This is a genomic window from Bosea sp. (in: a-proteobacteria) (assembly GCF_023953965.1).
Classification (GTDB): Bacteria; Pseudomonadota; Alphaproteobacteria; order Rhizobiales; family Beijerinckiaceae; genus Allobosea.
Genome location: NZ_JAMLIX010000001.1, coordinates 2,661,686 through 2,718,818, shown reverse-complemented (window position 1 = coordinate 2,718,818; position 57,133 = coordinate 2,661,686). Strand labels below are relative to the sequence as shown.

Genomic DNA, 57,133 nt, shown 5'->3' with positions numbered 1-57,133 from the left:
TGCTCGCAGTCACCGGGCCGAAGCGGGATCCGCTGCTGCCGGACGTGCCGACGATCGCCGAGGCGGGCTACCCGGATGCCCAGATGGTGATCTGGTACGGCCTGATGGGGCCGCCGAACCTGCCGGCGAACGTGCTGAAGACCCTGCAGGACAAGACGGTCGCCGCGCTCACCAGCGCGGACGGCAAGGAGCGCTACAAGGCCGCCGGTTTCGAGACCGACCCCTTGGTCGGCGACGACTTCAAGAAGTTCGTCGAGAAGGAATTCGAGACCTGGAAGAGCCTCGCGGCCCAGGAGAACCTGAGTCTTCCCGACTGACGATCGGCTTGCTGCCGCCACGGATCCGTTCGTGGCCATCCCGACGACCCTCGCGCTCAACGGATCGTGGCCGATGAATGTCGAAGACGCCATCAACATCGAGGATCTGCGGCGATCGGGCCGCAGGTCCCTGCCGAGGATCGTATTCGACTTCATCGAAGGCGGCTGCGAGGACGAAACCTGCCTGGAGCGCAACCTCGCCAGCTTCCGGCGCCACGGCCTGCGCCCGCGCTACCTGACGGGCGCGGAGCCGGATCAATCGGTACGGCTGTTCGCGAAGACCTATGCAAGCCCGTTCGGCATCGCCCCCACCGGGCTGGCCGCACTCTACCGGCCGGGCGGCGACCTTACGCTTGCATCGGCGGCTGTGGCGGCCGATATCCCCTTCATCCAGTCGGGCGCCAGCACCGCCTCGATCGAGGCGATCGCGAAGGCCGCCCGGGGCCATGCCTGGTACCAGCTCTACCAGCCCGCCAATCCGGCGGTCGCGGACGATCTCGTCCGGCGCGCCCGCGACAGCGGGGTCGAGACCCTCGTGCTCACGGTCGACGCACAAGGCGGCTCTAACCAGGAGCGCAACCTGCGCAACGGTTTCGCCCAGCCGCTGAAGATGCGCCCCTCGACCGTGCTGGAAGCCTTGCGGCACCCGGCCTGGATCGCGCGCTATCTGCGCCATGGCATGCCGGTCTTCGAGGACTGGCGGCCCTATGCCGGCGGCGATGCCGCGTCCGCTGCGACCATCGCCCGCTTCGTCGCCGCCCAGGGGCGGGCTTCGCAGAGCTGGCACGACGTGGAGCGCCTGCGCCGCCTCTGGCCCGGAAGCTTCGTGCTCAAGGGTCTGCTGCATCCGGACGATGCCGCCCGCGCGGTGGAACTGGGCGTGGACGGCGTCATCATTTCCAACCATGGCGGGCGCAAGCTCGACCGCGCCCCTGCCCCCATCGACGTGCTGCCCGGCTTCGTCGATCGCGTCGGCGATCGCCTCACCCTGATGATCGACGGCGGGATCAGGCGGGGCGCCGACATCGTGACCGCGCTCTGCCTCGGCGCCCGCTTCTGCTTCGTCGGCCGCGCCCCGCTCTATGGCCTCGCCGCGGGCGGCAGGCCCGGCGTCGACCGCGCGCTGGCGCTGCTGCAGCGCGAGATCGACCTGATCCTGCGTCAGATCGGCTGCGGCACGATCGCCGAATTGTCCCCGGATCACCTGTGGCCCCACCCGCCCCTTCCCGCCCACTACTCCAACGCACAGGCGGCAACGTCATGAAATGGATCAGGTTTTCCACTCCGGCCCGGACAGCCTACGGCATCCTCGAAGGCGAGGAGATCACCGAGGTGACCGGCGATCCGTTCGGCGGCTACGATACGACGCGGATCGTCCACCGGCTCGATGCGGTGAAGCTCGAAGTGCCGGTCATCCCGCGCACCTTCTATTGTGCCGGCATCAATTACGAGGAGCACATCCGCGCGGAAGCAGCGGCCCTGGGCATCGAGCCGGTCATCCCGCAGAAGCCCGATATCGGCTATCGCGCCGTGAACGCGCTCATCGCCCATGACGAGCCCGTGATCATTCCGGCCGACGCGACGGAGCAGGTCCAGTACGAGGGCGAGCTCGCCGTCGTCATCGGCCGGAAGGCGAAGCATCTCACCGAGGCCGAGGCGCTGTCCTGCGTGCTTGGCTACACGATCGGCAACGATGTCAGCGAGCGCAGCTGGCTCAAGACCGACCGCACCATGTGGCGCGCGAAGAATGCCGACACCTTCAAGCCGATGGGTCCGTGGATCGAGACCGAGGCGTCGCTCGACGAGATGGAGACGACCATCCGGCTGAACGGCAAGCCGACGGCGCGCTTTCGCACCAACGCGATGATCTTCGGCGTGGCGACCTATATCGCGGCGATGAGCCGCTATCTGACGCTCTTTCCCGGCGATGTGATCTGGATGGGCACGGAAGGCGTCTCGCCGAATCTCGTGCATGGCGACGTGGTGGAGATCTCCATCAGCGGCATCGGCACGCTGCGCAACAGCTTTCTCGCGGAATCGCGGATCGGGGAACGCTAGAGCGATGCCCCGGACCTCCCTCCCCGACGGCGCGCTGCAAGATGACGCGCTGCAAGACGGCCTGCTCGCCGCCGGCACCACCACCCTGTCCTCGCAGTTGCTCAAGCGCGGCCTGCGGAACGTGTTCATCGCCGGCCTCGGTGCGGCGAGCCCGCAGCGGGTCCGCATGGCGGGGCCGGCCTATACATTGCGCTTCGTCCCGGCCCGGGAGGATCTCGCCGTGTCGGGGAGCGTGGCCAGGCCCGACAATCCGCAGCGCTTCGCGGTGGAGAACATTCCGCCGGGCCATGTCCTCGTCATCGACGCCGGCGGCCGCCCCGGTTGCGGAACGCTGGGCGGCATCCTGGTCGAGCGGCTGTTCCAGCGCGGCGCGGCCGGCGTCGTCGTGGACGGGGCCCTGCGCGATGCCGAAGAGCTGGCGCAGGCGAAGCTGCCCCTGTTCTCCCGCGGCTTCGCGGCGCCGCCGAGCTATGGCGGCCTGATCCCGGTGGAAACGCAAGGCGCCATCGACTGCGGCGGCGTCGCGGTGTTTCCGGGCGACATCGTCGTCACCGACCATGACGGGGCGATCGTCATCCCCGAGCATCTGGCCGGCGAGGTCGCGCGCGACGCGCTGGAGCAGGAGCGGGTCGAGCGCTTCGCCAAGCAGCGCGTGGCCCGGGGCTTCCCGATCACCGGCCTCTACCCGCTCGGCGAGGCCATGCGGGAAGCCTATCAGCAATGGGTCGCGCGCGGCGAACAGGAATAGCCCGGGCAACCCGGTCAAAGGACAAATGGAATGGAAGAACGCTCCATCGGCAAGTCGGGTCTGCGTGTGTCTGTCGTCGGCCTCGGTTGCAACAATTTCGGCCGCCGGATCGATTTCGGCGCCAGCGAGAAGGTCGTCCATGCCGCGCTCGACGCCGGCATCACCTTCTTCGATACGGCCGACGTCTATTACAGCGAGCTCGGCAGCTCGGAGGAGTTCCTCGGCCGGGCGCTGGGAGCGCGCCGGGCCGACGTCGTCGTCACCACCAAGGTCGGCATGGCGATGGACAAGGAAGGCCGGCTGCGCGGAGCCTCGCGGCGCTATCTGACACGCGCGGTCGAGGCCAGCCTGAAGCGGCTGAACACCGACTGGATCGACCTGTGCCAATTGCACCAGCCCGACCCGAGCGTTCCCATCGAGGAAACGCTGCGGACCTTCGACGACCTCGTCCGCCAGGGCAAGGTCCGCTATCTCGGCTGCTCCAACATGCCGGCCTGGCAGGTCGTCGAGGCGCGCTGGACCTCCCGGCAGGAGGGGCTGGAGCACTTCATCGCGCTGGAAGACGAATACAGCCTGCTCGCCCGCGGGAGCGAGCGGGACCTGATCCCGGTCGCCGAGCGCTATGGCATGGGATTGCTGCCCTTCTATCCGCTGGCCAGCGGCATGCTCACCGGCAAATATCGGCGCGGCAGCCCGCTTCCGGCGGATTCCCGCCTCGGCGCGCATGGCGCACGCTATGGCACCCGCTTCGTCAACGACGCCAATTTCGACGTCGTCGAGCGGCTCGAGGCGTTCTGCGCCGCACGCGGCAGGACCCTGCTGGAACTTGCCTTCGGCTGGCTCTTATCACACGACGCGGTGCCGAGCGTGATTGCCGGCGCCACGCGCGTCGAGCAGATCGGGCAGAACGTCGCAGCCGCCGGCTGGGCGCTGACACCGGAGGAACGGGCCGAGGTCGACCAGATCTCCCGCAGCCCGTGAGGCGGCGACCGGCAACGGGACAGGACAGGGTTATCGAACCAGAAAGATGGCGGCCATGAACGGGGCGGCGAAGGGCCCCAGCCGGCCGCGGGAGGAAGGAAATGCCTGAGATTCGTAGCTTGGACAATCTGCTGACGGGCTTGCTGCTGGTGCTCGTCGCCATCGTCGCGCTCGGCCTGTCGTGGAACCTCTCGACCGGGACGGCCGCGGATATGGGGCCGGGCTTCATTCCCCGCCTGTTGTGCTTACTGCAGCTCATCCTCGGCGCCACGCTGATCTGGAAGAGCTTCGGCGAGGTCGGAGAACGGATCGAGCTCCGCAGCCTGCGCCCGCTCCTGTGCGTTGCCGGCGGCGTGCTGTTCTTCATCCTCACCCTGGAGCGGCTCGGGCTCGTCATCGCGATCCTCGGCCTCGTCGGCATCGTGACGCTGGCGGAGCGCTCCGCGCGCCTGAGCAGCGCCCTGGTCTTCGCGGCGGTGCTGGCGGCCTTTTGCTACGGCGTTTTCGTCTTCGCGCTTCAGCTTCCCATCCCCGTCCTGCCGCGCGGGTTCTGAGACATGGAAACCTCGCTCGGCTTCATCCAGGGCCTCGGCATCGCCCTGACCCCCGGCAACTTGCTTTACTGCCTGATCGGCGCGCTGGTCGGCACGCTCGTCGGCGTGCTTCCGGGCCTCGGCCCGGTGGCGACGGTCGCGATGCTCCTGCCGATCACCTTCTACCTGCAGCCGGTATCGGCCCTCATCATGCTGGCCGGCATCTACTACGGGGCGCAGTATGGCGGGTCCACGACCGCGATATTGGTGAAGCTGCCGGGCGAAAACTCGTCGGTGATCGCCTGTCTCGACGGCCACCAGATGGCGCGCCAGGGCCGCGCCGGCGTGGCCCTCGCCATCGCCGCCCTCGGCTCCCTCTTCGCGGGGGTGTTCGCGACCTTCTTCATCGCCGCCTTCGCGCCCCCGCTGGCGCAGGTGGCGCTCGCTTTCGCCCCGGCCGATTATTTTTCGCTGATGGTCCTGGGGCTGGTCGCCGCCATCGTCCTGGCGCACGGCTCCCTGTTGAAGGCGCTCGGCATGATCGTGCTCGGCCTGCTTTTGTCCAGCGTGGGGGCGGATGTGAATTCCGGCGCGGGGCGCATGACCATGGGCATCCCGGAACTGTCCGACGGCATCGGCTTCGTCGCTCTCGCCATGGGGCTTTTCGCGATGGGCGACATCGTCGCCAACCTCGAAAATCCCGAGGACCGGCCCGATTTCACCGGCAAGGTCACCAAGCTGTGGCCGACGAAAGACGATTTTCGCAAGGCGTGGCCGGCTTCGGTTCGCGGAACGCTGCTCGGCTCCATACTGGGGCTGCTCCCCGGCGGCGGCGCTGTGCTGAGCTCCTTCGCCTCCTACAGCCTGGAAAAGCGCCTGTCCCGCACGCCGGAACGGTTCGGGCACGGCGCCATCGAAGGCATCGCCGGACCGGAGAGCGCCAACAACGCGGGCGCTCAGACATCCTTCATCCCGCTGCTGACCCTGGGCGTGCCGGCCAATGCCGTGATCGCGCTGATGGCCGGCGCGATGATGATCCACGGCATCCAGCCCGGGCCACAGGTGATGACCAAGAACCCGGACCTGTTCTGGGGCGTCATCGCCTCGATGCTCGTGGGCAACATCATGCTCGTGATCATCAATCTGCCGCTGATCCAGGTGTGGGTCGCCTTGCTGCGCGTCCCGTACCGGATGCTGTTTCCATCCATTCTGGTGTTCTGCTGCATCGGCGTCTACACGCTGAACAACAGCACCTTCGACGTCGGCACCTTCCTCGTGTTCGGCCTGCTCGGCTATGTGCTGATGAAGCTGCGCTGCGAGCCGGCGCCGCTGATGCTCGCCTTCGTGCTCGGCCCGCTGATGGAAGAGAACATGCGCCGGGCGATGCTGCTCAGCGCGGGCGATGCGACGGTCTTCATCACGCGCCCGATCAGCGCCGGCTTGCTGTTCGCCTCCGCTCTGCTGCTGGCGATCGTGATCCTCCCCTCCATCCGTCGCAAGCGCGAGCTCGTCTTCGAGGAAGAGAGCTGAGGGGGCGCGGTCGCCTTCCCGGCCTCCGGCGATTGGCGGCGGTCGTCGGGCTCGAACCCGGCAGGCCCCTGGGCCAGGACCTGCATCTTGTGGAAACTCCCCTCCGGAACGGGTTTCCGGAGGCGATCCGTCATGGAGGCCTCCTCCGCGCGACAGGCATCTCCGCCCCAGCCTGCTTCGCCGATGCAGAGGTCGCCTGTACCCCGGTGGGCGCTTCGCGCTCATCGTCGAGCCCGGAAAATCCGTGTCGCGGCAGAAACGACAACTTCGGGAAAGCTTGCGAAGCCATACCGCCGCCGCGGCCCGGTTCACCGTTCTGAAACGAAAATGGTGGGCCGGGCCGGACTCGAACCGGCACCGGCGCTGTTATGAGCAGCGAGCTCTAACCATTGAGCTACCGGCCCGCTCCTCGCCTAGCATCGCCGCAGCCCGGCAGGCAAGGCGTAAGCCGGCCGGAAGCGAAAGGCCGGCGCACGCGACGAGGCCGGGGCCCCGCCGAGGCCCGTCACGGCCCGCCGCCTTCGGCGGAGTTCGGCACCGGGCGCGGGCGCCCCTCCTCGTCGATCGCCACGAAGGTGAAGCTCGCGTCGGTGACCTTCTCGTGCAGCGTGGTCCGGAAGCGCTTCGCCCAGGCTTCGACATGGATCTTCATCGAGGTCCGGCCGACGGATTCGATCGCGGTGTAGACGCTGAGCACGTCGCCGACCTTGACCGGCCGGAAGAACGTCATCGCCTCGACCGCGATGGTGACGACCCGCCCCTGCGCACGGTCGACGCCCGCAATGCCGCCGGCCTGGTCCATCCGCGACATCACCCAGCCGCCGAAGATGTCGCCATTGGCGTTGGTGTCGCCCGGCATGGCGATCGTGCGGACGGTCAGCGTGCCGCGCGGCGCGTCATCGGGTCGGTCGGCGGCAGGGCTCATCGGTATCCTTCGGGTCGGGCGGAGGAATCCGCCGGCCGATGATGTCGGCCAGGGCGCGCAGGCGCAAGCGGCGTTGCCGCCGGCCGCTCATTCCGCGCGCCAGCAATCCCCGTCGTCGCGCACCAGCCCCTCGCTGCGCAGCTTGAGCAGATGCGCGATGACATTGCGCTCGGCTGCCTGGCGCAGCCAGGGATGGGTCTTGGAATAAAGCCGGTCCATCAGGCTCCATGCCGAGGACGGCCCCTCGCGGAGCGTCTGGAGAATGGCTTTCTCGCGGTTCACGCGATGCGCGATCAGATCCTCGACATAGGGCTTCGGGTCGGCGAGCGGCGGGCCGTGCCCCGGCAGGTAGAGACGATCGCCGCGCGCCAGCATGCGATAGAGGTTCGCCACATACGCCGCCATGTCGCCCGAGGGCGGCGAGACGACGCTGCTCGCCCAGGACATGATGTGGTCGGCGGTGAAAACGGTTCCATCGCCAAGAGCGAAGCAGAGGTGGTCGCTGGCATGCCCTGGCGTGTGGATCGCCGTCATGCCAAGCACGCTGTCGCCGTCGCGCAGAGGAATATCGGGCGAGAATATGGGCTTGTCGCTGATGTGAAACCCGAAGGTCGGCGCGCCGGTGCGCTCCTTCAGCGCTTTCACGGCGCCGACATGATCGGCATGGGTGTGCGACAGGACGATCGCGGATACCCGCCCGCCCGTCGCCTTCACGATCGCATCGACATGGCTTTCGTCCTCGGGTCCCGGATCGAGGACGATGAAGCCGTCATCCCTGTCGAGCAGATAGGTGTTGGTTCCATGATAGGTCATCAGGCCGGCGTTGCCCGCGACGATCCGGGAGATCCCGGGGAGGACGGGCATCGCCACCCCGCGCATCGGTTCCGGTTCAGAGAGAAATGCCATCCGCGCGCCGTCCGGGAAAGGGTGTGCCGCGTGACCGCGCGCCGGGCCGGAAAGCGGGTTGCGCCTTCCGGCCCGGTGCTCTCATCGCGATATGATCCCATAATGCCCGGGGCCGGCGCCTTCAAGCCGGGCGTCCTCATTCGGCGGGCTGCGGGCCCAGGCCCTGCCCGTGCCCGCCTGAATCGCCTGCTCCACGCTTGCGGGCGGCGCCGAGCCGGCTCATCCAGAGATAGATCACCGGCGTGGTATAGAGCGTCAGGATCTGGCTGAGGATCAGCCCGCCGACGATGGTGATGCCGAGCGGGCGGCGCAGCTCCGCGCCGGGGCCCGTCGCGAGCATCAGCGGCACCGCGCCCAGCATGGCCGAAAGCGTGGTCATCAGGATCGGCCGGAAGCGCTTCAGGCAGGCTTCGAATATCGCCTCGCGCGGGGCAAACGCCTGCCGGCGCTCGGCGACGATGGCGAAGTCGACCATCATGATGCCGTTCTTCTTGACGATGCCGATCAGGAGGATGATGCCGATGAAGGCGATGATGGTGAGGTCCGCGCCGGCGAATCTGAGCGCGATCAGGGCGCCGAGCCCGGCCGAAGGCAGCGTCGAGAGGATCGTCACCGGGTGGATCAGGCTCTCGTAGAGCACGCCCAGGATGATGTAGACGGCCAGGATCGCGACCAGGATCATCATGCCCTGGCTGCCGGCCCCTTGCGCGAAGGCCTTGGCGTCCCCGGCGAATTCGGCCCTGAGCGAGGCCGGCATGTGCAGCCCCTCGACGGCGGCGACGACGGCCTCGCTCGCCTCCTGCAGGCCGACGCCCGGCGCCAGGTCATAGGTGATCGTCACGGCCGGGAACGGACCCTGGTGGTTGATGACGAGGGGAGCGGTGCCGCGCTCGACCTTGACCAGGCTGCGCAGCGGCACCTGCGCGCCGTTGCGGCCGGGCACATGAAGGTCGAGGATGTCGCCCGGATCGCGGCTGCGCGAGGGCTCGACCTCGAGCACGACGCGATACTGGTTGCGCGCGCCGTAGATGGTCGAGATCTGGCGCTGGCTGAAGGCATCCGCCAGCGCGTTGTCGATGGCTTGGATCGCGACGCCGAGCTGCGAGGCCTTGTTGCGGTCGATCACGACATCGGCCTGCAGGCCGCCCTGCTCGCGATCGGTCGAGACGTCGACCAGTTCCGGCAGCGCGCGCAGCCGCTCGACCACCTTGGGCACCCATTCCTCCAGTTCGGGCAGGTTGGGGTCCCAGAGCGTGAACTGGTATTGCGAGCGGCCCTGCCGCCCGCCGGCGCGCACGTCCTGCACCGGGGTCAGGAAGATGCGCAGGCCGGGAATCGAGCCGAGGCGCCCGCGCAGCCTTGCGACCACCTGGGCGGAGCTCGCGCCGCGCTCTTCCAGCGGCTTCAGGCTGACGAAGAAGCGCCCGGTATTGACCGAACCGCTGCCCCCGCCGATGGAGGAGGCGACGCCGAAGACGGCGGGGTCCGCGGCGACGATGGCCGCGCCCTGCTGCTGGAGCTGCGCCATCGCCGGGAAGGAGATGTCGGGCGAGGCCTGGGTGAAGCCGACGATCAGCCCGGTGTCGTCCTGCGGGAAATAGCCCTTCGGCGCGCTGCGGAACATCTGCACGGAGAGCGCCACCGTCGCGATCATCACGACGAGCATCAGCCAGCTATGCCGCAGCACGACCGTCAGCGTGCGGGCATAGAAGCCCGTCATCGCCGTGAGCACCCGTTCCACCGCGCGGTCGAAGCGGCCGGGCCGATGCGGCCCGCTTTTGAGGAAATGGGCGCAGACCATCGGCGTGACGGAAAGCGAGACCACCGTCGAGACCAGGATGGCGAAGGTCAGCGTCAGGGTGAATTCGCGGAAGAAGCGGCCCACCACCCCGTCCATGAAGAAGAGCGGGATGAAGGCCGCGATCAGCGACAGGCTGATCGAAATCACGGTGAAGCCGATCTGCCCGGCGCCGACGAGCGCGGCGCTCAGCGGCGAGAGGCCGCGTGCGATGTTGCGCTCGATGTTCTCGATCATCACGATCGCGTCGTCGACGACGAAGCCGACCGAGATCGTCACCGCCATCAGCGAGAGGTTGTCGAGCGTGAAGCCGGCCACCCACATCGCCGCGAAGGTGCCGGCGATCGACAGCGGCACGGTGACGCCCGCCGCGACCGTCAGCGTGGTGCGGCGCAGGAACAGGAAGACGACCAGCATCACCAGGCCGATCGAGATCATGAGCGTGTGCTGGATATCGGCGATCGAGGCGCGGATCGTCACGGTGCGGTCCGACATGATCGAGAACCGGATGCCGGCCGGCACCCATGCCTGGATCTCGGGCAGGAGCGCCTTCACCCGGTCGACCGTGTCGATGACGTTGGCGTCGGCCTGCTTGGTGATAGTGATCAGGATCGCCGGCTTGCCGTTGTACCAGCCGGCGGCGCGGCTGTTGCGCACGCCGCGCTCGACGGTCGCGACATCGGCGAGCCTGACCACCGTGCCCTTGGCCGCGCGCACGACGATATTGCCGTAATCCTGCGGCTCGCGGATCTGGTTGTTGACCGAGAGCGTCTCGCTCAGCCGCCCGCCGTCGAAGGAGCCGACCGCCGAGACGGTGTTGGCGTTGACGATGGCCGTGCGCACCGCATCGAGGCTCAGGCCCATGGCGGCGAGCCTTGCGGGATCGACGCGCACGCGGATCGCCGGCTGCTCGGCGCCGGCGACCGAGACATCGCCGACGCCCTCGACCTGCGCGATGCGCTGGGCGATGACGGTGTCGGCCGCGTCGTACATCGCGCTCGGCGTCATCGTCTCGGAGGTCAGCGCCAGGATCAGGATCGGGGCTGCGTTGGGGTTGGCCTTGCGGAACTGCGGCAGGGTCGGCAGGTCGCCGGGCAGGTCGGTCGCGGCGGCGTTGAGCGCGGCCTGGACGTCGCGGGCGGCGCTGTCGGTGTTCCGCGTCAGGTCGAACTGAAGCACGATCGAGGTCGAGCCGAGCGAGCTCGACGAGGTGATCTCGGTGACGCCGGGGATCGAACCCAGCCGGCGCTCGAGCGGGGCGGCGACGCTTGCCGCCATCGTCGCCGGATCGGCGCCCGGCCGGCTGGCAAAGACGCGGATCGTCGGGAAATCGACGCTCGGCAGGCTCGCCACCGGCAGGACCATGTAGGCGACCATGCCGACGAGGAACAGGCCGATCGCCATCAGCGTCGTGCCGACCGGGCGCAGGATGAAGGCGTCGGAGAAGCCCCTGACCGACTTCCAGCCCTTCTCCTCGCCGGCGCCATCGCTCATTCGGCCGCCTCCGGATCGGGATAGGGCACGACGCCGTCGCGCCCGCCGCCGAGGCGGAGGCGCAAGGTTTCGAGCGCCAGATAGATCACCGGCGTGGTGTAGAGCGTCAGAAGCTGGCTGAGCAGCAGGCCGCCGACGATGGTGATGCCGAGCGGCTGGCGCAATTCGCTCCCCGTCCCGCTCGCCAGCGCCAGCGGCAGGGCACCGAAGAGCGCCGCCAGCGTCGTCATCATGATCGGCCGGAAGCGCAGGAGGCAGGCCTTGACGATCGCCTCCTCCGGCGAGAGGCCCTGATGGCGCTCCGCCTCCAGCGCGAAGTCGATCATCATGATCGCGTTCTTCTTGACGATGCCCATCAGCAGGATGATGCCGATCAGCGCCACGAGCGAGAGCTCGCGCCCGGTCAGCATCAAGGCGAGTAGGGCACCTACGCCAGCGGAAGGAAGCGTCGTCAGGATCGTGAAGGGGTGGACATAGCTCTCGTAGAGGATGCCGAGCACGAGATAGATCGTCACGATCGCCGCCAGGATCAGCCAGGGCTGGTTGGCGAGCGAGCGGTTGAACTCGGCCGCGTCCGCGCTGAAGGAGCCTGAGATTGAATCCGGCATGCCGATCTCGCGCTCGACGGCCGCGATCATCGTGACCGCGTCGCCCAGCGCCTCGCCGGGCGTAAGGTCGAAGGAGATCGTCGCGGCCGGGAACTGCTCCTGATGGGCGATGGAGAGCGGCGCGGTCTCGCGGATCAGCCGGGTGAAGGCGGAAAGCGGCACCTGCACGCTGTTCTGCGTCACCGTCGACGAGCCGGCGGCATTGGTCTGGCCTTGGGTGTTGGTGTTGCCGGTGACGTAGAGCTTCGAGAGCGCCGAAGGATCGCGCAGATATTGCGGCGCCGCCTCCAGGATCACGCGATACTGGTTCGACTGCTCGTAGATCGTGGCGATCTGGCGCTGGCCGAAGGCGTCGTAGAGCGTGTCGTCGACGGCCTGGATCGAGATGCCGAGCCGCCCGGCCTTGGCCCGGTCGATCTCGACATGGGCGCGCAAGCCACCGCCTTGCGTCTCGTTGGCGACGTTGCGCACGATCGGCTCGCGCCGGAGCGCCCGGGTGAGCCTGTCCGCCCAGTCCATCACCTGCGCCTGGTCGGCGCCGGCGAGCGTGTACTGGTATTGCGAGCGGCTGGCGCGGGTGGTGATCTGGATGTCCTGCACCGGCTGGACATAGGCCACGACGCCGGGGATCGCGGTGGCGGCCGCGCGCAACCGCTCGGCGATGACGACGGCGTCGTCGCGGCGCTCGTCCTTGGGCGTGAGCGTCACCGTCATCCGGGCCGTGTTCAGCGTGGCGTTGGCCTGGCCGATGCCGAGCACGGAGACGATGCCGGTGACGTCGCTGTCCTGCTGGAAGGCCTCGGTCACCTTTCCCTGGAGCCGCTTCATCTCGTTGAAGGAGACCTCGGGCGAGGATTCCAGCACGATGTTGAGCAGGCCGGTATCCTGGCTCGGCAGGAAGCCCTTGGGAATGACGACATACATCGCGACCGTCGCGACCAGCGTGGCGAGCGTCGCCAGGAGCACGAGCCCGCGCGCCTTCAAGGCCCAGCCGAGCGTGACCTCATAGGCCCGCGCCATCGCCGAGACCGGCCATTCGGCGAGCCGCATCAGCGGGTTTTCGCGCTTCGTGCCGCGATGGCGCAGGAGGCGCGCGCACATCATCGGCGTCAGCGTCAGCGAGACCACCGCCGAGACCACGACCGCGATGGTCAAGGTCAGCGCGAATTCGCGGAACATCCGGCCGACGAGCCCGGTCATGAACAAGAGCGGGATGAAGACCGCGACGAGCGAGACGGTGAGCGAGATCACGGTGAAGCCGATCTCGCGGGCGCCGTCGAAGGCTGCCCGGAGCGGCTTCTTGCCCTGCTCCATGTTGCGCACGATGTTCTCGATCATCACGATCGCATCGTCGACGACGAAGCCGGTGCCGATGGTCAGCGCCATCAGCGAGAGATTGTCGAGGCTGAAGCCTGCAAGCCACATCACCGCGAAGGTCGCGATCAGCGAGAGCGGCAGCGCGACGCCGGCGATGATCGTGGCGCGCAGCGTGCGCAGGAACAAGAGCACCACCATGACCACCAGGGCGCAGGCGACGACCAGCGTGAACTGGACATCCGCGATCGAGGCGCGGATCGTCTCGGTGCGGTCGCTGACCACCTGCAATTCGACGCCGGCCGGCATGCCGCCCCTCAGTCGCGGGATCTCCTGCTTCACCTGCGCGACGGTTGCGAGGATATTGGCGCCGGGCTGGCGCATCACATCGAGCACGACGGCCGTGCGGCCATTGAACCAGGCGCCGACGCGGCTGTTCTCGAGATCCTCCAGCACCACCGCGACATCGCGCAGGAAGACCGGTGCGCCGCTGCGATAGGCGACGACGATATCGCGATAGGCGCTCGCGCTGCCGATCTGGTCGTTGGCGCTGATCGTGTAGGCCTGGTGGTTGCCGTCGAGCGCGCCCTTGGAGCCGGCGACGTTGGCGGCGACGATCGCGGTCCGCAGATCCTCCATGCCGAGCCCGTAGGCCGCGAGCCGCGCGAGATCGGCCTGGATGCGGATCGCGGGGCGCACCCCGCCCTCGAGCGCGACATGGCCGACGCCGGAGACCTCCGACAGGCGCGGCGTGATCAGCGTGTCGGCGAGGTCGCTGAGCTCGCGCAGCGAGACCGTGTCCGAGGTCAGCGCCAGCACCATGATCGGCGCGTCGGCCGGGTTGATCTTCGCATAGGTCGGCGGATAGGGCAGCGTGCGCGGCAGCGTCGAGCCCGCCGCGTTGATCGCCGACTGCACGTCCTGCGCGGCGGCGTCGATGTCGCGGTCGAGGTCGAATTGCAGCGTGATCCGGCTCAAGCCGAAGGAACTCTGCGACGACATCGTCGAGAGCGACGGGATCTGGCCGAACTGCCGCTCCAGCGGCGCCGTCACCAGCGCGGCGATGGTCTCGGGGTTGGCGCCGGGAAGCTGCGTGGTGATCTGGATCGTCGGGAAATCGACCTGCGGCAGCGCCGAGACCGGCAGGCGCAGATAACCGAGGATGCCGCAGAGCAGCACCGCGATGCCGAGCAGCGAGGTCGCGATGGGCCGGCTGATGAAGGGCGCGGACACACTCATCGCAGCTCACCCGTCATGGCTGTGCTTGCGGTCTTTGTGCACCCGATCCGACGGCAGGGGAACCCTGTTCGCCGGGCGCGGCGCCTTCGGCAGGCGAGGCGCCGTTGCGGCGCGGCCCGTTCCGGCGGGGGCCATCGGCTCCGGCGGGCGCCTCCTGCGCCGGACCGGTGCCCGCTCCGGAGGCGCCGTTCCCGCCCCGCCGGCCCTGCCCTTGGCCCTGGCCCTGGCCTTGGCCCTGGCCCGGCTCGCGCAGGCCGCGCCGGCCGGGCGCGGCGGCCGGCGGCTGGGTCGCGTCCTGCGGCGTCGAGACCAGCACCCTCGCCTTGTCGGTCAGCCTGGCGAAGCCGGTGGTGACGAGCCTCATGGGCGGCTCGACGCCCGCGGTGATCACCGCCATCGTCTCGTTCTGCTGGCCGACGGTGACGGAAACCTGCCGCACAGTCCCGTCTTCCTCGACGACGAAGACGTAAGCCCCGTTCGGCCCGCGCTGGATCGCGGCGGCCGGCGCCACCACGGCGGCCTTCAGCAGATCGACGAAGACGCGGACATTGACGAACTGGCCCGGCCAGAGCTGGAGCCGCTCGTTGGGGAAGCGGGCCTTGACCTTGATCGTGCCGGTAGTCTGGTCGACGACGTTGTCGATGACCTCGACGACGCCCTTGTCGATGATCGTGGTGCCGTCGGAATCGAGCGCATCGACCTCGACCGGCCCGCGCGCCAGCGCAGCACCTACGGCGCGCAACTGCTGCTGCGGCAGGTTGAAGACCATGGCGATCGGTTTCAGCTGGGTGATGACGACGAGGCCCGCCGCATCGGAGGCGCGCACGATATTGCCCTGGTCGACCTGCCTGATGCCGAGGCGGCCGTCGATCGGGGCGCGGATCGTGGTGTAGTCGAGATAGGCCCTGGCGTTGTCGATCGCGCCCTGGTCGGCGCGCACCTGCGCCTCGAGCTGCGCCACCGTGGCGCGCTGGGTATCGGCCTGCTGGCGCGAACCGTAATCGGTCTGGGCGAGCTTGGCGTAGCGCTCGAGATCGGCACGGGCATTGGCGAGTTGCGCCTCGTCCTGCGCCTTCTTGGCCATGGCCTGGTCGTATTGCGCCTGATAGGTCGCGGGATCGACCTTGGCGAGCACCTCGCCCTTGCGGACATCCTGCCCGTCCCTGAAGGCGATCTCGATCAGCCTGCCGTCGACCTGCGTGCGCACGGTCACGGTGTTGAGCGCCTGGATCGTGCCGACGGCGTCGGCCGTGACCGGCACGTCCTCGTGGCGCGCCGGTGTCGCGATCACCGGGATCGGCCCCTCGCCGCCGCCGAAGCGGGCGCGGCGCCCGCCGCGCGCGGCGCCTTGCCCTGCACCGGTGGAAGCGTCCCAACCGGCGGGTAGCCAGCCGCCATTGTAGCTGTGCCAGCCCCAGGCGGCGGCGCCGAGCAGCAGGAGAAGGAGAAGGAAACGCTTCATTCGGCCGCCTCGGTCGCGGTGATGGCGGTGCGGCGGTCGGCCTCGGACCAGCCGCCGCCCAGCGCCTTGAACAGCTCGACATGGGCGATGAGCTTCTGGAGCTTGATCTGCGAGAGCTGGTCCTGCGCCTGGAACAGGGTCTGCTGGGTGTTGAGCAGCGTCACGATGTCGATGGTGCCTTCGCGCAGCCGCTGCTCGGTGATGGCATAGGCGCGCCGCGCCGAGGCGACGACCTCGCCCTGCAATCGTTCATGGCGGGTGTTCTCAGCGATCGCGATCAGCGCGTTCTCGACATCGGCGAAGGCGCTGACGATGGTCTTGCGATAGGTCGCGATCAGCTCGTCGGCCGCGCCGCGTTCGAGTTCGACACGGGCCCGCAGATTGCCGCCGTCGAGGATCGGCTGGACGAGCCCCGCCGCGGCCGAGGCGAAGATGGCATCCGGCCGCAGCAGGTTCTTCAACACTGCGCTTTCGAGCCCGCCCTGGCCGGTCAGGCTGATGCTGGGATAGAGCGCGGCGCGGGCGGCGTAGAGCGTCGCCTCCTGCGCGGTCAGGCGCGCCTCGGCCTCGGCGATGTCCGGCCGGCGTTGCAGCAGTTGCGAGGGCAGGCCGGCGCTGACCGCCGGCACCGCGATCGCGTTCAGGCTGCCGCCCCTGACGGTGACGGCGGCCGGCGTCTCGCCGATAAGCACGGCGAGCGTGACCTTGGCCTGGCGCAGCGAAAGCTCCAGCGCCGGCACGCTCGCCTTCTGCTGCGCCACCACGCTTTCCTGCTGCGCGATGTCGAGCTGGGTCGCGGTTCCGACCGAGAGCCTGGCCTGGATCACCTTGAGCGTCCGCTCGGCGACCGCGATGTTCTCAGCCGCGATGCGCAGGCGGTCCTGCGCCGCCAGCACCTGGAAATAGGTGCTGGTCACGCTGGCGACGGCGGTGAGCGCCACCACGGCGCGGTCGAAGCGCGTCGCCTCGGCCGCGAAGCGCCCGGCATCGGCGCCCGCGCGGTTCTTGCCCCAGAAATCGAGTTCGTAGCTCGCCGAGAGGCCAAGCCCGAACTGGTTGCCGACGCTGTCGCTGAACGGCCCGCGCTTGGAGCCGAGCGTGCCCGGCCTCAGGCTGCGCGAGGCGTTGGTCGAGCCGCTCAACGTCGGATAGAGCGCCGAGGCGGCGATGCGCGACTGCGCGTCGGCCTGGCGGATACGCGTCATGGCGATGGCGATGTCGAAATTCGCGCCGGCCGTCTGCTCGACGAGCCGGTCGAGCTCGCGCGAGCGGAAAAGGCGCGTCCAGTCCTGCGGGACGGCGGGCGCCGCGCGGGGCCCGCCGGCGGCGAAGCTGCGCGTCACCGCGACGTCGAGCTCCGGACGCGGATTGGCCGGCAGGCAGGCGCCAAGGCCAAGGGCGACCGCCGCCGCGGAAGAGAGACGCAAGAGGGAATGTCCGATCGCGTGTCCCGCAAGACCACGCCTGTAGACCGGCACCATGCCGCTCTTCTCCAGCCCCGAATCGAAAGGCCGCGGAACACGGCGCGACAGAGCTGCTTCTAGAATGCTGCGCCGGGGAGAGAAAGTGAATTTCTCTTAATGAAGCCGGACACCGGCCCGGCTCCCGCCGCGCCGGGGGCGGATTTCGAGGCAGGGCGATGCCCTGCCTCGCTGTCGGGGACGGCGGCGCACGCCGCGCGCTACTTGATGTTCAGCCCCTCGCGGATGGCCTCGTAGAGGACACGGCACTCCTCGCGCGCTTCCGGAGAAACGGTGACGGCGCGCGGGAAGCTGTGCTCGAGCCTATGGGCGATCCTGACGGTCGCCTTGACGCCGGCCTCCTGCAGCTTCTTGCCATAGAGGATGCCCTCGTCGAACAGCGGATCGAGCTCCGCCACATGGATGAAGGCGGGCGGCAGGCGGCTGAAGTCGGAAGCCTGGAGCGGCACCGCGTAGGGGTCGCTCCGCGAGGCGCCGGCGAGGTAGGAATCCATGATGAATTCCAGGTCCTTGCCGTTGAACTGCGGGTCGTGGTTGATCCGGACGTAGCTGTCCGTCTGGTAGTCGGTGTTCATCGGCCCGGGATAGAGCAGAACCTGCAGCGCGATCTTCGGGCCGTTGCGGTCGCGCGCCATCAGGCTGACCGCCGCCGTCAGCCCGCCGCCGCAGCTCTCGCCCGCGACCGCGACCCTGTCGGTATCGACGTCGATGTAATAGCGCTTGGCCCCCTCATGCACCCATTTCAGGATGAAGTAGCAATCGTCGAGGACGCCCCCGTCACGAGAGCGAGCCGACCGTCCAGCCGCAGGGACGGCGTTTGGGGAAGCTCCATCGAATCACCACCTTCCAGAGAGCCGGCACGATCCGGGCAACGCCGCCGAGATGAAGGCCGATCCTGTCACGGCCCGATTGGCATGTCTGCCGTCATACAGGCGGGCATAGGCCTTCCCGAATCGGCGGGACTGGATTATCCGGCGAAAAAATCCGACATGTTGGCGTCATGTCACGAGGCGCGACCATGCGGGAACAGGCTTTGCAGGAAGCGAGCGAAGGGCAGCTCAAGGATCAGCTCTACGAGATGCTGAAGCTCGCGATCGTCTCCTGCGAGCTCCCGCCGGGGACCGAATTGTCGGAAGGCTATCTCGCGGCCCGCTATTCGGTCGGCAAGGCCCCTGTCCGGCATGCCCTCTCCCGCCTCGGCCAGGACGGCTGGGTCAGGAGCATCCCACGCAGCGGCCATATCGTGGCGCCGGTCACGATCGAGGACATCGTGGACATCTTCGCGATGCGGAAGCTCGTCGAGCCGGAATCGGCGGCCCGGGCGGCAGGCAACGTGCCCGAGGCGAAGCTGCGGCGGCTCAACAAGATCTGCGGGGCGCCCTATCGCGTCACCGACATCGCCGCCAAGCGCCGCTTCCTGCTGGCCAACCACGATTTCCACGTCACCATCGCTCAGGCCTGCGGCAGCCCGCGCCTGGCCCGATCGGTCGAGAAGCTGCACGATGAATCGCTGCGCGTCCTTTATCTCAGCGCCAGCGAGCGCGAGCTCGCCGAGGACTGGTCGCATGGCCACGGCCCGATGATCGCCGCGCTCGTCGCCGGTGACCGTGCCGCCGCCTATCAGACGACGCTGGACGGCATCCACCGCAGCCAGGACCGCGTCATGGCCGTCTTCGCCTCCGCGCCCGAGCTGATAACGGAGCGGTACAGGCTGCGCAGCGCGTCCGTCTCTCGCTGAGGCGCCCGAAACGAAGCAGGCCCCGCTCAATCGATCGCGGCGACGACCTTGATCTCGATCAGGTGCCGGTCCGTCGCCAGCGGGGCGCCGACCGTCGCGCGGGCGGGCGCCGCGCCTTCCGGCATCCAGGCTTCCCAGACGACGTTCATCTTCGGCGCATCCGCCATCGAGGCCAGCCAGATCTGCGCCGTCAGGATGCGCGTCTTGTCGGTGCCGGCCTCGGCCAGGAGCGCATCGATCTTGGCGAGAATCTGTTGGGTCTGCCCGGCCAGATCGGCGCCCAGATCGTCGGCGACCTGCCCGGCCAGATAAGCGACGCCGCGATGGACGACGAGCTTGCTCAGACGCTTGTTGGTGCCGCTTCTGCGGATCGACATGTCATGGTCTCCTTGCCTGTCGGCTTCGATTGGCACGTCAAATCTGACATGTCAACAGCCGCACTCAGCCAGGACGCTCCCTGTCCGGAGTGCCAATATTTGAAAGCGCTGGAATGCTGTGTCTTGCACGCGCGAGAACATGTTCAAGCAAGGCTGCCTCTTCGCCTTCAGCGCCGCGACCTGACATTGGCTCGACGCCGGCGAGCAGACATTCGCTCATCGGGACAGCAGGACTAAATCGGAGCGCAACTGACCGGGCTCCTTCAACTCGGCCTCGATGGCCGTATGGAGCCGCGTCCAGATCGGCAGCGCCTGCGCCAGCACGGCCCTGCCGGCCGGCGTCAGGGAGAGGAGGCGCACCCGCCTGTCGGCCTCGTCATGACTGGTCCCGACGAGGCCGCGCCGCTCCAGCGGCTTCAGGTTCGCGGTCAGCGTCGTCCTGTCCATCGCCAGCAGGTCGGCGACGCTGCCGAGGCTCGGCGGCCCTGGGCGGTTCAGCGACATCAGGAGCGAGAACTGGCCGCTGCTGATCCCGACCGGCTTCAGCGCGAGATCGAAGCGTCGCGCGAGCGCACGCGCCGCCCGTTGCGCATGAAGGCACAGGCAGGCATCGCGCACCATCAGGGTGGTTTCGAAGGTGAGTTCGGGCGGTGCGCGCATCGGGTGGGTTGACAGCTCGGGTCGATATACGTTGATATCAACTAAACTCGGGAAGCGTCAATCGATACCGCGCCCGGCTCCGCATCGGCGCTTCGTTCGGAAAGGAGACGACCATGAAGATCGTGACCAGCCTGAGCTTCCAGGGGCAATGCCGTCAGGCTTTCGAATTCTACGCAAAGGTCCTCGGCGGCAAGATCACGGCCGCGTTCCCCTATGGCGACGGCCCGCCCGACATGCCGATCACCGACGAGAAGTACAAGAGCTGGCTGATGCATTGCTGGCTCGAGGTCGGCGATCAGGCCCTGATGGGTGCCGACATGGACGCTGCCTGGGCACCCAACATCGACAAGCCGAAGAACGGCTTCGACGTCACCCTGCACAGCACCGACAAGGCGCAGGCGCAGCGCTGGTTCGATGAGCTCTCCGCCGGCGGCCGGGCGGTGATGCCCTTCGGCGAGACCTTCTGGTCGCCGGGCTTCGGCTCGCTCGTCGACAAGTTCGGCATCCCCTGGATGATCAACACCATTCCCTCGGGCGACTGGAAGCCGCAGGGCTGAGCGATCCGTCATGGGTGAGGAGATCGGCATGGAGCATCCCTATCGCTGGGTGATCGTCGCCGCCGGCGGGCTCATCGGCTGCGTCGCGATCGGGGCGATGTTCTCGCTGCCGATCTTCCTGCGGCCGATGGCCGAGGAGACCGGCTGGTCGGTCACCGGCATCTCCACGGCCATGACGATCGGCTTCCTCGCCATGGCGGCCGCCAGCATGGTCTGGGGCGGCCTCTCCGACAGGTTCGGGCCGCGCCCCGTGGTCCTGACCGGATCGGTCGTGCTGGCGGGAAGCCTCGCGCTCGCCAGCCGGGCGGAGTCGCTGATCGCATTCCAGCTCCTGTTCGGCCTCTTGGTCGGGGCGGCGACGGCCGCCGTCTTCGCGCCGATGATGGCCTGCGTCACCGGCTGGTTCGAGACGCGGCGGGGGCTCGCGGTCTCGCTCGTCTCGGCCGGCATGGGCATGGCGCCGATGACCATGGCTCCGCTCGCGGCCTGGCTCGTCACCGGCCACGACTGGCGCGGCGCCATGCTGATCCTCGCCGGGATCGCGGCCGTCCTGATGATCCCGGCGGCGCTCCTGGTGCGCCGGCCGCCGGTGCTGGAGGCGGCAGCGCCTGCGGCCTCGGACGATGCGGCGGAAGCCGGCATGAGCGTCGGCGAGGCGGTGCGCTCGCCGCAGTTCATCACCCTGATGCTGGCGAATTTCTTCTGCTGCGCCACCCATTCCGGGCCGATCTTCCACACCGTGACCTATGCCGTGACCTGCGGCATCCCGATGGTCGCGGCCGTCTCGATCTACAGCATCGAAGGGCTCTCCGGCATGTTCGGGCGCCTCGGCTTCGGCCTTGCGGGCGACCGGTTCGGCGCGCAGCGCATCCTCGTGGCCGGCCTTCTCGCCCAGGCCTTCGGCGTTCTCGCCTATGCCTTCGTCGGCGAGCTCGGCGGCTTCTATGCCGTGGCCGTCCTGGTCGGCTTCATCTATGCCGGCACGATGCCGCTCTACGCCGTGATCATCCGCGAGAATTTTCCGCTCAGGATGATGGGCACCATCATCGGCGGAACCGCGATGGCCGGCAGCCTCGGCATGTCGACCGGGCCCGTGCTCGGCGGGCTGGTCTACGACAATTTCGGCAGCTACGCGCCGATGTATGTCGCGTCCTGGGGGCTGGGGCTGGCGGCGACGCTGATCCTCGCCACCTTCAGGCCGTTCCCGGCAAGAGCGCCGATGCAGGCCGCCGCAGCGTAAGGAGATCGTGCTCTCGAGGCCAACATTTCTCGCGGCTGTCAACGGTCACCCGCGAACGCCAATGAACACCAAACACGAAAAAACCGGCCGTTTTGGCCGGTTTATGAACGTCAGCGAACCTAGGCGAATGGGGAAATGGTGCCGCAAGAGGGATTCGAACCCCCGACCCCCTCATTACGAATGAGGTGCTCTACCAGCTGAGCTATTGCGGCGACGGCTGGCGCTGTAACAGCCGGCGGATGGCTTGGCAAGCCGCAACCGGGCCCAGGCCTGCCCGCGCTTCAATCCTTGCGCAGCTTCTCCGTCTCGGGCTTCTCCTGGCCGAGCGCGACGATGCCGCGGCGGATCGCGCGGGTGCGGGTGAAGTGCCTGTGCAGCGTCTCGCCGTCGCCGTAGCGGATCGCGCGGGTGAGCAGCGCCAGGTCCTCGTTGAAGCGGCCGAGCATCTCCAGAACCGCCTCCTTGTTGTGCAGGAAGACGTCGCGCCACATCGTCGGGTCGGAGGCCGCGATACGGGTGAAGTCGCGGAAGCCGCCGGCCGAGAACTTGATCACCTCCGACTGCGTCACCGCCTCCAGATCCTCCGCCGTGCCGACGATGTTGTAGGCGATCAGATGCGGCAGATGGCTGGTGACGGCCAGCACCAGGTCGTGGTGCTCGGCGCCCATCACCTCGACCAGCGCGCCCATGCCTTCCCAGAACTGCCGCGTCCGGGCGATCGCCGCCGGATCGGTCCCCTCCGGCGGCGTCAATATGCACCAGCGGTTGAGGAAGAGGCTCGGGAAGCCGGCATCGGGGCCGGAATTCTCCGTGCCCGCGACCGGATGGGCCGGCACGAAGGAGACGCCCTGCGGCAGATGCGGCGAAACCGCATCGATGACCGCGCCCTTGACCGAGCCGACATCGGAGAGGATCGCGCCCGGCTTCAGCGCAGGCGCGATCTCGGCCGCGACCGGGCCGCAGGCACCGACCGGCACACAGAGCACGACATGGTCGGCATCGCGCACCGCTTCCGCGGCCGTCTCCGCCACCGCATGGCCGAGGCCGAGCTCGCGCGCCCGCCGGCGCACCGCCTCGTCGCGATCGCTGAGCACGATCGCGCCGGCGAGGTTCAGTTCCTTCGCCGCCCGCGCGATCGAGGAGCCGATCAGCCCGATGCCGATGATGGCGAGACGGGCAAAGACCGGTTCGGAACGGCGCGGCGCGAAGCTTTCCGGCCTCTCGGTCATGGCCTGCCCGCCAGGAAATCGGCAAGGGCTGCAACGACGAGGCGATTCGCCTCCTCGGAGCCGATCGTCATGCGCAGCGCGTCGGGCAGGCCGTAGGAGCCGACCGCGCGCAGGATGAGGCCGCGCTGCGTCAGAAAGGCGTCGGCCTCCTTCGCCGTCCGGCCGGGCTCTTTCGGGAAATGGATCAGGATGAAATTGCCGACCGAGGGCGTGACGGAAAGCCCGAGCTTGGTGAGCTCGGCTGTGGTCCAGGCCAGCCATTTCTCGTTGTGCTCGATCGCGGCCGCGACATGGGCCTCGTCGGCGACGGCTGCGGCACCGGCCTCGATCGCGGCGCCGTTGACGTTGAAGGGGCCGCGGATGCGCTCGAGCGCGTCGACGATAGGAGCCGGCCCGTAGAGCCAGCCGATGCGCAGATTGGCGAGGCCGTAGATCTTCGAGAAGGTGCGCGTCATCACGACGTTCTCAGCTTCGGCGACGAGCTCGATGCCGGCGGCGTAGTCGTTGCGGCGGACATATTCGGCATAGGCTGCGTCGAGCACGAGCAGCACGCTGCCGGGCAGGCCGGCATGCAGGCGCTTGACCTCGTCGAAGGGCAGATAGGTGCCGGTCGGGTTGTTGGGGTTGGCGAGGAAGATGATCTTCGTCCTCGGCGTCACCGCGGCGAGGATGGCGTCGACATCGGCGGTCAGGTTCTTCTCCCTGACGACGACCGGCTTGCCGCCGGCGGCGAGGATCGCGATGCGGTAGACCAGGAAGCCATGCTCGGTGAAGACGCCTTCGTCGCCGTCGCCGAGATAGGCCTTGGTGACGAGCTGGAGCAACTCGTCCGAGCCGGTGCCGCAGAGAATGCGGGCGGGGTCGAGCCCGTAGCGGGCGGCGATGGCGCTGCGCAGCTTGGTGGAGGAGCCGTCCGGATAGAGCTCGAGCTTGCCGGCGACGGTGCCGTAAGCCGCGACGGCCTTCGGGCTCGGGCCGAGCGGGGTCTCGTTGGAGGAGAGCTTGTGGAGCTTCACGCCGGCGGGCGCGGCGGATTTGCCGGGAACATAAGCCTCGATGTCGAGGACGCCGGGGCGGGGAACGGGGCGGGAAGCGGTCATCTCTTCAAGTCTTTCGATAGCGTATGGCCGCCTGGGTCCATGCAATTCACGAACGGGCGGAGGTGACGGCGAAACGGGCGGCGTGGCTGCCGATCTCGGCGAAATCGCTCAAGCCCGCCGGCGCCAGCGCGGCGCGGATCGCCGCCTGATCGACCTCGCCGGAGGCGGCGACCAGGAGCGACAGATGCGAGCCGTCCGCCGCCGAGGCCGAGACCTCGGCCAGGTTCTCCGCAAGCCCCTGGCGCAGGCTTTCCGACCAGCGCTCGACGCGGGCGGCGTAGAGCACGATCTCGCGCATGGCGGCATCGGCGAGCGGCTTGGCGACGCAATAGACCGGCGTGCCGGCCGGATGGTCCGGCCGCTCGATGAAGGGCAGGCGCGCGATGATCTTAGGGCTGTCCGGCCCGATCAGCTCGCGCCACCAGATGCCGGCGCTGGCACCCTGGTCCATCCGGAAGATGCCGAGATCGCCGGCCGATTCCGCGACCGCGCGGATCACGGCGCGCGCGTCCTCGTGCGGGACGAAGGGCACGGTGAAACCGAAATGGAAGCGGGCGGAATCGCGCATCGCCGGATCGCCGCCGGAGACATCGGCATGGACCGAATAAGGCGCCTGCACATAGGTGAAGGTGGCGATGATGATGCGCCAGACGCTCTCCACCGTGTCGAGCGGCAGGAGGCCCTTATGGCTGAGGGCGAGCCGCTTCATGATGTCGGCCTCGCGGCCGGGGCGGAAGGCGGAGCCGGAGGCCTGCGTCTTCTTGATCGAGATCAGCGTCTCGATGATCTGCGAGCGCTCCATCAGGAGCGCATGCATCGCGCTGTCGATGCGGTCGATCCCGGCACGCAGGTCGGCGAGGGTCGTGGGGGCGGCTTCGGTCATGGGCAACGCGCTTTCCGGCAAGGCCACGCTCCTTAGAGCATCGGACCGAAAAGTGGAAACCGCTTTTCGGTACAATCCGATGCTCCAACAATGGGATAGATCATCGTTATCGCGCCCGATAGGACGCGCGATGATCTAGCGCTCCAGCCGCGCCTTGGCAAAGCCAGCGGCACAGTCGCGCGTTGACAGCGGCGCGCCGGCGCGGCATCGCTAGTTCGGTTTTCCGAACGCCTGGACCGGAAGACAAATCACGCTGCCGATGCGGACTTCAATGAGCGATCTTTCCCCCAGCCTGGCCGATCCGCAGAAGGAGGCGAACGAGCCTTCGAGCCCGGTTGCGCGCTTCGGCCCCGACACGCCGCTTCTGATGGATTGCGGCCTCGTCCTCGACCGCTGGCAGATCGCCTATCAGACCTATGGCGCCTTGAACGCCGACAAGTCGAACGCGGTCCTGGTCTGCCACGCGCTGACCGGCGACCAGTATGTCGCGAGCCGCAATCCGGTGACCGGCAAGGGTGGCTGGTGGACCGCGATGATCGGGCCGGGCAAGCCGATCGACACCGACCGCTTCTTCGTGATCTGCGCCAATGTGATCGGCGGCTGCACCGGCACGACCGGCCCGGCCTCGACCAACCCTAAGACCGGCACGCCCTGGGGGCTGTCCTTCCCGGTGGTGACGATCCGCGACATGGTGCGGGCGCAGGCCGCGCTGATCGATCACTTGAGCATCGAGACGCTGTTTTGCGTGGCGGGCGGCTCGATGGGCGGCATGCAGGTGCTGCAATGGGTGGCGAGCTATCCGGGGCGCGTCTTTGCGGCGCTGCCGCTGGCGACCGGCGCCAAGCATTCGGCCCAGAACATCGCCTTCCACGAGGTCGGCCGCCAGGCGGTGATGGCCGATCCCGACTGGCGCCAGGGGCGCTATCTCGAGGAGGGCACGCGGCCTTCCAAGGGGCTCTCGGTCGCGCGGATGGGCGCGCATATCACCTATCTCTCGGAGCAGGCGCTGCATCGCAAGTTCGGCCGCAAGCTGCAGGACCGCGAGGCGCCGACCTTCTCCTTCGATGCGGATTTTCAAGTCGAGAGCTATCTGCGCCATCAGGGCGTGAGCTTCGTCGAGCGCTTCGACGCCAATTCCTATCTCTACGTCACCCGGGCGATGGATTATTTCGACCTTGCCGCCGACCATGACGGCGTGCTCGCGCGGGCCTTCACCGGCACCAAGACGCGCTTCTGCGTCGCCTCCTTCACCTCGGACTGGCTGTTCCCGACGGCGGATTCGCGCGCCATCGTGCATGCGCTGAACGCAGCCGGCGCCTCGGTCTCCTTCGTCGAACTGGAGAGCGACAAGGGCCACGACGCCTTCCTGCTGGAGGAGCCCAACCTCTTCGCCACGACGCGCGGCTTCATCAGCGCGGCGGCAAGGGCACGGGGGATTTGACAATGACCCTCCCCGATCCCCAGACCAGCCGCATCGACCTCAAGCTCGTCGCCGAGATGGTGCAGCCGGATACGCGCGTGCTCGATGTCGGCTGCGGTGACGGGGCGCTGCTGGCGCTGCTGGCCGAAACCCGCGGGGTCGATGCGCGCGGCATCGAGCTTTCGCGCGAGGGCGTCGCCGGTTGCGTGGCGCGGGGTTTGTCGGTGATCCAGGGCGACGCCGATACCGACCTCGTCGACTACCCCGACGACAGCTTCGACTACGTCATCCTCTCCCAGACCATCCAGGCGACGCGCAATCCCCGCCTCGTGCTGGAGCAGATGCTGCGCATCGGCCGGCACGCCATCGTCTCCTTCCCGAATTTCGGGCATTGGCGGATGCGCTCGCAGGTGTTCTTCCAGGGGCGGATGCCGGTGACGGACGCCCTGCCCTATACATGGTGGGACACGCCCAACATCCATTTCTGCACGATCCGCGACTTCGTCGCGCTCTGCGACCTGATCGGCGCCCGGATGGAGCGGGCGGTCGCGCTCGACGCCGCCGGCGGCAAGGTCCGCGTCAACGCGCCCTGGTGGTTCTGGAACCTGTTCGGCGCGCAGGCGGTGTTTCTGCTGAAACGAGGCTGACGAAAAAGCGCCGCCCGAAGGCGGCGCTTCAAAATGTCAGTTCAGCGCCACGCCGGGCGGCCGCTTCTCCTTCACCGCGGCGACGGAGCCCAGCATCAGCGAACCCGGCCCGACCGTGATCGGCACATCCTCGCCGTCGACGATCTCGCCGGCGAGGATCGCCTCCGCCAGCGGGTCCTGCACCGACTTCTGGATCACGCGCTTCAGCGGGCGCGCGCCATAGGCCGGATCGTAGCCCTTGTCCGCCAGCCACTCGCGCGCCTCCTTGGAGAGCTCGAGCGTGATCTTGCGGTCGGTGAGCAGCTTCTGGAGCCGCGCCATCTGGATGTCGACGATCGCGTCCATGTCCTTGCGCCTGAGGCGGTGGAACAGGATGATGTCGTCGATCCGGTTCAGGAACTCCGGCCGGAAGGCGTGGCGGACCACGCCCATGACCTCGTCGCGCACCGCGTCGCTGTCCTGCCCCTCGGGCTGGTTCACCAGGAACTCCGAACCGAGGTTCGAGGTCATGATGATCAGCACGTTGCGGAAATCGACCGTGCGGCCCTGCCCGTCGGTGAGCCGCCCGTCGTCGAGCACCTGCAGCAGGACGTTGAACACGTCGGGATGGGCCTTCTCGACCTCGTCGAAGAGCACGACCTGATAGGGCCGGCGGCGCACCGCCTCCGTCAGCGCCCCGCCCTCCTCGTAGCCGACATAGCCGGGAGGCGCGCCGATCAGCCGGGCGACCGAGTGCTTCTCCATGTATTCCGACATGTCGATGCGCACGAGCGCGGTGTCGTCGTCGAACAGGAACGAGGCCAGAGCCTTGGTCAGCTCGGTCTTGCCGACGCCGGTGGGGCCGAGGAACATGAACGAGCCGATCGGCCGGTTCGGATCCTGCAAGCCCGCTCGCGCCCGGCGGACCGCGGTCGAGACCGCCTCCACCGCCTCGCGCTGGCCGACGACGCGGGAGGCCAGGACATCCTCCATCCGCAAGAGCTTCTCCTTCTCGCCTTCGAGCATCCTGTCGACGGGCACGCCGGTCCAGCGCGAGACGACCGCCGCCACGTGATCGGGCGTCACCGCCTCCTCGACCATGCCGGTATCGTCGCCCTTCGCCTCGATCTCGGCGAGCTGCTTTTCGAGCCCGGGGATCTCGCCATAGGCGAGCTCGCCCGCCCGCTGGTACTCGCCCTTGCGCTGCGCCTGGGCGAGCTCGTTCCTGGCGTTGTCGAGCTTGGTCTTGATCTCCGCCGCCTGGCCGAGCTTGTCCTTCTCGGCCTTCCACTTGGTGGTGATGGCGTCGGAGCGCGACTCGAGGTCGGCGAGCTCCGATTCGAGCCGCTTCAGCCGCTCCTTCGAGCCGGCATCGCTCTCCTTCTTCAGCGCCTCCTGCTCGATCTTGAGGCGGACGATCTCGCGGTCGATCGAATCGAGCTCCTCGGGCTTGGAATCGACCTGCATGCGCAGCCGCGCCGAGGCTTCGTCGACGAGGTCGATCGCCTTGTCGGGCAGGAAGCGGTCGGTGATGTAGCGGTTCGACAGGGTCGCGGCCGAGACCAGCGCCGAATCGGTGATGCGGACGCGGTGATGCTGCTCGTATTTCTCCTTCAGGCCGCGCAGGATCGAGATCGTGTCCTCGACCGTCGGCTCGTCGACGAAGACGGGCTGGAAGCGCCGCGCCAGCGCCGCGTCCTTCTCGACATATTTGCGGTACTCGTCGAGCGTGGTCGCGCCGACGCAGTGCAGCTCGCCACGCGCCAGCGCCGGCTTCAGCAGGTTCGACGCATCCATCGCGCCGTCGGTCTTGCCGGCGCCGACGAGGGTGTGCATCTCGTCGATGAACAGGATGACGCCGCCATCCGAGGACGAGACCTCGGTCAGCACGGCCTTCAGCCGCTCCTCGAACTCGCCGCGATATTTCGCCCCCGCGATCAGCGAGCCCATGTCGAGGGCCAGGAGCTCCTTGTCCTTCAGGCTCTCGGGCACGTCGCCGTTGACGATGCGCAGCGCGAGGCCCTCGGCGATGGCGGTCTTGCCGACGCCGGGCTCGCCGATCAGGACGGGGTTGTTCTTGGTCCGGCGCGACAGGACCTGAATCGTGCGGCGGATCTCCTCGTCGCGGCCGATCACGGGGTCGAGCTTGCCCTCGCGCGCCGCGGCGGTGAGGTCGCGGGCGTATTTCTTCAGCGCGTCGTAGGCCTGCTCGGCCGAAGCGGAATCGGCGGTGCGGCCCTTGCGGATCGCCTCGATCGCGGCGTTGAGCGCCTGCGGTGTCACGCCGGCCTTGGCCAGCGCCTTGCCGGCCTCGGTGTCCTTCTCGATCGCGAGCGCGAGCAGGAGCCGCTCGACCGTGACGAACGAATCGCCGGCCTTCTCCGCCGCCTTCTCGGCCACGTCGAAGACGCGGGCGAGGCCCGGCGTCAGGTTGAGCCCGCCCGAGCCGCCCGAAACCTTCGGCAGCTTCGCCAGCGCCTGGTCGGTCAGCTGCAGCGCAAGCCGCGACTGGCCGCCGGCACGATCGATAAGGCCGGCCGCCATGCCCTCGTTGTCGTCGAGCAACGCCTTCAGCAGATGCTCGGGGGTGAACTGCTGGTTGCCCTCGCGCAGCGCGATCGTCTGCGCCGCCTGGAGGAAACCCTTCGCGCGATCGGTATATTTCTCAATGTTCATGCATATCACTCCGCCCGCGAAACCCGCCCCGTGGCGACGGGCTTCGCTGCCCTTTCGTCAGGATGGGGCGCCACGATGGGCCACCCCTCGCCTTCCAAGATAGTGTGGCATCGGCGCAACGGAAGGGGGGCGCCGCGGAATTGACCTGGCGCAAGCGGCGGGCTGAGATCGGGCATGGCCGGAACGAGGCGACAGCAGGCGATTCGCAAGGCGCTGCGGGCGCTCGTGCCCGGCATTCCGCTCTCCGACGCCGAGGCGGTGATGGCGCTGGCGCAGCAGCGCCACATGCGGGAACTGCCACCCTCGACCGCCCTGTGGCTCGCGCTCGGCAGCCATGTCCGGCACGTCCATACCGATTACGAGCGCCTGCTGGCCGAGGGCTACGACCGCGACGCCGCCCGCTTCTTCGTGGCGGACGAGACTGATGCCGTGCTCGCCGGCTGGGGCTGCCTGCGCTCGGTCGGCGAGGGCGAGGACGACGCCACCGGATGATCGAAACGGCGGCGGAATGCGGATATGGTCGGTGCCGACGCCAGCCAGCCGGTGAGACCATGCAGATCGAGACGCTCTATCGTTACCCCGTGAAGGGGCTCTCGCCGGAGCGGGTCACCGGGGCCGTGCTCACGGCCGGCGGCTTCTTTCCCGGCGACCGGCTCTTCGCCATCGAGAACGGCCCCTCCGGCTTCGATCCGGCCGCCCCGGTGCACCAGCCCAAGATCAAATACCTGATGCTGATGCGCAACGCCGCGCTCGCCCGGCTGAAGACGCGCTACGACGACGCGAACGGCGATCTCGTCATCCATGAGGGCGGCGAGGAGCGGCTGCGCGCCGCGACAGCGACCGAGGAAGGCCGGGCCGCGATCACCCGTTTCTTCGAGGGCTTCATGCAAGACGAGCTGCGCGGCCCGCCGAAGCTGCTGACGGCGCTGCCGCCCTACCGCTTCACCGATTCGCTCATGGGCTTCGTCTCGATCATCAACCTCGCCAGCATCGCCGATCTCGAAGGACGCCTCGGGCGGCCGATCGACCCGCTGCGCTTTCGCGGCAATCTGATGGTCGGCGAGCTTGGCCCCTGGGTCGAGAACGATCTCGTCGGGCGCGAGATCGCCGGGGCGGACGGCTTGCGGCTTCAGGTCGTCAAGCGGATCGTGCGCTGCGCGGCGACCAATGTCGATCCTGAGACCGGCGCGCGCGACATGCAGATCCCCGACGCGCTGATGCGCCATTACGGCCATGTCGATTGCGGCGTCTATTGCCGCGTCCTCGCCGGCGGGACGCTCAGCGAAGGCGATGGGCTGACGATCGTGGAGCACGACAGCGCCTGAAAGCGCGCATGAAAAAGGGGCTCTTTCGAGCCCCTTTCGCATTCTCTCCCGGATACACGGGCTCACTCGGCCGAGCTGTCCGTCTCCGAGCCCAGCGCGTCCATGACCTCGCGCGGCGAGCGGCGGCGGCGGGTGCGCTTGGGCGGGGCCTCGGCCGGTTCCGCGGGGGCGGCCGCCGCAGGGGCCGCGACCGGCTCCGGCGCGGGCACGCGCGCGGGGGTGGTCACGAAGGACGGCAGGGCGGCGGCCGTATCCTCGCCCGCATCGGCCTCGACCACGCGCTCGCGGCGCGGACGGCGCTCGCGCTGCGGACGCTCGGCCGGCTCCGCCCGGCGCGGTTCGCTCTGGACCGGCTCGGGAGCGGCCTGCACCGGCGCTTCCTCGCCGACGGGGATGTCGGAGCGCGGCGCGTCGGGGCGCGGCGCATAGCCGCCGGGGGCGGTTTGGCCGCCGGGCTGGCCCGGGCCGCCTTCGGGATTACGGTCGAAGCGGCGCTCGCCGCGATCCTGACGGTCGAAGCGGCGCTCATTGCCCGGGTTGCGGTCGCCATTGAAACGCTCGCGGCGATTCTGGCGGTCGAAGCGCGGGGCGCCCTGCGGTTGGCCCTCGCCGCCCTCGCCCTCGGCACGCTGGCTGCCATGGCCGTTATAGCCGTTGACGGCGCCATAGACGTTGGAGCGCATCTCCGGACCGGAGCCCGGCTGGAAGGACTGGCCTTCCTCGTCGCCCTCCTCCTCGCCCTCGTCGGCGTCCTCGACGAAGGCGCGATTCGGCGGGAAGGAATGGCCGAACTGCTGGCCCATCTGTTCCTGGGCAGCGAGCAGGATGCGGTAATAATGCTCCGCATGCTGGAAATAGCTCTCGGCAGCGACGGTGTCGCCCGAGGACTGGGCGTCTCGCGCAAGCTGCAGATACTTCTCGGCGACGTGCTGCGCCGTACCACGTACCTTTACGTCCGGTCCGTTGGATTCGTAGCTTCTCTGCAACGGATTCGGAGATTTGCGGTTACTGTTATTGTTGCCGTTATTATTGCGGCCGCGCATACGCCGGTTCTGACCTGGTCTCATTCGCGTCTGTCTCGCGCTTCTATGTTCAAAGCAACCGTGGTGCCGTCATACGCGTGACGATGCACAGCGGGTTGCGACGCTGTGTCGGACTGAGGTGACCCGAAGGGGCGATACGCCGTTCCTGGTCTTCACGCGCTCTTTTCCAAAGGGGCTCCAACCCCACGAGCCGATCGGCGCCACGCGCCTTCGGGGCTCCACCCGGTTTGTCAGTTGCACCGCTTTGCGAAAACGCCCGCAAACGATACCGAACTCGAGCAAATCCCTGTACGATCGGAAACTGCCCAGAGGCCCGGCCCTGACGCCACCAGCTTCGGCTGGATGCTGCATAGCCGCTTTTAGTCGCGCCTCCAAGCGAAATCGACGAAAAGCCTGTGCATTTCAAGCAGGCGCGAAGATCAATGCCCGCTCATGTCCTCCCAGATCGTTGCGGCTGCCACGGAATTCAAGCCCTCCCCCGCGCATCAGCGCGGTGACCTCCGGACCCTGCCCCGCGCCGATCTCGATAACGATGCTGCCGCCGGGTGCCACGAGGCGCGGCAGGCAGGAGGCGAAAAGCCGGTAGGGCGCAAGCCCGTCGTCGCCGCCATCGAGCGCGAGCCGCGGATCGTGCTCGCGCACCTCGACGGAAAGCGTCGCGATCTCCGCCGAAGGGATATAGGGCGGGTTCGAGACGATCAGGTCGAAGCGGCCGGCGAGCCCCTGCGCCCAGTCCCCCTGCCGGAAGGCGGCCCGGTCGCCGACGCCGTTCAGCGCCGCATTCATAGCCGCGGTCTCGCAGGCCTCGGCGGAGAGATCGATGCCGAGGCCGCTGGCCTGCGGCAGTTCGCTCAGAAGCGCGATCAGCAGGCAGCCCGTGCCGGTGCCGAGATCGAGCAGCGAAAGCGCCTCTTCACGGCGGCCGGCGAGTTGGGCGAGCGCCGCCTCGACCAGGGTTTCGCTATCGGGGCGCGGCTCCAGCGTCGCCGGCGACAGGCGGAAGGGCAGCCCCCAGAACTCGCGCTCGCCGAGGATCCGCCAGACCGGCTCGCCCGCGAGCCGGCGTGCCGCGAAACCGTCCAGCAGGAGAAGCGCCGTGGCCGGCAGGATCGTATCGGGATCGGGATTGTCCACCCCCAGGCTGCCTTCGGCCAGAAGGCGCGCATCGAGCCCGGGGCTTGCGAGCCCCGCGCGCAGGAAGCGCTGAGCGATAAGGCGCCGCACATTGCGGACAGTCGGCACGGCGTTCTCCCCGGAGGGCCCAGCTTTCCGCAGGGGGAGCTGGTTTAGTTGCCGTTCATCTTCTGGTTGATGCAGAATCTCATCTTCCTGTTGATCGACGCCCTGCTTTCGCGCGCACCCCTCATCTGCATCTGGCAGGACTTGCGCGCCTGCGCCTCGGTCATCGCGCCGTGGATGGCGGCCGGCGGCCCCGAAAGGATCCTGCGGGCGGTCCGCTCCTGAGCCTGCGAGACGTTGCCCATCGCCAGCGCCGTCAGCCCGGCCACGGCAAACGTCGAAAACATCCTGATCATGAGAGAGGTCCCACTTCGCTGGTATCGATGCACCCTCAACGCGGAGCGGGCGCTTTGGTTTCACCGCTCTCTCCTCACGTCATGCCTTCCGCCGCCAGGAGCTTCGCCTGATGCTCGGCCGTCAGCGCGTCGACGATCTCGTCGAGAACGAGCCCCTGCATCATTTCGTCGAGCTTGTAGAGCGTCAAGTTGATGCGGTGGTCGGTCACGCGCCCCTGCGGGAAGTTGTAGGTGCGGATGCGCTCCGAGCGGTCGCCCGAGCCGACCTGGGCGCGCCGGTCGGCCGAGCGCTCGGCATCGATGCGCTGACGCTCCCTGTCGTAGAGCTTGGCGCGCAACAACTCATAGGCGCGCGCCTTGTTCTTGTGCTGGGAGCGCTCGTCCTGGACCAGCACGACGGTATCGGTCGGGATATGGGTCAGGCGCACCGCCGATTCGGTCTTGTTGACGTGCTGGCCGCCGGCCCCGCCGGAGCGCAGCGTGTCGATGCGGATATCGGCCTCGTCGAGGGCGACGTCGACCTCGGTCGCGAGCGGAAGCGTCGCCACCGTCGCCGCCGAGGTGTGGATGCGCCCGCCGGCCTCGGTGTCCGGCACGCGCTGGACGCGGTGGACGCCGGATTCGAACTTCAGCCGCGCATAGACGCCGCGACCGTTGATCTCGGCGACGACCTCCTTGTAACCGCCGACCGTGCCCTCGCTCGCGGAGAGGATCTCGACGCTCCAGCCCTTCTGGGCGGCGTGGCGCTGGTACATGCGCAGGAGGTCGCCGGCGAAGAGGGAGGCTTCGTCGCCGCCCGTGCCCGCCCTGATCTCGAGGATGACGCCGCGCTCGTCGGCGGCGTCCTTCGGCAGCAGGGCGAGCAGGATCTCGCGGGCGCGCGCCTCGATCTCGGCGCGGGCGGCGTCGCGCTCCTCATAGGCGAGATCGCGGAATTCGGCGTCGGTCGCGGGATCGGCGATCAGCGCCTCGGCCTCGTCGAGCGCGGCTTGCGCCTTCCGCCAGGAGGCGATCGCCGCGACCACGGGATCGAGCTCTGCCAGCTCCCTGGCGAGCGCGACGGTACGCACCGCGTCGGTGGCGTGGTTGATCTCATCGGTCGCGGCGGCGTGGCGCGCCACGATACCGTCGAGACGATCCTGGGGAAGCTGGAGGGACATGCACGAACTCGTGAAACGAAAGGGGCAGGCGGCAGCGGGACGCAGCCTCGCTAGACCGGGACCTTGAACTCCGCCGCGAAGGCGGAAAGCTGCGGGCGCAGATTGGTGACGCCCTCGGGCGCCGCGAGCATACACTCCATGCGCTCGCCGAGCCTGCCCGCGTCGAGCGCGCGCAGCATCGCCTTGACCGGCCCGACCGAGGCGGCCGACATCGAAAAGCCGCGATAGCCGAGCCCGATCAGGGCCATGGTCTCCAGCGGCTTGCCGCCCATCTCGCCGCAGACGGTGACGGGGCAGCCGGTTTCGGCCGCAGCCTGAACGATGCTGCGCAGCGCCCTGAGCGGGCCGACGCCGAGCGGATCGAAGCGATCGGCGACGCGCTTGTTCTCGCGGTCGGCGGCGAAGAGGAACTGCATCAGGTCATTGGTGCCGATCGACAGGAAATCCGCCTCGCGCGCGATCTCCGGCAGCTCGAACAGGAGCGAGGGCACCTCGACCATGACGCCGACGCGAAGCTCGCGCGGGGCCGCCACGCCCTGCTTCTCCAGCATCGCCTGCTCGCGGCGGATGATCATGCGGGCGCGGCGGAATTCCTCCGTGGTCGCGACCATGGGCAGCATGATCTTGAGGTCGCGGCCCGCGCCGGCGCGCAGCATGGCGCGCACCTGCGCCCTCAGCAGCCGCGGCTTGTCGAGGCCGATGCGGATCGCGCGCCAGCCCAGCGCCGGGTTCTCCTCCTCGACGCGCTCCATATAGGGCAAAACCTTGTCGCCGCCGATATCGAGCGTGCGGAAGGTGACGGGCCGCTCGGCCGCCGCGTCCAGCACGGCGGCATAGAGCGCCTGCTGCTCGGCGGTGGTCGGCATGTGCTGCGCCACCATGAACTGCAGCTCGGTGCGGAAGAGCCCGATGCCGGAGGCGGCGGTCGCCTCCAGATTCGGCAGGTCGACGAACAGGCCGGCATTGATCTGGAGCGTGATCGCGACCCCGTCGCGGGTGACCGCCGGCAGCTCCTTCAGCTTCTGGTACTGCTTCTGCTTGCGGGCGCGCAGCCGCGCCTTGTCCTTGTAGGCGTTCTCGACGTCGGGCTGCGGGCGGATCTGGACCTCGCCGGCCTGGCCGTCGACGATGATGGCGTCGCCCGCCTCGACCAGCGCGGTCGCGTTCACCACCTCGCCGACGGCCGGGATGCCGAGCGCGCGGGCGACGATGGCGATATGGCTGGTCGGCCCGCCCTCCTCCAGCACGAGCCCGCGCAGACGGGCGCGGTCGTAGTCGAGCAGCGCCGCCGGCCCCATCGAGCGGGCGACGAGGATGGCGTTCTCCGGCAGGTTCTCGCGGGCGACGCCGTTGCCCCGGCCGACCAGCGTGCGCAGGAGCCGGTTGGCGAGATCGTCGAGATCGTGCAGCCGCTCGCGCAGATAGGGATCGGTCTGGCGCAGCATCTTGGCGCGGGTGTCGGACTGCACGCGCTCGACGGCGGCCTCGGCGGTCAGCCCGGTCAGCACGACCTCGCGCATGCGGCGCAGCCAGCCCTGGTCATGGGCGAACATGCGGAAGGTCTCGAGCACGTCGCGATGCTCGCCGGTATGGGCGACGTCGCCGCGCTCGACCAGCTCGTCGATCGAGGCGCGCATCTCGCCGATCGCCGCCTCGAGCCGGCCGACCTCGGCGGCCGGGTTCTCGGCGATCAGGTTGGTGATCGCCACGCGCGGCTCGTGCAGCACCGCGTGCCCGAGGCCGACCCCGTCCGCCAGCGCCACGCCGACACCGTGGATCGGCCGGTCGAGGCCGATCGAGGCGCCCGGCGCCGCCAGCGATTTCAGGCCGCCGGCCGCGATCATCTCCGCCATCAGCATGGCGGTGGTCTGCAGCGTCTCGACCTCGTCCTCGGAATAGAGCCGCGAGGCGCGGTTCTGGATGACGAGCACGCCCATCACCGCACCGCCCCGCAGGATCGGAACGCCGAGGAAGGAGCGGTAGATCTCCTCGCCCGTCTCGGGCCGGTAGGAGAAGGAGGGGTGCGCCTGTGCGTCCGAGAGCGCCAGCGGCACGGCCTCGCTCGCGATCAGGCCGACAAGGCCTTCGCCCGCCCTGAGCGTGGTGAGGTGGACTGCTTCGCGGTTCAAGCCTTCGGTCGCGTAGAGCTCGAGCGAGCCGTCCTCGCGCAGGACATAGACGGAGCAGACCTCGGCGACGAGATTGCCGGCGATCAGGACGACGAGCCGATCGAGCCGCTCCTGCGGGCTGATCGATGCCGCCATGACCTCGCGGAGACGGCGTAACAGAACGCCCGGTCCTCCGAGAGCGCCTCGCATCGATCTCAGCCCTCCGCCCGCCTCCTCAGCCATCGACGCCGCGATGCCTGTCCAAACCCTGAGTCGCCTGCTCCGGTCATGCTGCCTTCTAGAGCACGCCCCGATCAGATTGCAATGCAATCTGATCGGATAACGTGTGCTCCAACAACATCAGAAAGACGGATTGACCGATCAGGTTGATCGGAACTGATCGCATCCGGCTCAAGCGACCGGAGACCGTATTCGGCAAGGGCCACCGAAACGGCCCCCGGCCGCACCGGCGTTCATGACTGGATCATCGTCAGGGAAGACGGCTCTGCGGCATCGCGCTTGCGGCGCGTCGCGGCCGCGATCCGCCGCGGGCCGGCCCGCGGCGCGCTCGTCGCCTCGCCGGTGGGCAGCGTCGCGCCCTCCCCCGCCAGCGCCGCCAGATAGCGCCGCGTCCACCAGCCGATATCGGTGGCCGAGATGATGGCGTAAAGCTGTTCGAAGCGGCGGATGCGCTCCGTCTTCGGCATGGCGAGCGCGGTGCGGATCGCCTCCGCCACCTCCTGCGAATCGAAGGGGTTGACGATCAGCGCCTCGCCGAGCTGCTGGGCGGCGCCGGCGAAGCGCGACAGTACGAGCACGCCCGGATCGGCCGGATCCTGCGCCGCGATGTACTCCTTGGCGACGAGGTTCATGCCGTCGCGCATCGGCGTGACGAGGCCGACCTGGGCGCGGCGGTAGAAGCCGGCCAGCGCCTTGCGCGAATAGGCCTTCTTGACCACGCGGATCGGCGTCCAGTCGAATTCGCCGAGCTGGGCGTTGAGGCGGCCGGCGACCTCGTCGGACTGGCGGTCGAGCTCGGCATATTCCGGCACGTCACTGCGCGAGGGCGGCGCGACCTGCAGCAGGCTGACCCGGCCGCGTTCCTCCGGGTGGTTGCGCAGGAACTGGCCGAAGGCCTCCAGCCGCGGCACGATGCCCTTGGAATAATCGAGCCGGTCGACGCTGATGACGAGCTTGCGCTCGCCGAGCGAGACCCGCGTGGCGCGCAGCGGCGTCGTAGCCTTTCGCACCGAAGCGGCAGCCAGCCGCCGGAAGCCCTCGACGTCGATGCCGATCGGGAAGCTCTGCACGGCCGTCCTGCGGCCGCCGAGCCGCACGTGCCGGCCGTCGGAGCGCGCCCCGCAAAGCGAGATGAGCCCGTCGACCAGGTTGCGCGCGTCGATCTCGGTCTGCATTCCGACGAGATCGTGGGCGGCCATGGTGCGGATCAGCGTCGCGCTGAAGGGCAAGGCGCCGACGACCTCGGCCGCCGGCCAGGGAATGTGGTGGAAATAGCCGATCCGGTTGCTGATGCCGCGCCGGCGCAGCTCCGCCGCCAGCGGAATCAGGTGGTAGTCGTGGATCCAGATCAGGTCGTCGGGCCGGATCAGGCCGGCGAGCGCCCGGGCGAAGCGGCGGTTGACGCCGAGATAGCCCATATAGTCGCCGCGCTGGAACTCGGTCAGGCCGAGCCGGTAATGCATCAGCGGCCACAGCGCCCGGTTCGAGAAGCCGAGATAATAGCTCTGCCGCTCCGCCTCGCTGAGGTCGGTGACGGCGTAGGTGACGTTGCCGCGCTCGACCTGGCGGACCTGCGTCGGCGAAACCTCGCCGATGGCGCCGCTCCAGCCGAACCAGAGTCCGCCGCGCTGCTCCAGCGCCTCGCGCAGCGCAACCGCGAGCCCGCCCGCCATCGCCTTTTCATGGCGGTCGGGAATAGTGACGCGGTTGGATACGACGACGAGGCGCATGAGCAGGCATTCTCCGACAGGGGGCCGCCCGCATTTCGCCGAAAGCGACAGGAACAGAACGCTTCCAAAAGCGTAATGTTTCCAGGGTGCGGACATGGGGCACATGGCAGCATTGCAGCAGCCGTGCGGTGAAATTGGGAGCGCCATGTTAGTCTTTCGTCAGATCGAGGCAACCCCTCGATCCTTGTTTTCGACGAGCGCGCGATCAGGCGATAAGACATGAAAAGGATGTCCACTGCCGGATGGCCGCGCTCGTGCCACCTTCTCTGCCCAGATACGAGACGATGACGACCTTGATCGAACCCGATACTGCCGCAGCCGCTGACGAGATCGCTCCCTCCAACCGCGAGATCGCTCTGCTCCTTGATTTCGACGGGACGCTCGTGGAGATCGCCCCCTCGCCGGAGGACGTGCATCTCGACCGGCGGGTGGCGCCGGCGCTCGCAGCCTTGCGCGCCTCGCTCGGCGGCGCGCTCGCGCTCGTTTCCGGCCGCCCGATCGGCTTCCTCGATTCCGTGCTGGCGCCGCACCGCTTCGACATCGCCGGGCTGCACGGCGCCCAGATCCGCATCGACGGCGAGATCCGCGCGCTGGCCGAGGCGCCCGCGGACATGCGCGCGGCGCTCAGCGACCTCGTCCGCTTCGCCAACAGCCATGTCGGCATCATCGTCGAGGACAAGCGCCTCTCGATCGCGCTGCACTGGCGGCTGGCGCCGGCGCTGGAAAGCGAGGCGCTCGCCCTGATGCGCGCCGTCGCCGCGCGGATGGGGCCGGCGATGCGCCTGCAGGAGGGGAAATCCGTCGCCGAGCTCGTTCCGGCCGAAGCCAGCAAGGGCAGCGCCATCGCCCGGCTGATGGCGTCGCCCGCCTATGCCGGCCGCCGGCCGGTCTTCATCGGCGACGACATCACCGACGAGGACGGCTTTCAGGCGGTCAACGCCATGGGCGGGCTGTCGGTGCGCATCGGCGGCGACCGCGAAAGCCGCGCCGCCTGCCGGCTGGCCTCGCCGACCGTGCTCAGGCATATCCTTCTCGACGCTGCCGAAAGCGGCGGCCTGACCGCTTCCAGCTTCATGCAGGACCGACCATGACCGTCACCACCACGGCCGCGGGGCACCACTCCGCCTCGCTCGATCTCGGCGTGATCGGCAACTGCTCGATCGCCGCGCTGATCGACCGGCGCGCCCGCATCGTCTGGGGCTGCTTCCCGCGCTTCGACCGCGACCCCGTCTTCTGCTCGCTGATCGACAACCAGGCCGACGACGGCGACGCCGAGCTCGAGAAGGGCTTCTTCGCCATCGAGCTCGTCGGCATGACGCGCTGCGAGCAGGGCTATCTCGACAACACCGCGATCCTCTCCTCCGTGCTTTCGGACGACCAGGGCAACGCCATCGAGATCCTCGATTTCGCGCCGCGCTTCATCCGCTACGAGCGCTTCTTCCGGCCGCCGCAGCTCGTGCGGCGGGTCAGGCGCGTCTCCGGGCGGCCGCGCATCCGCGTCATGGTCAGGCCCTGCCTCGGCATCGGGGAAGAACCCGACGAGGTCACGCGCGGCTCGAACCATGTCCGCTTCGTCGGTGCCGACCAGACGATCAGGCTGACGACCAACGCGCCGCTCTCCTATGTCGTCGAGGGCACGCCCTTCGCCGTCGATCAGGTCTATTCCTTCTTCATCGGCTCCGACGAGGCGCTGCGCGCCGAGATCGAGACGACCTCGCGCGAATTCCTCGACAAGACCACCGATTACTGGCGCGACTGGGTGCGCGCGCTCTCGATCCCCTTCGAGTACCAGCAGGAGGTGATCCGCGCCGCGATCACGCTGAAACTCTGCGCCTTCGAGGAAACCGGCGCGATCGTCGCGGCGCTCACCACCTCGATCCCCGAGGCGCCCGGCACCCAGCGCAACTGGGACTATCGCTATTGCTGGCTGCGCGACGCCTATTTCGTCGTCCACGCGCTGAACCGGCTCGGCACGACGCGGACGATGGAGGATTATCTCGGCTTCATCACCAACATCGTCGACACCTTCTCCGAAAGTGGCGCCGAACACCTTCCGCCGCTCTATCCGATCACGCGCGGCGGCTCGCTGACCGAGTTCGAGGCGAAGAACCTCTCGGGCTATCGCGGGCACCAGCCGGTGCGCTTCGGCAACGGCGCGGCGATCCAGGTCCAGAACGACGGCTATGGCGCGGTCGTGCTTGCGGCCACGCATGCCTTCTTCGACCGGCGGCTGATCCAGCCGGGCAAGGACACGCTGTTTGGCCAGCTCGAACGCATGGGCGAGCTCGCCGTCGCCGTCTTCGACAAGCCCGATGCCGGCCCCTGGGAGCTGCGCGAGAAGGAAGCGGTGCATTCCTTCTCCAGCGTGATGTGCTGGGCGGCGGCCGACCGGCTCGCCCGCATCGCCGGCACGCTCGGACGCGCCGACCGCAGGGACTACTGGAAGGGCCATGCCCGCCGGCTCAAGGAGATCATCACGGAAGCGATCTGGAACGAGCGGAAGGGGCATTTCGTCTCGACCTTCGGCGGCGCCGATCTCGACGCGACGCTGCTGCTTCTGGCCGAGCTCGGCTTCGTCAAGCCGCAGGACCCGCGTTTCGTCGCGACCGTCGAGGCGATCGGCCGCGATCTGAAGCGCGGCGACCTGCTGCTGCGCTACGCCACGCAGGACGATTTCGGCTACATGCACACCGGCTTCCTGATCTGCGCCTTCTGGTATGTCGAGGCGCTGAACGCGATCGGGCGCGACGAGGAGGCGAAGGCGCTGTTCGGCCGCATCCTGGAACGGCGCAACAGCTTCGGCCTGCTCTCCGAGGATGCCGACCTCAAAACCGGCGAGCTCTGGGGCAATTTCCCGCAGACCTATTCGCATGTCGGGCTGATCAACTGTGCGATGCGGCTGAGCCGGGACTGGGAAGAGGCGTTCTGAAGCCCCCCGTCAGATGATGTTGGCCTCCGCGAGCGGCCGGCCCGCGACGACGCGCTCATGGCCGAGATCGGCGAGGTCGAGCGTGCGATAGCCGCCATGGGCGATATGCTCGGCGAGCCCGCGCCCGACCGCCGGCGCCTGTTGCAGGCCATGGCCGGAGAAGCCGTTGGCGAGATAGAGATTGGGCAGGCCGACCGCGGGCCCGATGATGGCGTTGTGGTCGAGCCCGCACATGTCGTAGGGGCCGGCCCAGGCGCGGCCCGGCCTGATCCGCTCGAAGGCCGGGATGCGGTGGGCGAGCGCGGGCCACACCACCTCCTCGAAGAAACCCCAGTCGACATCCTCGACGGCCGGATCGGTCTCGATCCATGCGACGTCCTGCTCCGGCGCCAGCGGCGAGCAGCTGCCGATGAAGAGCCGGCCTTCCGCCGTGCGCTGGCCTTCCGGCCGGCACCAGGCGCCGGTCGTATCGATCAGCAGCGGGCAGCCTTCGATATCGTCCTTGCAGGTGAAGGAGAAGACGTAGCGCTTCATCGACCTGACCGGGATCGCGACGCCCGCCGTCGCCGCGAGCCTGGCGCCATGCGTGCCACTGGCGTTGACCACGGCCCCGCAGGCGATGCGGCTGCCGTCGGCGAGCTCGACGCCCGTGACGCGCCCGGCCTCGGTGAGATAGCGCGCGACCTCGCCCTGGCGGTATGCGACGCCGAGGCTGCGCGCCTTCCTGCGGAAAGCCTGGAGCAGAGCCCAGCCGTCGAACCAGCCTTCGCCGCTGACGCCGAACGTGCCGCAGGCGAGGTCCTCGACATTGAGCCAGGGGAAACGCCGCTTCAGCGCGGCGGGATCGCAGAGCGCGATGTCGGCGCCCTCGGTGGCCTGGAGCTTCTGGTTGGCGGCGAGAACGGGCGCGCCGGCCTCGCCCGCGACATAGAGATAGCCGCCCTCGTGCAGGTCGATCGCCGGCACCTCGCCGTCGACCGCAAGATGCTCCCCGACATGGCGCAGGAAAGCGATGCCGTGGAGCGAGATGCGGATGTTCACCGGGCTCGAGAATTGCTGGCGGATCGAGGCGGCAGAGAGTGCCGAGGCCGAGAAGCGGTAGGTCGGGTCCTTCTCGATCACCACGACTCTGCCGGAGAAGCCGGGATCGGCGGCGAGATGACAGGCGACGGAGGAACCGATCGCGGCCCCGCCGCAGATCACGACATCGGCGCTTTCGCAGACGGGCGGCATGGCTGGCCTCGCGCATCCGGCTTCGGGTGAAAGCCGGGTTGGTGAATTATGCGCATGAATGACCGAGCGTGGCGCGCTTGTCGAGAGGCCCTCAGCCCGCCGGGGCGCATTCCCCGATGAGCCAGTCGCGGAAGGCGACGACCGCCGGCAGATTGGCCTTCTCCTCGGGATAGACGAGATAGTAGCCGTCCCTGGCCATGACCGGCCGGTCGATCGGGACGACGAGCGTGCCGGAGCGCAGCTCGTCCTCGACCAGGAAGCGCGGCACGATGGCGAGCCCCAGGCCCGCCACGGCCGCCTGCGCGATCATCGCGAACTGCTCGAAGCGCGGCCCCATCAGCGCCCGTTCCGGCTTGAGCCCCTGCTGTTCCAGCCAGTTCGCCCAGGCGCGCGGCCGCGTCGATTGCTGGAGCAGCGGCAGGCGCAGCATGTCGGCCGGCTCCGCGATGCCGGCGCGCGCCAGCAGGGCGGGAGCGGCGACGGGCACGAGCTCCTCGCCCATCAGCCGGTGCAGCCGCGCGCCCGGCCAGTTGTCCGCGCCGAAATGCACGGCCGCGTCGACCTGATCGCGGGCGAAATCGAAGGGCACCAGCCGCGTGGTGAAGTTGATGGTGATGCCGGGATGGGCCTCGGTGAAGCGCGGCAGGCGCGGGATCAGCCAGCGCGTGCCGAAGGTCGGCAGGACGGCGAGATTGAGGACGCCGGCCGCGCCCCGGAAGGCCATGGCGGAGACGGTCGCCGCCGCCAGCCGCGAGAGCCCGTCGCGGATATCGGCGGCATAGGCTGCGCCGGCCGCCGTCAGGATGACGCGCTTCTTGACGCGCTCGAACAGCGCGACGCCGAGCGCCTTCTCCAGATGCGCGACCTGGCGGCTCACCGCCCCTTGCGTCAGGTTGAGCTCCTCGGCGGCGCGGGTAAAACTGCCATGCCGCGCCGCCGCCTCGAAGGCGGCGAGCGCGGAGAGCGAGGGCACCGAGAGGCGACCGGGAACGAGCGCATCATCCATGATTGAAACTCACCAAGTAGTGAGAACATATCGATTGCCCCGGAGCGAGGAAAGAGGGCATTCTGCCGGCTTCGAGCGCGGCGGCCTCCGTTCCCGCGCCGTTGTGTCATGCGCCCTGCGACCGCTGGAAGGCAAAGATGGCCACGTCCCTCCCCAAAGACACGCTTTCCCTGCTGAAGCGCCTCGGCGTTTCGGAAGCGTCCTACGCCGCTGCCGGCCTCACGGCGCGCTCGCCGATCACCGGCGAGACGATCGTGACGCTGCGCGAGACGAGCCCGGCCGAGGCGGAGGCGGCGATCGGCCGCGCGCAAGGCGCCTTCCTCGCCTGGCGCAAGGTGCCGGCGCCGCGCCGGGGCGAGTTCGTGCGCCTGCTCGGCGAGGAGCTGCGCGCGGCAAAAGCCGATCTCGGCCTGCTGGTGACGCTGGAAGCCGGCAAGATCACCTCCGAGGGCCTCGGCGAGGTCCAGGAGATGATCGACATCTGCGACTTCGCGGTCGGTCTCTCGCGCCAGCTCTACGGGCTCACCATCGCGACCGAGCGCCCGAACCACCGCATGATGGAGACCTGGCATCCGCTCGGCGTCTGCGGCGTGATCTCGGCCTTCAACTTCCCCGTGGCGGTCTGGTCGTGGAACGCGGCGCTCGCCTTCGTCTGCGGCGACAGCGTCGTCTGGAAGCCCTCCGAGAAGAGCCCGCTCACCGCGCTCGCCGTGCAGGCCATCGTCGAGAAGACGATGAAGCGCTTCGGCCCGGAGGCGCCGGCTGGTCTTTTGGAGGTGCTGATCGGCGCCCGCGAGATCGGCGACATCCTGGTGTCGGACCATCGCGTGCCGGTCGTCTCGGCCACCGGCTCGACCCGCATGGGCAGGGAAGTCGGCCAGAAGCTCGCCGCCCGCTTCGCCCGCGCCATCCTCGAGCTCGGCGGCAACAACGCCGCGATCGTCGCCCCTTCCGCCGATCTCGACATCGCGCTGCGCGGCATCGCCTTCGCGGCGATCGGCACCGCCGGCCAGCGCTGCACCACCCTGCGCCGCCTGATCGTGCACGAGGACATCTACGACAAGCTCGTGCCGAAGCTCGCCAAGGTCTATGCCAGCGTGACGATCGGCGATCCGCGCGAGGCCGGGGTGCTGGTCGGCCCGCTCATCGACGAGGCCGCCTGGCAGGGCATGCAGAAGGCGCTCTCCGAGGCGAGGGCCGAGGGCGGCAAGGTCCATGGCGGCGAGAAGGTCGATGTCGGCGCGGGCGGCTTCTATGTCCGTCCGGCGCTGGTCGAGATGCCCCGCCAGTGCGGCCCGGTCGAGCGCGAGACCTTCGCCCCGATCCTCTACGTGATGAAGTACAGGTCGATCGACGAGGCGATCGCGATGCAGAACGCGGTCGGCGCCGGGCTCTCCTCCTCGATCTTCACGCTGAACATGCGCGAGGCCGAGCTCTTCGTCTCCGACGAGGGTTCGGATTGCGGCATCGCCAACGTCAATATCGGCCCCTCGGGCGCCGAGATCGGCGGGGCCTTCGGCGGCGAGAAGGAGACCGGCGGCGGCCGCGAGGCCGGCTCCGACGCCTGGAAGGGCTATATGCGCCGCGCCACCAACACGCTGAACTACGGCACCACCTTGCCGCTGGCGCAGGGCGTCAGCTTCGACGTGGATGCATGATCGGTAGCGTCAGCGTCATCCCGACCGCAGAGAAACGCGCGGCCGGGATGATGTCGCAATGAATTCAAGGGAGACGACGTAGATGGCCGGCAGCCACAAGCTCGCGCAGCTCAACTGGGACGACGCCTTCCTGCTCGACGAGCAGCTCGGCGAGGACGAGCGGCTGATCCGCGACACAGCCCGCGCCTATGCGCAGGAGAAGCTCGCGCCCCGCATCCACGACGCCTATCTCGACGAGAAGACCGACCGGGCGATCTTCACCGAGATGGGCTCGCTCGGCCTGCTCGGCGTGACGGTTCCCGAGAAATACGGCTGCGCCGGCGCCAACTACGTCTCCTACGGCCTCGTGGCGCGGGAGGTCGAGCGCGTCGATTCGGGCTACCGCTCGATGATGAGCGTGCAGTCCTCGCTGGTGATGTATCCGATCCACGCCTATGGCAGCGAGGAGCAGCGCCTGACATACCTGCCGAAGCTCGCCACCGGCGAATATGTCGGCTGCTTCGGCCTGACCGAGCCCGATGCCGGCTCCGATCCCGGCGGCATGAAGACGCGCGCCGAGAAGGTCGCCGACGGCTACAGGCTGACCGGCTCGAAGATGTGGATCTCGAACTCGCCGATCGCCGATGTCTTCGTCGTCTGGGCGAAATCGGCCGCGCACGACAACCAGATCCGCGGCTTCATCCTCGAAAAGGGCATGAAGGGCCTCTCGGCGCCGAAGATCGGCGGCAAGCTTTCGCTCCGCGCCTCGATCACCGGCGAGGTCGTCATGGACGGCGTCGTCGTGCCGGAAGACAACATGCTGCCGAACGTCTCGGGGCTCAAAGGTCCGTTCGGCTGCCTCAACCGCGCCCGCTACGGCATCTCCTGGGGCGTGATGGGCGCCGCCGAGGACTGCTTCCACCGCGCCCGCCAATACGGGCTCGACCGCAGGCAGTTCGACAGGCCGCTCGCCCAGACCCAGCTCTACCAGAAGAAGCTCGCCGACATGCTGACCGAGATCACGCTCGGCCTGCAGGGGTCCTTGCGCGTCGGGCGCCTGATGGATGCCGGCCGGATGGCCCCGGAGATGATCTCGCTCGTCAAGCGCAACAATTGCGGCAAGGCGCTCGACATCGCCCGCCAGGCCCGCGACATGCATGGCGGCAACGGCATCCAGATCGAGTATCAGGTGATGCGCCACGCGGCGAATCTCGAGACGGTGAACACCTATGAGGGCACGCACGACGTCCACGCTCTGATTCTGGGCCGGGCGATCACCGGCCTGCAGGCGTTCTTCTGAGCCTGACCGCCACCATGGCGAGCCCGCCCCTCACCGGTCTGCGCGTCCTCGAACTGGCGCGCATCCTTGCAGGTCCCTGGATCGGCCAGCTCCTTGCCGATCTCGGCGCCGATGTCGTCAAGGTCGAGGCGCCCGACGGCGACGACACCCGCAAATGGGGGCCGCCCTTCGTCGAGGGCGCGGGCGAGGAACATCTCTCCGCCGCCTATTTCCACGCCGCCAATCGCGGCAAGCGCTCGATCACGGCCGATTTCCGCACGGCCGAGGGGCAGGCGCTGGTCCGGCGGCTTGCCGCCCATGCCGATGTGGTGATCGAGAACTTCAAGGTCGGCGGCCTGGAGAAATACGGGCTCGACGCCGCCTCGCTGCGGCGTGATTTCCCGCGGCTCATCTATTGCTCGGTCACCGGCTTCGGGCAGGACGGCCCCTATGCGCCGCGCGCCGGCTACGATTTCCTCGTCCAGGGCATGGGCGGGGCGATGTCGATCACCGGCGAGCCCGCCGGCCAGCCGATGAAGGCGGGCTATGCCGTCGCCGACATCTATACCGGGCTCTACGCCACGGTCGGCATCCTCTCGGCGCTGCGCCAGCGCGACATAACCGGCGAAGGGGCTGCGCTCGATCTCGCCTTGCTCGATGCGCAGGTCGCGGTGCTCGGCAACCAGGCGATGAACTATCTCGTCGGCGGCAAGCCGCCGCCACGGCTCGGCAACGCCCATCCCAACATCGTGCCCTACGACGTCTTCCCCGTCGCGGACGGCCACATCATCATCGCGACCGGCAATGACGGGCAGTGGCGCAAGCTCTGCGAGGTCCTTGGCGAGCCGGCGCTGGCCGAAGAGCCGGACTATCTCGACAACAAGTCGCGGGTGAAGAACCGCGTCGCGCTGACGGCGCGGCTGCACGCGCTCTGCCGGCGCCAGAGCAAGGCCGGGCTATTGGCCGGGCTCGAGAGGGTCGGCGTGCCGGCCGGGCCGATCAACGACATCGGCGAGGTCTTCGCCGATCCGCAGATCGTCGCGCGCGGCGTCCGGGTCGACCTGCCGAACGCGGCGGCGAAGGCGGGCTCGATCCCGACCGTCGCCTCGCCGATCGTGATGGACGGCGTCAGGCAGGTCGCCGGGCGGCCGAGCCCGCGGCTCGGCGAGCACGCCGACGAGATTTTGAACGACCCGGCCTGGGGAGGGCCGCAGCATGGCTAATCGCACCGGCGGGCAGATCCTCGTCGACCAGCTCATCCTCCATGGCGTGACCGACGCCTTCTGCGTGCCGGGCGAGAGCTATCTCGCCGTGCTCGACGCGCTGCACGACGCCAATATGAAGGTCACGATCTGCCGGGCCGAGGGCGGCGCCTGCATGATGGCGGAAGCCGCCGGCAAGCTCACGGCCAGGCCCGGCATCTGCTTCGTCACGCGCGGCCCCGGCGCCACCAACGCCTCGCCCGGCATCCATATCGCCGACCAGGACTCGACCCCGCTGATCCTCTTCGTCGGCCAGATCGAGCGCGGCATGCGCGAGCGCGAGGCCTTCCAGGAGCTGGACTACCGCGCCGTCTTCGGCACCATGACGAAATGGGCGACCGAGATCGACGATGCCGCGCGCATCCCGGAGATCATCAGCCGCGCCTTCCATGTCGCGACCTCGGGCCGGCCGGGCCCGGTGGTGATCGCGCTGCCAGAGGACGTGCTGACCGAGATCGCCGACGTCGCGGATGCGCAGCCCTACCAGGTCACCGAGCAGCACCCCTCGCCCGCGCAGATGCAGGACCTCGCCCGGCGCCTCGCCACGGCGAAATCGCCGGTCGCGATCCTCGGCGGCTCGCGCTGGAGCCCCGAGACGATCGCGCAGTTCCAGGCTTTCGCCGAGCGCTTCGATTTACCCGTCGCGGTCTCCTTCCGCCGCCAGATGCTGTTCCCGGCCGACCATCCCAATTTCGCCGGCGACCTCGGCATCGGCGTCAACCCGAAGCTCCTGGCGCGGATCAAGGAGAGCGACCTCGTCCTGCTCGTCGGCGGGCGGCTCTCGGAGATGCCGAGCCAGTCCTACACCCTGTTCGGCATCCCCGATCCGGGCCGGCCGCTGGTGCATGTCCATCCCGATCCGGAGGAGCTCGGCCGGGTCTATCGCCCGACGCTCGCGATCAACGCCTCGCCGGCCGGCTTCTGCGCCGCGCTTCAGACGATCGAGCCGCAAAAGCCCCTCGCCTGGGCCGGGGCGGCGGCTGAGGCACACGAAGCCTATATCGCCTGGAGCGAGCAGCCGGCACCGGTGCCGGGCGCCTTCCACCCCGGCGAGGTGGTGCGCTGGCTGCGCAGCCGGCTGCCCGACGACGCCATCCTGTGCAACGGCGCCGGCAACTACGCGACCTGGCTGCACCGCTTCCACCGCTTCAACAAATTCGCGACGCAGCTCGCCCCGACCTCCGGCTCGATGGGCTATGGCGTGCCGGCGGCGATCGGCGCCAAGCGGATCTTCCCGGAGCGGACCGTGGTCGCCTTCGCCGGCGACGGCTGCTTCCTGATGAACGGCCAGGATTTCGCGACGGCGGTGCAGTACGACCTGCCCGTCATCATCGTCCTGGTCGACAACGGCATGTACGGCACGATCCGCATGCATCAGGAGCGCGAATATCCCGGCCGCGTCTCGGCGACGACACTGAAGAACCCGGATTTCGCGGCTTATGCCCGCGCCTTCGGCGGCCATGGCGAGCGCGTCGAGACGACGGCGGAGTTCGCCCCGGCCTTCGAGCGCGCGGTGAAGAGCGGCAAGCCAGCGATCATCCACTGCCTGCTCGATCCCGAGGCGATCACCCCGGCGAAATCGCTCTCGACGATTCGGGCGGAGGCCTTCGCGGCGCAGGGCAAGGCGTAAGCGGCCGGAGCGAGAATCTTAACCTCGCCCGTGAACCCGGGCCGAACCTTTCGCGACCATTCGTCGTTGGTATGGCGACAGCGGAGGGCAAGGCGATGGCGGGCAACAGGATGGCGCGATGGGGACTCGCGGCGGCGTTTGCCTTCGCCGCCGCACCGGGGGCCGAAGCCGCCGGCCTGTTCGACGATCTGGCGCGTGCCCTGTTCGGCGGCGGGCCGCGGCTACGCGCCTCCCCGATCTACGAATTCGACGAGGCTCCGCGCATCCGCGCACCCCGCCCGCGCGCGCCGGAGGTTTCCGCGAAGCCCGCCCCGCCCGTCGTTCAGCTCGATCCGCAGACCGACCGGCACTGGTATCTCAAGGATCCGACGCTCCGGCGCGGCGACATCGTCGTCACCGCCGGCGGCGTGCTGGTCTATCGGGGCCGCGACGCCGATGCGATCGGCCCGGCCGATTTCGTCGCGCTGGGCGGCGGTGACGGCAAGGGCTGGAAGCAGCAATTGCAGAGCGCCGCCGCCGGCGGGCGCGCCCGCTTCGGGACCGAGGCGGCGCCGGCCAAGGCGGTGACGGCGGAAGCGGCTGAGTAAGGGCGCAGCCATCGTCATTCCGGGGCGCGTTTCCGCCAAAAGCGGCGCCGGCTCAGCCGAGCTTGCCGGCGACGAGCTTGCGCAGGCCGCGCAGATCCTTGACGAAGCCACGGATGCCTTCGGCGAGTTTCTCGGTCGCCATCGCATCCTCGTTCATCGCGAAGCGGAAAGCCTTCTCGTCGAAGGTGAGCCGGGCCGGCGCCTCGCCCGGCGCGTCCGGCTTGAGCCGGCGCGGCAGCTCGCCGTTCGCCGCGGCGAGCTCGTCGAGCAGGCCCGGCCCGATGGTCAGGCGATCGCAGCCGGCCAGCGCCTCGATCTCGCCGGTGTTGCGGAAGGAGGCGCCCATCACCACCGTCTTGATGCCGTGGGTCTTGTAATAGGCATGGATGGTCTTGACCGAGACGACGCCGGGATCGGTCTCGGGCGTATAGGGGCCGCCGCCGGCCTTGACGTGCCAGTCGAGGATGCGCCCGACGAAGGGCGAGATCAGGAAGGCGCCGGCCTCCGCCGCCGCGACCGCCTGCGGCAGGGCGAAGAGCAGCGTCAGGTTGCAGTCGATGCCCTCGCCCTGCAGGACCTTCGCTGCCTGCAGGCCCTCCCAGGTCGAGGCGATCTTGATCAGGATGCGCTCGCGCCCGACGCCGCGCTCCTTGTAGGCCGCGATGACGGCGCGCGCCTTTTCGATGGTCGCTTGCGTATCGAAGGAGAGATCGGCGTCGACCTCGGTCGAGACGCGGCCGGGCACGATGCCGGCGAGCTCCGCGCCGAAGCTCACCGCGAGGCGATCGCAGACGGCATGGACCGCCTTGTTGCCGCCGCCCTGCTTCCTGCCCCAGCCGATCGCCTCCTCGACGAGATGGGCATAGGCCGGCGTCTCGACCGCCTTCAGGATCAGCGTCGGGTTGGTGGTGCAGTCGACCGGCTTCAGCCGGCGCACGGCCTCGATGTCGCCGGTGTCGGCGACGACGGTCGTCATCTGGCGGAGCTGTTCGAGCTTGGAAGCGGTCATCACATCATCCTCGGATCAGTCTTCTTGTCATGTTCACATAATGTGGCGTCTGTTCGCCGCCATGGCGAGAGCGATAAAGCAGCTCCGCCATGCGGCGGGCCGTCCCACCCCGCGCTCGCTATTGCGCGGCGATGCGCGGTTCGGGCCTGTGCTCGCCCATCATGAGGGCGCGCGCGGCCCTGGCTTCACGGACGATGAAATCGGCGATCGCCCTGACCCGCGCGACATCCTTCAGATCGGCATGGACGAGCAGCCAGAAGGAACGCGCGATCGTGACCGTCTCGGGCAGGACGGGGACGAGGCGCGGATTCCCTTCCGCCATGAAGTGATGGATCACGCCTATGCCGGCGCCGGCCGCGACCGCGTTCATCTGGGCGATCACGCTCGAGCTCTGGACATGGGCGCGCAGGCCCTTGGCGACCTCGTCGAGATAGTCGAGCTCGGGCGAGAAGATCAGGTCGTCGATATAGCCGATGATGCGGTGCTGGAAGAGGTCCTCCGGTTTCGTCACCGGCGCCATCGCGGCAAGATAGCCCGGCGCGGCGTAGAGGCCCAGCCGATAGTCGCAGAGCTTGCGGGCGACAACCTTGCCCTCCTTGGGCGGAGCGAGCGTGATCGCGACATCGGCCTCGCGCTTCGACAGCGACAGCAGGCGCGGCATCGCGATGAGCTGGATCTCCAGCCCCGGATAGGCCTTCGCGAACAGCGCCAGCCGCGGCGCCAGGAACGAGGTGCCGAAACCGTCCGGCGCGCCGATCCTGACGATGCCCGACAACGCCATGTCCGCGCCGCCGATATCGCTCTGGATCGCCAGCGCCTCGGTCTCCATCGTCTCGGCCTTGGCGAGCAGGCGCTCGCCATGCGCCGTCAGCGTGTAGCCCTGCGGGCGGCGCTCGAACAGCTTGGCCTTCAGCGCCTCCTCCAGCGCGGTGACGCGGCGCGAGACCGTGGCATGGTCGGCGCCGAGCCGGCGCGCCGCCGCCGTCAGCCGGCCCGAGCGCGCCACGGCGAGGAAAAAGCGCAGATCGTCCCAGTCGAAGCGCTCCAACGCTCTCTCCGTATTTGTGTTTGCGCACAACAAACGGTTTAGCATCGCTATAGCCGTGCGCAAACGAGAATGATAGGGAGAGGCGAGATCACCACATCATCGCTTCGCAGGGAGGGCGCCATGCGTCAGGTCGGACATTTCATCGGCGGCAAGCAGGTCGCGGGCACCTCGGGCCGCACGGCCGATATCTACCAGCCGATGGACGGCTCGGTCATCGGCAAGGTGGCGCTCGCCTCCCCGGCCGAGCTCGACGCCGCGGTGCGCGACGCCGCCGAGGCGCAGCCGAAATGGGCGGCGGTCAACCCGCAGCGCCGCGCCCGCGTGCTGATGCGGTTCCTCGACCTGATCGCCCAGAACAACGACGCGCTCGCCGATCTGCTCGCCCGCGAGCACGGCAAGACCATCCCCGACGCGAAGGGCGACATCCAGCGCGGCGTCGAGGTGCTGGAATATTCGCTCGGCATCCCCGGCCTGATGAAGGGCGAGTTCACCGACGGCGCCGGCCCCGGCATCGACATCTATTCGATGCGCCAGCCGCTCGGCGTGGTGGCGGGCATCACGCCCTTCAACTTCCCGGCGATGATCCCGCTGTGGAAGCTCGGCCCGGCCATCGCCTGCGGCAACGCCTTCATCCTGAAGCCGTCCGAGCGCGATCCCGGCGTGCCGATGCGGCTGGCCGAGCTCTTCGTCGAGGCGGGCGGGCATCCCGGCATCCTCAACGTGGTCAACGGCGACAAGGAGGCGGTCGACGCCATCCTCGACCATCCCGAGATCAAGGCGGTCGGCTTCGTCGGCTCGACCCCGATCGCGGAATACATCTATGCGCGCGGCTGCGCCGCCGGAAAGCGCGTGCAGTGCTTCGGCGGCGCCAAGAACCACATGATCATCATGCCCGACGCCGACATGGACCAGACGGTCGATGCGCTGATCGGCGCCGGCTACGGCTCGGCCGGCGAGCGTTGCATGGCGATCTCGGTCGCGGTCCCGGTCGGCAAGGCGACCGCCGACGAACTGGTCAGGCGCCTGATCCCGCGCGTCGAGAGCCTCAAGATCGGCCCCTCGACCGACGCGAGCGCCGATTACGGCCCGGTCGTGACCAGGGCGGCGATGGAGAAGATCAAGGCTTACGTCGATATCGGCGTCAAGGAAGGCGCCAAGCTCCTGGTCGACGGCCGCGACTTCAGGATGCAGGGCTACGAGAACGGCTTCTATGTCGGCGGCTGCCTGTTCGACAACGTCACCAAGGACATGCGCATCTACAAGGAGGAGATCTTCGGCCCGGTCCTCTCGGTGCTGCGCGCCGAGAGCTATGACGAGGCGCTGAAGCTCACCAACGACCACGAATACGGCAACGGCACCGCGATCTTCACCCGCGACGGCGACGCGGCGCGCGACTTCGCCTCGAAGGTCCAGGTCGGCATGGTCGGCATCAACCTGCCGATCCCGGTGCCGCTGGCCTATTACACCTTCGGCGGCTGGAAGCGCTCCGCCTTCGGCGACCTCAACCAGCACGGGCCGGACTCGATCCGCTTCTACACCAAGACCAAGACGGTGACGGCGCGCTGGCCGAGCGGTATCAAGGACGGTGCGAGCTTCGTCATCCCGACGATGAGCTGAGGCACCACCGACGGAGGAGGCCATGGAGCGATCGCTGCGCATCATCGCATCGCTCGCCCTCCTCTGCGGCACGCTGCCGGCCCGGGCGGCCGGCCCCGCGCCGGACGCCACCCCCACCGCCGGCGATGCGCTCTGCGAACCCGGCGCGTTTCTCCTCGACGAAGCGCAACGCGCCTACTGCCAGGAGCTCTGGCGGCAGCGGATCGAGGCCGCGCGCGAACGCAGCCGCAGCCTCGTCCGGCAGGCGATCGAGGAAAGCCGGCTCAGGCGCGAGCATGCGGCGAGCCTGCCGCCACCCCCTCGCGCGCCCGTGACGGTCGAGACTTTCCTGAACGGCGATCTCGCCTATGGCGACGTGGTCGTCACCGACAAGGGACCGCGCGTCTTCGTCGGCGAGGCCGGAGAGCCGCCGAGACCTGAGGATTTCGTCGCGCTCGACTCGGCCCGCTCGCCGCATCGCGGGCGCGTCGGATCCTATGACGGGGCTTACCCGCAGCCGCGGCGCCCGCCGGGCGTGAAGCCGCGGCCCGCTACCTCCAGCCAGCAGGAGCGCCGACCGTGAGCCTGTTTTCCCTGACCGAGGATCAGATCGCCATCCGCGCGATGGCGCAGGACTTCGCCACCGCGACGCTCGCGCCCCATGCCGCGCGCTGGGACGAGGAGAAGCATTTCCCGGTCGCGGAGATGCGGGCCGCCGCGGCGCTGGGCATGGGCGGCATCTATGTCCGCGACGATGTCGGCGGCTCGGACCTGACCCGCCTCGACGCGGCGCTGATCTTCGAGGCGCTCTCGACCGGCTGCCCGACGGTCGCGGCCTTCATCTCGATCCAGAACATGTGCGGCTGGATGATCGACCGCTACGGCAGCGACGAGCAGCGCCGGCGCTTCCTGCCGAAGCTCACCAGCATGGAACATCTGGCGAGCTATTGCCTGACCGAGCCGGGCTCCGGCTCCGACGCCGCCGCGCTGAAGACGAGGGCGGTCCTGGACGGCGACCATTACGTCCTCGACGGGGTAAAGCAGTTCATCTCCGGCGCCGGCGTCTCCGACATCTACGTCGTGATGGCGCGCACCGGCGAGGCCGGTCCTGCCGGCATCTCGACGATCGTGGTCGAGAAGGACACGCCCGGCCTCTCCTTCGGCGCCAACGAGAAGAAGATGGGCTGGAACGCCCAGCCGACGCGGGCCGTGATCTTCGAGAACTGCCGTGTGCCGGTGGCCAACCGCCTAGGCCCGGAGGGCATCGGCTTCAAGATCGCCATGGCCGGGCTCGATGGCGGCCGGCTCAATATCGGCGCCTGCTCGCTCGGCGGGGCGCAGAGCGCGCTCGACAAGGCCATCGCCTATGCCGGGGAGCGCAAGGCTTTCGGCTCACCGATCGCCGATTTCCAGGCCCTGCAGTTCAAGCTCGCCGACATGGCGACCGAGCTCGAGGCGGCGCGCAGCCTGTTGTGGCGCGCCGCCGCAGCCCTCGACGCCAAGGCTGAGGACGCGACGAAGCTCTGCGCCATGGCCAAGCGCGTCGCGACCGATACCGGCTTCACGGTCGCCAACCACGCCCTGCAGATCCATGGCGGCTACGGCTATCTCGCCGATTACGGCATCGAGAAGATCGTCCGGGACCTGCGCGTCCACCAGATCCTCGAAGGCACCAACGAGGTGATGCGGATGATCGTCGCGCGCGGGCTGGTGGGGCGGGCGAAGGGGAATTGAGGCGCGTGGGAACGGAGAGACGCAGCATGACCAGCATCGCCTTCATCGGCCTCGGCCACATGGGCGGCCCGATGGCCGGCAACCTCGTCAAGGCCGGGCATGGCATCACGGCCTTCGATCTGGCGCAGGCATCGATGGATGCCGCCGCCGAGACCGGCGTCGGCATCGCCGCCTCGGCGAGGCAGGCCGTCGCCGATGCCGAGATCGTCGTGACGATGCTGCCGGCCGGCAAGCATGTGCTCTCGGTCTGGGCCGATATCCTGCCGGCGGTGAAGCCCGGCACGCTCATGATCGATTCCTCGACCATAGACGTCGAGAGCGCCCGCAAGGCCCATGGGCTCGCAGCCGAACACGGCTGCGAAGCGCTCGACGCCCCCGTCTCGGGCGGCACCGGCGGCGCCAGGGGCGCGACGCTGACCTTCATGGTCGGCGGCAGCGAGGATGCCTTCGCCCGCGGCGAGCCTGTCCTCGCCCGGATGGGGCGCAGAATCGTGCATTGCGGCGGCCCCGGCAACGGCCAGGCGGCGAAGATCTGCAACAACATGATCCTCGGCATCTCGATGATCGGCGTCTGCGAGGCCTTCGTGCTCGCCGAGAAGCTCGGCCTGTCGCATCAGGCCCTGTTCGACGTCGCCGCGACCTCCTCGGGCCAGTGCTGGTCGCTGACGACCTATTGCCCGGTGCCGGGGCCGGTCCCGACCTCGCCCGCCAACCACGACTACAGGCCGGGCTTCGCCTCGGCGCTGATGCTGAAGGACCTGAAGCTCGCGCAGGAGGCGGCGCAGGCGGTGGGCGCCGCGACCCCGCTCGGCGCGGCCGCGGCCCAGCTCTTCGGGCTGCATAACGCCTGGGGCGAAGGCGGCAGCGATTTCTCCGCCATCGTCCAGCTTCTGCGCGGCCGGGGGTCCGCGTGAGGCGCGCTTGCGCGACATGGCGTCGCGGGTCTAGACCCGGGGCATGAACGACGCTTCCCCGCCCCGCCGCGAACGCTCCTCCCTGACCGGCTTCGCGATCAACCGGCTCGACCGGCGCGAGGACCTGCGCAACAAGCCCGATGCGGTGACGGCGCTGCGCCACCGCTCGGATACGCGCATCGCCGCCGTCGCCGGCGAGACGCCGATCCTCAAGCGCCTCGACGGCGA

At 68.7% G+C, this 57,133-nt stretch carries 48 protein-coding genes, 2 tRNA genes and 1 pseudogene (2 of these 51 cut by a window edge); 26 read left to right on the top strand and 25 right to left on the bottom strand.

What is annotated here, in order from left to right; genetic code table 11:
- The 7 genes from M9917_RS12640 to M9917_RS12610 all read left to right on the top strand — a co-directional run.
- Positions 1-317, top strand: the 3' portion of a protein-coding gene (locus M9917_RS12640) for a Bug family tripartite tricarboxylate transporter substrate binding protein (protein ID WP_297254161.1). Its footprint begins 658 nt before the window's first position; 317 of the gene's 975 nt are visible here — the last part of the coding sequence; the start codon falls outside the window, past its left edge; its stop codon occupies positions 315-317.
- Positions 318-348: 31 nt separating this feature from the next.
- Positions 349-1,581 (top strand): alpha-hydroxy acid oxidase, encoded by a 1,233-nt coding sequence (locus M9917_RS12635; RefSeq protein WP_297254159.1) that lies wholly within the window; start codon positions 349-351, stop codon positions 1,579-1,581.
- Positions 1,578-2,375: a fumarylacetoacetate hydrolase family protein gene (locus M9917_RS12630; RefSeq protein WP_297254157.1), complete on the top strand. Its 798-nt coding sequence runs from the start codon at positions 1,578-1,580 to the stop codon at positions 2,373-2,375. The genes M9917_RS12635 and M9917_RS12630 overlap by 4 nt, the downstream gene beginning before the upstream one ends.
- Positions 2,376-2,379: 4 nt before the next feature.
- Complete coding sequence (locus M9917_RS12625) at positions 2,380-3,123, top strand: RraA family protein (RefSeq protein WP_297254154.1); 744 nt, start codon at positions 2,380-2,382, stop codon at positions 3,121-3,123.
- Positions 3,124-3,153: 30 nt separating this feature from the next.
- Positions 3,154-4,104 (top strand): aldo/keto reductase, encoded by a 951-nt coding sequence (locus tag M9917_RS12620; RefSeq protein ID WP_297254153.1) that lies wholly within the window; start codon positions 3,154-3,156, stop codon positions 4,102-4,104.
- Between the two features lie 101 nt (positions 4,105-4,205).
- A complete protein-coding gene (locus tag M9917_RS12615) occupies positions 4,206-4,658 on the top strand; it encodes a tripartite tricarboxylate transporter TctB family protein (RefSeq protein ID WP_297254151.1) in 453 nt (150 codons plus the stop codon).
- Between the two features lie 3 nt (positions 4,659-4,661).
- A complete protein-coding gene (locus M9917_RS12610; protein WP_297254149.1) occupies positions 4,662-6,167 on the top strand; it encodes a tripartite tricarboxylate transporter permease in 1,506 nt (501 codons plus the stop codon).
- Positions 6,168-6,495: 328 nt separating this feature from the next.
- Here M9917_RS12610 and M9917_RS12605 read toward each other — a convergent pair.
- The 8 genes and pseudogenes from M9917_RS12605 to M9917_RS12570 form a co-directional block, all read right to left on the bottom strand.
- A tRNA-Ile gene (locus M9917_RS12605) sits at positions 6,496-6,571 on the bottom strand.
- Positions 6,572-6,672: 101 nt separating this feature from the next.
- On the bottom strand, positions 6,673-7,092 hold the full coding sequence (locus M9917_RS12600) for an acyl-CoA thioesterase (RefSeq protein ID WP_297254147.1): 420 nt from the start codon (positions 7,090-7,092) through the stop codon (positions 6,673-6,675).
- Positions 7,093-7,179: 87 nt separating this feature from the next.
- Positions 7,180-7,956, bottom strand: coding sequence for an MBL fold metallo-hydrolase (locus tag M9917_RS12595; RefSeq protein ID WP_297254145.1), 777 nt, complete (start codon positions 7,954-7,956; stop codon positions 7,180-7,182).
- Positions 7,957-8,134: 178 nt separating this feature from the next.
- Positions 8,135-11,290 (bottom strand): efflux RND transporter permease subunit, encoded by a 3,156-nt coding sequence (locus M9917_RS12590; RefSeq protein WP_297254143.1) that lies wholly within the window; start codon positions 11,288-11,290, stop codon positions 8,135-8,137.
- Entirely contained in the window at positions 11,287-14,451 is a 3,165-nt protein-coding gene (locus tag M9917_RS12585) for an efflux RND transporter permease subunit (RefSeq protein ID WP_297254141.1), read from the bottom strand. Before M9917_RS12585 ends, M9917_RS12590 begins: the two co-directional genes overlap by 4 nt.
- Before the next feature lie 13 nt (positions 14,452-14,464).
- A complete protein-coding gene (locus M9917_RS12580) occupies positions 14,465-15,913 on the bottom strand; it encodes an efflux RND transporter periplasmic adaptor subunit (RefSeq protein WP_297254139.1) in 1,449 nt (482 codons plus the stop codon).
- On the bottom strand, positions 15,910-17,340 hold the full coding sequence (locus tag M9917_RS12575; RefSeq protein ID WP_297254137.1) for an efflux transporter outer membrane subunit: 1,431 nt from the start codon (positions 17,338-17,340) through the stop codon (positions 15,910-15,912). Before M9917_RS12575 ends, M9917_RS12580 begins: the two co-directional genes overlap by 4 nt.
- A gap of 254 nt (positions 17,341-17,594) precedes the next feature.
- Positions 17,595-18,149 (bottom strand): annotated as a pseudogene (locus tag M9917_RS12570) (alpha/beta hydrolase); the annotation flags it as partial.
- Positions 18,150-18,412: 263 nt separating this feature from the next.
- Between M9917_RS12570 and M9917_RS12565 the strand changes: the two are divergent.
- Positions 18,413-19,132 (top strand): GntR family transcriptional regulator, encoded by a 720-nt coding sequence (locus tag M9917_RS12565; protein WP_297254136.1) that lies wholly within the window; start codon positions 18,413-18,415, stop codon positions 19,130-19,132.
- Positions 19,133-19,158: 26 nt separating this feature from the next.
- Here M9917_RS12565 and M9917_RS12560 read toward each other — a convergent pair whose 3' ends face one another.
- Together M9917_RS12560 and M9917_RS12555 are read right to left on the bottom strand one after the other, a co-directional pair.
- Positions 19,159-19,509 carry a RidA family protein gene (locus M9917_RS12560; protein WP_297254134.1) on the bottom strand — a complete coding sequence of 117 codons (351 nt, stop codon included), beginning with the start codon at positions 19,507-19,509 and terminating at the stop codon, positions 19,159-19,161.
- Positions 19,510-19,725: 216 nt separating this feature from the next.
- Complete coding sequence (locus M9917_RS12555) at positions 19,726-20,169, bottom strand: MarR family winged helix-turn-helix transcriptional regulator (RefSeq protein ID WP_297254132.1); 444 nt, start codon at positions 20,167-20,169, stop codon at positions 19,726-19,728.
- A 113-nt stretch (positions 20,170-20,282) separates the two neighbouring features.
- On the opposite strand from M9917_RS12555, the gene M9917_RS12550 reads away from it, so the two are divergent.
- Together M9917_RS12550 and M9917_RS12545 are read left to right on the top strand one after the other, a co-directional pair.
- On the top strand, positions 20,283-20,726 hold the full coding sequence (locus M9917_RS12550) for a VOC family protein (RefSeq protein ID WP_297254130.1): 444 nt from the start codon (positions 20,283-20,285) through the stop codon (positions 20,724-20,726).
- Between the two features lie 28 nt (positions 20,727-20,754).
- Entirely contained in the window at positions 20,755-21,966 is a 1,212-nt protein-coding gene (locus tag M9917_RS12545) for an MFS transporter (RefSeq protein ID WP_297254861.1), read from the top strand.
- 136 nt (positions 21,967-22,102) lie between these two features.
- Here the strand turns inward: M9917_RS12545 and M9917_RS12540 are convergent.
- From M9917_RS12540 to M9917_RS12525, 4 genes are all read right to left on the bottom strand, one after another.
- Positions 22,103-22,178 (bottom strand) — tRNA-Thr (locus M9917_RS12540).
- A 69-nt stretch (positions 22,179-22,247) separates the two neighbouring features.
- Entirely contained in the window at positions 22,248-23,195 is a 948-nt protein-coding gene (locus M9917_RS12535; RefSeq protein ID WP_297254128.1) for a prephenate/arogenate dehydrogenase family protein, read from the bottom strand.
- Complete coding sequence (gene hisC / locus M9917_RS12530; RefSeq protein ID WP_297254126.1) at positions 23,192-24,295, bottom strand: histidinol-phosphate transaminase; 1,104 nt, start codon at positions 24,293-24,295, stop codon at positions 23,192-23,194. Before hisC ends, M9917_RS12535 begins: the two co-directional genes overlap by 4 nt.
- A 46-nt stretch (positions 24,296-24,341) precedes the next feature.
- Positions 24,342-25,178: a chorismate mutase gene (locus M9917_RS12525; protein WP_297254124.1), complete on the bottom strand. Its 837-nt coding sequence runs from the start codon at positions 25,176-25,178 to the stop codon at positions 24,342-24,344.
- 271 nt (positions 25,179-25,449) lie between these two features.
- Here M9917_RS12525 and metX point away from each other — a divergent pair, with 271 nt between their 5' ends.
- Both metX and metW read left to right on the top strand, forming a co-directional pair.
- A complete protein-coding gene (gene metX, locus M9917_RS12520; RefSeq protein WP_297254122.1) occupies positions 25,450-26,619 on the top strand; it encodes a homoserine O-acetyltransferase MetX in 1,170 nt (389 codons plus the stop codon).
- Positions 26,620-26,621: 2 nt separating this feature from the next.
- Positions 26,622-27,245 carry a methionine biosynthesis protein MetW gene (gene metW / locus M9917_RS12515; RefSeq protein WP_297254121.1) on the top strand — a complete coding sequence of 208 codons (624 nt, stop codon included), beginning with the start codon at positions 26,622-26,624 and terminating at the stop codon, positions 27,243-27,245.
- A gap of 36 nt (positions 27,246-27,281) precedes the next feature.
- On the opposite strand, the gene clpB is transcribed toward metW, so the two are convergent.
- Positions 27,282-29,900 carry an ATP-dependent chaperone ClpB gene (gene clpB, locus M9917_RS12510; protein WP_297254119.1) on the bottom strand — a complete coding sequence of 873 codons (2,619 nt, stop codon included), beginning with the start codon at positions 29,898-29,900 and terminating at the stop codon, positions 27,282-27,284.
- 174 nt (positions 29,901-30,074) lie between these two features.
- On the opposite strand from clpB, the gene M9917_RS12505 reads away from it, so the two are divergent.
- Positions 30,075-30,392 (top strand): DUF2293 domain-containing protein, encoded by a 318-nt coding sequence (locus M9917_RS12505; protein ID WP_297254117.1) that lies wholly within the window; start codon positions 30,075-30,077, stop codon positions 30,390-30,392.
- A 59-nt stretch (positions 30,393-30,451) separates the two neighbouring features.
- Positions 30,452-31,225 carry an MOSC domain-containing protein gene (locus tag M9917_RS12500; RefSeq protein WP_297254115.1) on the top strand — a complete coding sequence of 258 codons (774 nt, stop codon included), beginning with the start codon at positions 30,452-30,454 and terminating at the stop codon, positions 31,223-31,225.
- A gap of 62 nt (positions 31,226-31,287) precedes the next feature.
- Here the strand turns inward: M9917_RS12500 and M9917_RS12495 are convergent, their stop codons facing one another.
- From M9917_RS12495 to M9917_RS12470, 6 genes are all read right to left on the bottom strand, one after another.
- Positions 31,288-32,268 carry a DUF4167 domain-containing protein gene (locus M9917_RS12495; RefSeq protein ID WP_297254113.1) on the bottom strand — a complete coding sequence of 327 codons (981 nt, stop codon included), beginning with the start codon at positions 32,266-32,268 and terminating at the stop codon, positions 31,288-31,290.
- Positions 32,269-32,670: 402 nt separating this feature from the next.
- The gene (prmC, locus tag M9917_RS12490) at positions 32,671-33,510 is read right to left on the bottom strand and encodes a peptide chain release factor N(5)-glutamine methyltransferase (RefSeq protein WP_297254111.1); all 840 of its coding nucleotides are present in this window, start codon (positions 33,508-33,510) and stop codon (positions 32,671-32,673) included.
- A 44-nt stretch (positions 33,511-33,554) separates the two neighbouring features.
- On the bottom strand, positions 33,555-33,803 hold the full coding sequence (locus M9917_RS12485; RefSeq protein ID WP_297254109.1) for a hypothetical protein: 249 nt from the start codon (positions 33,801-33,803) through the stop codon (positions 33,555-33,557).
- A 74-nt stretch (positions 33,804-33,877) separates the two neighbouring features.
- On the bottom strand, positions 33,878-34,963 hold the full coding sequence (gene prfA / locus M9917_RS12480) for a peptide chain release factor 1 (protein WP_297254107.1): 1,086 nt from the start codon (positions 34,961-34,963) through the stop codon (positions 33,878-33,880).
- 50 nt (positions 34,964-35,013) lie between these two features.
- Complete coding sequence (ptsP, locus tag M9917_RS12475) at positions 35,014-37,281, bottom strand: phosphoenolpyruvate--protein phosphotransferase (protein WP_297254105.1); 2,268 nt, start codon at positions 37,279-37,281, stop codon at positions 35,014-35,016.
- Between the two features lie 263 nt (positions 37,282-37,544).
- On the bottom strand, positions 37,545-39,041 hold the full coding sequence (locus M9917_RS12470; protein ID WP_297254103.1) for an alpha,alpha-trehalose-phosphate synthase (UDP-forming): 1,497 nt from the start codon (positions 39,039-39,041) through the stop codon (positions 37,545-37,547).
- 284 nt (positions 39,042-39,325) lie between these two features.
- On the opposite strand from M9917_RS12470, the gene otsB reads away from it, so the two are divergent.
- Both otsB and M9917_RS12460 read left to right on the top strand, forming a co-directional pair.
- Positions 39,326-40,132, top strand: a complete 807-nt coding sequence (gene otsB / locus M9917_RS12465; RefSeq protein ID WP_297254100.1) for a trehalose-phosphatase — start codon at positions 39,326-39,328, stop codon at positions 40,130-40,132.
- Positions 40,129-41,970, top strand: a complete 1,842-nt coding sequence (locus tag M9917_RS12460) for a glycoside hydrolase family 15 protein (protein WP_297254098.1) — start codon at positions 40,129-40,131, stop codon at positions 41,968-41,970. The genes otsB and M9917_RS12460 overlap by 4 nt, the downstream gene beginning before the upstream one ends.
- A gap of 9 nt (positions 41,971-41,979) precedes the next feature.
- Here M9917_RS12460 and M9917_RS12455 read toward each other — a convergent pair whose 3' ends face one another.
- Positions 41,980-43,203: an NAD(P)/FAD-dependent oxidoreductase gene (locus M9917_RS12455; protein ID WP_297254096.1), complete on the bottom strand. Its 1,224-nt coding sequence runs from the start codon at positions 43,201-43,203 to the stop codon at positions 41,980-41,982.
- 91 nt (positions 43,204-43,294) lie between these two features.
- Complete coding sequence (locus tag M9917_RS12450) at positions 43,295-44,209, bottom strand: LysR family transcriptional regulator (RefSeq protein WP_297254094.1); 915 nt, start codon at positions 44,207-44,209, stop codon at positions 43,295-43,297.
- A gap of 137 nt (positions 44,210-44,346) precedes the next feature.
- Between M9917_RS12450 and amaB the strand changes: the two genes are divergently transcribed.
- The 5 genes from amaB to M9917_RS12425 all read left to right on the top strand — a co-directional run bounded on the left by amaB (position 44,347) and on the right by M9917_RS12425 (position 50,604).
- Complete coding sequence (amaB, locus tag M9917_RS12445; RefSeq protein WP_297254092.1) at positions 44,347-45,867, top strand: L-piperidine-6-carboxylate dehydrogenase; 1,521 nt, start codon at positions 44,347-44,349, stop codon at positions 45,865-45,867.
- An 82-nt stretch (positions 45,868-45,949) separates the two neighbouring features.
- A complete protein-coding gene (locus M9917_RS12440; RefSeq protein WP_297254090.1) occupies positions 45,950-47,146 on the top strand; it encodes an acyl-CoA dehydrogenase in 1,197 nt (398 codons plus the stop codon).
- Between the two features lie 14 nt (positions 47,147-47,160).
- Positions 47,161-48,348 carry a CaiB/BaiF CoA transferase family protein gene (locus M9917_RS12435; RefSeq protein WP_297254089.1) on the top strand — a complete coding sequence of 396 codons (1,188 nt, stop codon included), beginning with the start codon at positions 47,161-47,163 and terminating at the stop codon, positions 48,346-48,348.
- Positions 48,341-50,017: a thiamine pyrophosphate-binding protein gene (locus M9917_RS12430; RefSeq protein WP_297254087.1), complete on the top strand. Its 1,677-nt coding sequence runs from the start codon at positions 48,341-48,343 to the stop codon at positions 50,015-50,017. The genes M9917_RS12435 and M9917_RS12430 overlap by 8 nt, the downstream gene beginning before the upstream one ends.
- Before the next feature lie 95 nt (positions 50,018-50,112).
- Complete coding sequence (locus M9917_RS12425; protein ID WP_297254085.1) at positions 50,113-50,604, top strand: hypothetical protein; 492 nt, start codon at positions 50,113-50,115, stop codon at positions 50,602-50,604.
- A gap of 52 nt (positions 50,605-50,656) precedes the next feature.
- Here M9917_RS12425 and tal read toward each other — a convergent pair whose 3' ends face one another.
- Both tal and M9917_RS12415 read right to left on the bottom strand, forming a co-directional pair.
- The gene (gene tal / locus M9917_RS12420; RefSeq protein WP_297254084.1) at positions 50,657-51,613 is read right to left on the bottom strand and encodes a transaldolase; all 957 of its coding nucleotides are present in this window, start codon (positions 51,611-51,613) and stop codon (positions 50,657-50,659) included.
- Between the two features lie 118 nt (positions 51,614-51,731).
- Positions 51,732-52,661 (bottom strand): LysR family transcriptional regulator, encoded by a 930-nt coding sequence (locus M9917_RS12415; RefSeq protein WP_297254082.1) that lies wholly within the window; start codon positions 52,659-52,661, stop codon positions 51,732-51,734.
- A 120-nt stretch (positions 52,662-52,781) separates the two neighbouring features.
- Between M9917_RS12415 and M9917_RS12410 the strand changes: the two genes are divergently transcribed.
- The 5 genes in view from M9917_RS12410 to nudC are tightly spaced (at most 43 nt apart) and all read left to right on the top strand, a layout consistent with a single transcriptional unit that may run on beyond the window.
- Positions 52,782-54,278 carry a CoA-acylating methylmalonate-semialdehyde dehydrogenase gene (locus tag M9917_RS12410; protein WP_297254081.1) on the top strand — a complete coding sequence of 499 codons (1,497 nt, stop codon included), beginning with the start codon at positions 52,782-52,784 and terminating at the stop codon, positions 54,276-54,278.
- 22 nt (positions 54,279-54,300) lie between these two features.
- On the top strand, positions 54,301-54,840 hold the full coding sequence (locus M9917_RS12405; protein WP_297254079.1) for a hypothetical protein: 540 nt from the start codon (positions 54,301-54,303) through the stop codon (positions 54,838-54,840).
- A gap of 2 nt (positions 54,841-54,842) precedes the next feature.
- Positions 54,843-55,991, top strand: coding sequence for an isobutyryl-CoA dehydrogenase (locus M9917_RS12400; RefSeq protein WP_465246380.1), 1,149 nt, complete (start codon positions 54,843-54,845; stop codon positions 55,989-55,991).
- 26 nt (positions 55,992-56,017) lie between these two features.
- Positions 56,018-56,905, top strand: coding sequence for a 3-hydroxyisobutyrate dehydrogenase (mmsB, locus tag M9917_RS12395; protein ID WP_297254075.1), 888 nt, complete (start codon positions 56,018-56,020; stop codon positions 56,903-56,905).
- A 43-nt stretch (positions 56,906-56,948) separates the two neighbouring features.
- Positions 56,949-57,133, top strand: the 5' portion of a protein-coding gene (gene nudC, locus M9917_RS12390; RefSeq protein ID WP_297254073.1) for an NAD(+) diphosphatase. Its footprint extends 775 nt past the window's final position; 185 of the gene's 960 nt are visible here — the first part of the coding sequence; it begins with the start codon at positions 56,949-56,951; its stop codon lies off the right edge, out of view.

Bases quoted from the DNA above. Each gene is read 5' to 3' on its own strand.
- M9917_RS12555 (WP_297254132.1), bottom strand. From the start codon at position 20,169: ATGCGCGCACCGCCCGAACTCACCTTCGAAACCACCCTGATGGTGCGC.
- M9917_RS12505 (WP_297254117.1), top strand. From the start codon at position 30,075: ATGGCCGGAACGAGGCGACAGCAGGCGATTCGCAAGGCGCTGCGGGCG.
- M9917_RS12500 (WP_297254115.1), top strand. From the start codon at position 30,452: ATGCAGATCGAGACGCTCTATCGTTACCCCGTGAAGGGGCTCTCGCCG.
- M9917_RS12610 (WP_297254149.1), top strand. From the start codon at position 4,662: ATGGAAACCTCGCTCGGCTTCATCCAGGGCCTCGGCATCGCCCTGACC.
- mmsB (WP_297254075.1), top strand. From the start codon at position 56,018: ATGACCAGCATCGCCTTCATCGGCCTCGGCCACATGGGCGGCCCGATG.
- metX (WP_297254122.1), top strand. From the start codon at position 25,450: ATGAGCGATCTTTCCCCCAGCCTGGCCGATCCGCAGAAGGAGGCGAAC.
- M9917_RS12590 (WP_297254143.1), bottom strand. From the start codon at position 11,290: ATGAGCGATGGCGCCGGCGAGGAGAAGGGCTGGAAGTCGGTCAGGGGC.
- M9917_RS12455 (WP_297254096.1), bottom strand. From the start codon at position 43,203: ATGCCGCCCGTCTGCGAAAGCGCCGATGTCGTGATCTGCGGCGGGGCC.
- M9917_RS12625 (WP_297254154.1), top strand. From the start codon at position 2,380: ATGCCCCGGACCTCCCTCCCCGACGGCGCGCTGCAAGATGACGCGCTG.
- M9917_RS12565 (WP_297254136.1), top strand. From the start codon at position 18,413: ATGCGGGAACAGGCTTTGCAGGAAGCGAGCGAAGGGCAGCTCAAGGAT.
- M9917_RS12405 (WP_297254079.1), top strand. From the start codon at position 54,301: ATGGAGCGATCGCTGCGCATCATCGCATCGCTCGCCCTCCTCTGCGGC.
- M9917_RS12450 (WP_297254094.1), bottom strand. From the start codon at position 44,209: ATGGATGATGCGCTCGTTCCCGGTCGCCTCTCGGTGCCCTCGCTCTCC.
- M9917_RS12470 (WP_297254103.1), bottom strand. From the start codon at position 39,041: ATGCGCCTCGTCGTCGTATCCAACCGCGTCACTATTCCCGACCGCCAT.
- M9917_RS12580 (WP_297254139.1), bottom strand. From the start codon at position 15,913: ATGAAGCGTTTCCTTCTCCTTCTCCTGCTGCTCGGCGCCGCCGCCTGG.
- M9917_RS12560 (WP_297254134.1), bottom strand. From the start codon at position 19,509: ATGTCGATCCGCAGAAGCGGCACCAACAAGCGTCTGAGCAAGCTCGTC.
- M9917_RS12585 (WP_297254141.1), bottom strand. From the start codon at position 14,451: ATGAGTGTGTCCGCGCCCTTCATCAGCCGGCCCATCGCGACCTCGCTG.
- M9917_RS12460 (WP_297254098.1), top strand. From the start codon at position 40,129: ATGACCGTCACCACCACGGCCGCGGGGCACCACTCCGCCTCGCTCGAT.
- otsB (WP_297254100.1), top strand. From the start codon at position 39,326: ATGACGACCTTGATCGAACCCGATACTGCCGCAGCCGCTGACGAGATC.
- M9917_RS12410 (WP_297254081.1), top strand. From the start codon at position 52,782: ATGCGTCAGGTCGGACATTTCATCGGCGGCAAGCAGGTCGCGGGCACC.
- metW (WP_297254121.1), top strand. From the start codon at position 26,622: ATGACCCTCCCCGATCCCCAGACCAGCCGCATCGACCTCAAGCTCGTC.
- M9917_RS12620 (WP_297254153.1), top strand. From the start codon at position 3,154: ATGGAAGAACGCTCCATCGGCAAGTCGGGTCTGCGTGTGTCTGTCGTC.
- M9917_RS12440 (WP_297254090.1), top strand. From the start codon at position 45,950: ATGGCCGGCAGCCACAAGCTCGCGCAGCTCAACTGGGACGACGCCTTC.
- clpB (WP_297254119.1), bottom strand. From the start codon at position 29,900: ATGAACATTGAGAAATATACCGATCGCGCGAAGGGTTTCCTCCAGGCG.
- M9917_RS12630 (WP_297254157.1), top strand. From the start codon at position 1,578: ATGAAATGGATCAGGTTTTCCACTCCGGCCCGGACAGCCTACGGCATC.
- prfA (WP_297254107.1), bottom strand. From the start codon at position 34,963: ATGTCCCTCCAGCTTCCCCAGGATCGTCTCGACGGTATCGTGGCGCGC.
- M9917_RS12430 (WP_297254087.1), top strand. From the start codon at position 48,341: ATGGCTAATCGCACCGGCGGGCAGATCCTCGTCGACCAGCTCATCCTC.
- ptsP (WP_297254105.1), bottom strand. From the start codon at position 37,281: ATGCGAGGCGCTCTCGGAGGACCGGGCGTTCTGTTACGCCGTCTCCGC.
- M9917_RS12435 (WP_297254089.1), top strand. From the start codon at position 47,161: ATGGCGAGCCCGCCCCTCACCGGTCTGCGCGTCCTCGAACTGGCGCGC.
- hisC (WP_297254126.1), bottom strand. From the start codon at position 24,295: ATGACCGCTTCCCGCCCCGTTCCCCGCCCCGGCGTCCTCGACATCGAG.
- M9917_RS12535 (WP_297254128.1), bottom strand. From the start codon at position 23,195: ATGACCGAGAGGCCGGAAAGCTTCGCGCCGCGCCGTTCCGAACCGGTC.
- M9917_RS12485 (WP_297254109.1), bottom strand. From the start codon at position 33,803: ATGATCAGGATGTTTTCGACGTTTGCCGTGGCCGGGCTGACGGCGCTG.
- M9917_RS12595 (WP_297254145.1), bottom strand. From the start codon at position 7,956: ATGCCCGTCCTCCCCGGGATCTCCCGGATCGTCGCGGGCAACGCCGGC.
- M9917_RS12615 (WP_297254151.1), top strand. From the start codon at position 4,206: ATGCCTGAGATTCGTAGCTTGGACAATCTGCTGACGGGCTTGCTGCTG.
- M9917_RS12525 (WP_297254124.1), bottom strand. From the start codon at position 25,178: ATGACCGAAGCCGCCCCCACGACCCTCGCCGACCTGCGTGCCGGGATC.
- tal (WP_297254084.1), bottom strand. From the start codon at position 51,613: ATGACCGCTTCCAAGCTCGAACAGCTCCGCCAGATGACGACCGTCGTC.
- M9917_RS12545 (WP_297254861.1), top strand. From the start codon at position 20,755: ATGGAGCATCCCTATCGCTGGGTGATCGTCGCCGCCGGCGGGCTCATC.
- M9917_RS12425 (WP_297254085.1), top strand. From the start codon at position 50,113: ATGGCGGGCAACAGGATGGCGCGATGGGGACTCGCGGCGGCGTTTGCC.
- amaB (WP_297254092.1), top strand. From the start codon at position 44,347: ATGGCCACGTCCCTCCCCAAAGACACGCTTTCCCTGCTGAAGCGCCTC.
- M9917_RS12600 (WP_297254147.1), bottom strand. From the start codon at position 7,092: ATGAGCCCTGCCGCCGACCGACCCGATGACGCGCCGCGCGGCACGCTG.
- M9917_RS12550 (WP_297254130.1), top strand. From the start codon at position 20,283: ATGAAGATCGTGACCAGCCTGAGCTTCCAGGGGCAATGCCGTCAGGCT.
- M9917_RS12495 (WP_297254113.1), bottom strand. From the start codon at position 32,268: ATGCGCGGCCGCAATAATAACGGCAACAATAACAGTAACCGCAAATCT.